Source organism: Pelagicoccus mobilis (assembly GCF_016595505.1).
Taxonomy (GTDB): Bacteria; Verrucomicrobiota; Verrucomicrobiia; order Opitutales; family Opitutaceae; genus Pelagicoccus; species Pelagicoccus mobilis.
Window position 1 is genome coordinate 1 of the sequence record NZ_JAENIL010000056.1, and the last position, 43,883, is coordinate 43,883.

The 43,883-nt window shown below is 51.4% G+C and carries 22 protein-coding genes; 9 read left to right on the top strand and 13 right to left on the bottom strand.

The genetic code is table 11. The features are described 5' to 3' along the window. Positions 1 to 180: 180 nt before the first annotated feature. Complete coding sequence (locus JIN87_RS22760; protein ID WP_200357937.1) at positions 181 to 3,933, bottom strand: TonB-dependent receptor plug domain-containing protein; 3,753 nt, start codon at positions 3,931 to 3,933, stop codon at positions 181 to 183. A gap of 386 nt (positions 3,934 to 4,319) precedes the next feature. On the opposite strand from JIN87_RS22760, the gene JIN87_RS22765 reads away from it, so the two are divergent. The 3 genes from JIN87_RS22765 to JIN87_RS22775 all read left to right on the top strand — a co-directional run bounded on the left by JIN87_RS22765 (position 4,320) and on the right by JIN87_RS22775 (position 8,891). Next, positions 4,320 to 6,458, top strand: a complete 2,139-nt coding sequence (locus JIN87_RS22765; RefSeq protein ID WP_200357938.1) for a glycoside hydrolase family 9 protein — start codon at positions 4,320 to 4,322, stop codon at positions 6,456 to 6,458. Positions 6,459 to 6,825: 367 nt separating this feature from the next. Then, a complete protein-coding gene (locus JIN87_RS22770) occupies positions 6,826 to 7,881 on the top strand; it encodes a LacI family DNA-binding transcriptional regulator (RefSeq protein ID WP_200357939.1) in 1,056 nt (351 codons plus the stop codon). Then, a complete protein-coding gene (locus tag JIN87_RS22775; RefSeq protein WP_200357940.1) occupies positions 7,878 to 8,891 on the top strand; it encodes a LacI family DNA-binding transcriptional regulator in 1,014 nt (337 codons plus the stop codon). The genes JIN87_RS22770 and JIN87_RS22775 overlap by 4 nt, the downstream gene beginning before the upstream one ends. Before the next feature lie 119 nt (positions 8,892 to 9,010). Here JIN87_RS22775 and JIN87_RS22780 read toward each other — a convergent pair whose 3' ends face one another. Then, positions 9,011 to 12,268 carry a VCBS repeat-containing protein gene (locus tag JIN87_RS22780; RefSeq protein ID WP_200357941.1) on the bottom strand — a complete coding sequence of 1,086 codons (3,258 nt, stop codon included), beginning with the start codon at positions 12,266 to 12,268 and terminating at the stop codon, positions 9,011 to 9,013. Between the two features lie 28 nt (positions 12,269 to 12,296). Further along, positions 12,297 to 13,484 carry a tetratricopeptide repeat protein gene (locus tag JIN87_RS22785; protein ID WP_200357942.1) on the bottom strand — a complete coding sequence of 396 codons (1,188 nt, stop codon included), beginning with the start codon at positions 13,482 to 13,484 and terminating at the stop codon, positions 12,297 to 12,299. A gap of 279 nt (positions 13,485 to 13,763) precedes the next feature. Between JIN87_RS22785 and JIN87_RS22790 the strand changes: the two genes are divergently transcribed. Beyond that, complete coding sequence (locus JIN87_RS22790) at positions 13,764 to 15,731, top strand: glycoside hydrolase family 97 protein (protein ID WP_200357943.1); 1,968 nt, start codon at positions 13,764 to 13,766, stop codon at positions 15,729 to 15,731. 47 nt (positions 15,732 to 15,778) lie between these two features. Here JIN87_RS22790 and JIN87_RS22795 read toward each other — a convergent pair whose 3' ends face one another. Further along, complete coding sequence (locus tag JIN87_RS22795; protein WP_200357944.1) at positions 15,779 to 17,368, bottom strand: glycoside hydrolase family protein; 1,590 nt, start codon at positions 17,366 to 17,368, stop codon at positions 15,779 to 15,781. Positions 17,369 to 17,469: 101 nt separating this feature from the next. Then, the gene (locus tag JIN87_RS22800; protein WP_267909439.1) at positions 17,470 to 18,840 is read right to left on the bottom strand and encodes a sulfatase family protein; all 1,371 of its coding nucleotides are present in this window, start codon (positions 18,838 to 18,840) and stop codon (positions 17,470 to 17,472) included. Between the two features lie 246 nt (positions 18,841 to 19,086). Here JIN87_RS22800 and JIN87_RS22805 point away from each other — a divergent pair, with 246 nt between their 5' ends. Beyond that, positions 19,087 to 19,926, top strand: coding sequence for an aldo/keto reductase (locus tag JIN87_RS22805; RefSeq protein WP_200357946.1), 840 nt, complete (start codon positions 19,087 to 19,089; stop codon positions 19,924 to 19,926). A gap of 106 nt (positions 19,927 to 20,032) precedes the next feature. On the opposite strand, the gene JIN87_RS22810 is transcribed toward JIN87_RS22805, so the two are convergent. The 5 genes from JIN87_RS22810 to JIN87_RS22830 all read right to left on the bottom strand — a co-directional run bounded on the left by JIN87_RS22810 (position 20,033) and on the right by JIN87_RS22830 (position 29,776). Further along, entirely contained in the window at positions 20,033 to 21,520 is a 1,488-nt protein-coding gene (locus tag JIN87_RS22810) for an MFS transporter (protein WP_234033575.1), read from the bottom strand. A gap of 26 nt (positions 21,521 to 21,546) precedes the next feature. Next, the gene (locus JIN87_RS22815) at positions 21,547 to 22,506 is read right to left on the bottom strand and encodes a nucleoside hydrolase (protein ID WP_234033576.1); all 960 of its coding nucleotides are present in this window, start codon (positions 22,504 to 22,506) and stop codon (positions 21,547 to 21,549) included. Between the two features lie 13 nt (positions 22,507 to 22,519). Further along, positions 22,520 to 25,354, bottom strand: a complete 2,835-nt coding sequence (locus tag JIN87_RS22820) for an alpha-L-rhamnosidase-related protein (RefSeq protein WP_200357949.1) — start codon at positions 25,352 to 25,354, stop codon at positions 22,520 to 22,522. Between the two features lie 27 nt (positions 25,355 to 25,381). Beyond that, positions 25,382 to 28,114: a hypothetical protein gene (locus JIN87_RS22825; RefSeq protein WP_200357950.1), complete on the bottom strand. Its 2,733-nt coding sequence runs from the start codon at positions 28,112 to 28,114 to the stop codon at positions 25,382 to 25,384. A gap of 144 nt (positions 28,115 to 28,258) precedes the next feature. Beyond that, positions 28,259 to 29,776, bottom strand: a complete 1,518-nt coding sequence (locus JIN87_RS22830) for a sialate O-acetylesterase (RefSeq protein ID WP_200357951.1) — start codon at positions 29,774 to 29,776, stop codon at positions 28,259 to 28,261. A 512-nt stretch (positions 29,777 to 30,288) separates the two neighbouring features. On the opposite strand from JIN87_RS22830, the gene JIN87_RS22835 reads away from it, so the two are divergent. The 4 genes from JIN87_RS22835 (at position 30,289) to JIN87_RS22850 (ending at position 36,144) form a co-directional block, all read left to right on the top strand. Next, positions 30,289 to 32,793, top strand: coding sequence for an MFS transporter (locus tag JIN87_RS22835; protein WP_200357952.1), 2,505 nt, complete (start codon positions 30,289 to 30,291; stop codon positions 32,791 to 32,793). Further along, positions 32,790 to 33,374 (top strand): hypothetical protein, encoded by a 585-nt coding sequence (locus JIN87_RS22840; RefSeq protein WP_200357953.1) that lies wholly within the window; start codon positions 32,790 to 32,792, stop codon positions 33,372 to 33,374. Before JIN87_RS22835 ends, JIN87_RS22840 begins: the two co-directional genes overlap by 4 nt. A 122-nt stretch (positions 33,375 to 33,496) precedes the next feature. Next, positions 33,497 to 34,534: a LacI family DNA-binding transcriptional regulator gene (locus JIN87_RS22845; protein ID WP_200357954.1), complete on the top strand. Its 1,038-nt coding sequence runs from the start codon at positions 33,497 to 33,499 to the stop codon at positions 34,532 to 34,534. A 128-nt stretch (positions 34,535 to 34,662) separates the two neighbouring features. Continuing rightward, positions 34,663 to 36,144 carry a sulfatase family protein gene (locus tag JIN87_RS22850; RefSeq protein ID WP_200357955.1) on the top strand — a complete coding sequence of 494 codons (1,482 nt, stop codon included), beginning with the start codon at positions 34,663 to 34,665 and terminating at the stop codon, positions 36,142 to 36,144. A 1,001-nt stretch (positions 36,145 to 37,145) separates the two neighbouring features. Here JIN87_RS22850 and JIN87_RS22855 read toward each other — a convergent pair. From JIN87_RS22855 to JIN87_RS22865, 3 genes are all read right to left on the bottom strand, one after another. Continuing rightward, positions 37,146 to 40,745: a TonB-dependent receptor gene (locus tag JIN87_RS22855; protein WP_200357956.1), complete on the bottom strand. Its 3,600-nt coding sequence runs from the start codon at positions 40,743 to 40,745 to the stop codon at positions 37,146 to 37,148. A gap of 394 nt (positions 40,746 to 41,139) precedes the next feature. Beyond that, the gene (locus tag JIN87_RS22860; RefSeq protein ID WP_200357957.1) at positions 41,140 to 42,207 is read right to left on the bottom strand and encodes a Gfo/Idh/MocA family protein; all 1,068 of its coding nucleotides are present in this window, start codon (positions 42,205 to 42,207) and stop codon (positions 41,140 to 41,142) included. 133 nt (positions 42,208 to 42,340) lie between these two features. Continuing rightward, a complete protein-coding gene (locus tag JIN87_RS22865; protein ID WP_200357958.1) occupies positions 42,341 to 43,711 on the bottom strand; it encodes a GH1 family beta-glucosidase in 1,371 nt (456 codons plus the stop codon). Positions 43,712 to 43,883 lie beyond the last annotated feature (172 nt).

Genomic DNA, 43,883 nt, shown 5'->3' on the forward strand with positions numbered 1-43,883 from the left:
AGGTCGCGGCGTCCGCCAAAGCCATCCGACACTTGTGTCGCAAGGCTTTGGCAGCCTTGCGCTGCTTCGATTTGGGCTCGAACCAGCAAAGAGCTAATTTAAAGACACGCCCTTGAGGACAACCGATCAAAAAATGAGAATACCGGGCGAGCGACTCACCCGCCCGGCTTGTGCTTCGTACTAGAACTTAAATGTGTTACGGAGCTCCCAACGCATACCTTCACGGATACGCATCGCCGCGATGGAGCCATCGGGGTTGACGCTGACTGGAACAAGACCAACGTCGTCGCCAACGCCCTTGAGATTTAGCTGGATATCCCAGTTGATGGAGTCCCTCAAGTCTCTGTTGTAGCCAACCCAGAGATCAATATTATCGGTGCTTCCTCCGTAGATTGGATCGTTAGGATCAAGGTTATCTTGAGCCGAATTTAGCCCGTTGCCAACGATCAGATCATCTTCCCAGCGATAGCCAAGACCGACACGAACGCCGTCAAACTTACCTTCCTTGAACTCGTAATTGTTGACGAAGTTGAAACGCCATGGACGAATTTCGGGGGCAGGCAGACCTTCGGCCTCTTGCTGGAAGAGGTATGGCTTCCAAATGAAGTCTTCGAAATACTCCCGAGAGGCACGGTCGCCCGCCCACCATTGGCGAATGTCGCCTGCTGGGCTGTCGTAGAGATTTCGATACGATTGCAGGAAGGCAGCGAAGTTCTCGCCAATCGATCCACGGCTCGCTTCTGTCTTAACCGCGTTCGCCCACATATGCCAGTTCTCATTCACCTGAAAGCTGAACTCGAACTCGAATCCTTCTGAGTGTTGATCGACAGTTCCGATCGGGGTTAGACCATTGATGCTTCCATTACCAGATGGCTGCATCGATACGATGTTCGCCGAGGTGTTGACCGCGAAGTTCGGGTCGGTGATACCTTGAGCACGAACCGCAGGATCATCGCTCTTGAGTTTTGCGACGTCAATCGGCCAACCGTAAGCATCATACCACTCTTGAGGGAAGAGGTTATCCCAAACGGCTTGGATCATACCTTCTTGCGCCTTTAACGACGGGTGGTCGAATGGACTCGCCAACTCGTTTCCGTCAGGGTCTACGGTCGGCAAAACGTGTGCATCATAACCGTATCCATCATCTGGCCACGCATAATTATATGCCCAACTCTGCCAGCCAATCTCGCTGTTCCAGTCAGCTGATGGGTCGGCATTGTACACGCTTCGAATTCTTTCCATCTTGAGAGCGTGACCAATCTGCCAGACGTTGTTGCGAACGAGGAACCAGGAGTTAGAACCGAGCGGGTCACCACCTGGGATCTGAGCATTCTTCTGGCTTGTCTCGAACCAAGTCGCCTTGACCGACATCTTACCATCAAGGGCCTTGAAGGTCAGACCGTAGTCCTTTGACTCCCCTGATTCGTTAGGCAGCGAAGAACCATCGTAGCCTACACGGTCAGCAGGGATGAAATTCTCGGACTCACCGTAGAAGAAGGTGAAGTCATCGAAGAACGGCAGCTTATCATTGATAAACTCAGGAGTCTTCAGGACCACACCCCACGATGTCGTTTCCCCCTTGATGACAAGCTCAGCTGGAGACTGACCAAACAAATCGAAGTTTGGATCCACTGCTCCAGAACGAGGATCGGACACAGGAGCCGTTGCCGAGAAGGTTGTAGAAGTGTCTTCGCGGTACCCGTAGGTGGGGATAATGTGACCATCCAAGAGACGCGCCTGCCAAGTTACACCTAACGACTCGATTTCGATGTCTGATTTGTTAGCGGAACGATGAACCTTGTTGTAGTCGTACGGATTGTTGACATTGAGGATGTTGAAGTTGTTTGTTGTCCAACCGACATAGTTGTCTGGATTGTCCTTTTGAGTGGCTTCTCTGCCATCGAGGGGACGGATCCACACGTCTTCCGGGTTCACACCATTAGCATTCCAAGTTCCGTCAAAGTACCCGATCGAGTAGAGACCCGACGGACTGAAACGACCGTTAACAGGCAAGATACCAAGTCCGTCTGCGACGTTCGCATTACGGAGGTCGCCCGACACGTACTGGACATAGCTAACCTTACGGTCGTATCCAGATATTCCTGAATCAGAGAGCGGAAGCGTATCCACCCAGTCATAGTCTGTCGCGAACGGACGATAGCTTCTGTTCGAGCTTTCCACGTTGTCCTTTTGGAACAAACCAGTGAAGGTATGGCGGCCAAGCAATTTTCCGAAGAAGGAATCATCTAGCTTTTCCTGTAGGTCCAGCTTGTAGAAACCAGTGAGACGGGAGTTCTTGCGTGTAGTGGAATACTCACGACCATTGGCATCACCGGAAACGAAGGCACGCCCCACGTTCGGATTGACCACGCCACCTGATACGGTACTGAAATCGGGCACCTCGTCTGGTTCTAACCCCGTACGATCCCAAGAGGAAACCGCCGAACCACCCATTGGATCACCCACGAACTTGTGAGTGTTGATATCGATGCTGAGGGAGTTCTGATAGTAGGAATCGCCTCCTCGAGTCATAGATTGGCGGTCGAAGAAGAGTTCGACTCCAGCATTTCCATCGAGGAAGGTTTGCGAGATGGAAGCGTTAAAAGCTTCGAAGTCGTTATACTCGCGCTTGTTGTCGCCATCGATCAGGTGATTATAGAAGTCGAAGATGTTCGTATCCTGAACAACTCGATTCTTCCAGAAAGTCGACGCACCTGGGAAAGACCCCGGAGTACCGCCGTTTACGTTCTGAGCGTATTCATTGAAGCCCGCGACAGAGTTCATGCGGATCATATCAGCGAAGCCCCCGATGCTCTCTTCCGTGCGGGCCTGCATCTGCTGGATACCAGTCACCTGCCCTGTCACATTGTCGATGATGAAAGTCGGGTTGGTTCCGATCAAACCTGGATTCTGTTGGCCGACCCATGGCTCCCATTGATCTGGGTAGTCATCATTGACGCGTGTGCCACGGTCCATCTGCATGCCGTACTTCCACGCCGCTTGCGGGTGGAAAACCTGCCGATTCAAGCCGTTGGGATCGAAGAAGGCAGTGATGCGGTCATCCGGTGGTGTGAAGCGCGGAGAGTTTGCTGCGATATCCCCGTGCTCATAACTCAACTGGATGTTCGTTGGTGCTTGATCACCTCCAATGATCTGAGGGTTGTATTGCAGCGTGGCGTAGATACGCTGTGTATCCTTGTAAGCCTCGTCCTGACGGTACTTTTCCGCGTCATCCAATCCAATCAAACGGAAGGCCATCTTGTCTTCGATCAACACCTTGTTTGCATCGAGCACGAAACGGACGCGGCCAAACTCGTCGAGCGTGTTCTCCACACGATACTGATCTTGGAAACTAGCCTTCTTGAGGGCGCTGTTAACAATGCCAGAGGCACCGGCTACACCAAAGAGAACGGAATTAGGACCACGTTGGATCGTAACCGCATCCACGTTGTAGGAATCCCAAGGAATATCTGTACGGAAGAAATCACGGGTATTGTCAGCACTGGAAAGACCACGCACACGACTGTTGGTATGAGGAGCAATCAGCTCCTCCTCGAGGTTACCTGTGTTCCCCAAACCGGAGAAATTGCCTTCGAGACCACCGGTCTCGGTTGAAGGCGTGTACGTGAGCAGATCCTCCGCTCCAGTTACGCCAGTGTCTCTCAAGAACGTTTCAGTGACTGTACTAATCGAAGCCGCGAGGTCGCGTACGTTCGTACGGATACGAGTACCGGCAAGCGTCTCTTCGGTGGTGTATCCACCTTCATTGCTAGCCTCTACGGTGAAGGGCGAAAGCTCGAAGACATCCTCCGATTCGTCCGCTTCCTGGGCATGCATTCCAACAACGGGCAACAATGCCGCCCCAATATACATCGGGGTGAATTTGCGCATCAGATACGATGGGCAACGTTCAAGTTTAGGGTATTTTTTCATTCGTTTGCGTAGTTTGCAATTTCGCCCTCTGTCCAACCGGCTCCTTCAATTTCGACACGAAAATTGAAACAGCCCTAGCGGGCAGTGCGTGGGGATGAAACAGTGGGCAGGGTGTACATGTTAGCGGTACGGAAACCGCATGTTTCCCTTTCTGCGGGGAGTCGCGAATTTCCCAAGGCCTCCGCGAGTCAAATAGTTGACAGACCCATCTCCCCGTTGAGCTGCGAACCATAGCCCGAAGTTGAATCCCCTCCTCAGGTCAGACGTGACAATCACCAGTCAACAGTTTGTCCGACTAACGATTGGCTCAACGCAACGCGCCCCTTCTAGCTTCAGGTGAACACAAAATTCCATCACCTCAGTATTCACCCATCCATCACAACTAGATGAGATACAGTACCCCAATCATTGCTGCCCTATTTGTATTAACTTTCCATTCCTTCGGACAACCGGACACCGTACAGGAGCTGATTCGAGTCAACCAATTCGGCTATCAACCAGAAGCGAACAAAGTTGCTGTCATCGCAAATCCGATGAGTGGATACAATCAGGACTCTGAGTTTCTTCCCGGAGAGACTTATCAAATAAGGCGAAGCGAAGACGATAGCGTTGCCTTCGAAGCGACCATTGAGATTTGGCAAGAAGGGAAAGTGCACGAACAGTCCGGCGATCAAGGCTGGTGGTTCGATTTCTCCAGTCTCGAGGAACCTGGAGAGTATTATGTCTGGGACGTACAAAACGAGGCCAGATCACACCTCTTCGAAATCTCCGAAACCATCTACAACCAAGTCCTTATCGCCGCTGTGAGAACGTTTTTCTATCAGCGACTCGCCTTCAAAAAAGAGGCGAAATTCGCAGGAGAAGATTGGGCTGACGATCCGGCATTCCTGCAAGACTCAGCGACCCGCAATGTCTTTGATCGCGAGAATTCCGCAACAGAGAAGGATCTCTCTGGTGGATGGATGGATGCGGGCGACTACAATAAATACGTCACCTTCGCCGAGGTTCCGATTCATCAACTTTTGAACGCTTACGAAGAGCGTCCCTCCATCTGGGGCGATAATTACAATATTCCCGAATCAGGAAATGGTATCCCTGACCTGCTCGATGAAATTCACTTCGAAATGCTCTGGCTAGAAAAGATGCAAGAGGACGATGGAGGAGTTCTTCTAAAAATGGGTGACGTGGACTTCAACGTAGCAAGTCCACCCAGCACTGACGCGCGTGACCGATTTTACCTACCCGCATGCTCTTCTTCGACAATTTCCGCATCCGGTATGTACGCCCATGCTGCATTCGTATTCAAAAAAGTCCCACAATGGGCAGAGATGTCTGCAAGACTCGAATCGAGAGCCATCGATGCTTGGAATTGGTATCACGCCAATCCAAAAGAAACGGATTGCGATACAGGCATCGTAAAATCGGGTGACGCGGATCGCCCTCTCTATCGCCAACTCGAGTCCTCGATTTTGGCAGCTATCTACTTGCATCAGTTGACTGGCGACCAGGAGTACTCCGATTATATCGAGTCTAACTATCTCGACCTCGCGACGTTTGTGAGCGGAACCTATTCCTTGTACAACGCGTACGCCTCCGAAGCCCTCCTCAACTACGCCTTCAGCAAATACGCCACACCCGAGTTTGCAGCAGAAATAAAACGCCGCAGAGAAACCTACTCCAATACCGACATGGTTCTCAGCTGGCAGCCCGGTGCAGACCTCTACCGGGGTTATATGCCTGACGATCAATACCACTGGGGAAGCAATATAGTCAGGGCTAATCTGGGCAACGCCTGCACAGATTTCTTCACATTTGAGCTAAGCCCTAAGCAACCTGAAGCACTCAAACTAAGGGCGGAAAACATGCTTCATTACTTTTTCGGGGTAAATCCAATGGGTATTGTTTACATGACGAACATGGGTAGTTTCGGAGCCGAGAAGAGCGCGATGCAAATCTACCACTCCTGGTATTCCGACGGTAGCGCCTGGGACGAGAACCCCGCGCCTGGATTCGTTCCCGGCGGTCCAAACGCTAGTTATTCCGGATCAATCGAGTCCCTGAAGGAGCAACCCGTTCAGAAATCGTATCTGGATTTCAACGACAATTGGCCAAAAAACTCTTGGGAAATCACTGAACCTGCCATCTACTACCAATCAAGCTTCATTAAATTTCTATCGAGATTTATCCCCGAACCTAATCTGGATCTTACCGATTCGGATGAAGATCAGATCATTTCCGTTTTCGAGTCCTGGATGGGGCTTTCGCAGGAGACACAAGAGCAGCTCTCTTCACAAATCTGCTTCAGCGATGGGGATCAACTAACGGTCGTCGAGTTCCCACACAATCCGCTGCAATCCCACCTTCCCGTAGAAATCGAGGTTTCCTCCGACCTGCGGAACTGGGCGCCTCTCGACCTAAACCAAGGAAGCATCAGGCAGATCAATGGTCGAAGCATTGCCGAAATCCCAACCGAAAACCTGCCAGAGTCACAGCGCTTCGCCAGGCTCCGATTGGTGGGCAACTAATCCGAGACCTGCCTCATCAAGCTGGAATTCGACGAGCATCCACCTTAGTCAACAATTTGACCCCACACCTGTTTGACCCAGAGCGTTAATTTCTCATTTTCGAAACAGACCCCCTCCTTGTAAAGCATCACCCCTTACAGATTCGGGCCTCGCGAACATTTTCTGAATTTGCCTCGAACCTGCTTTCCATGCCGAAAGCAGCACCCTCCGAGTTCACACAGTTGAATTCAGTGGATTCGCCACTTCATAGGCCAACGTACCCTCAACACCCCCTCTGGCACCTCTCACCGTTCAACTTAATCAACGGTTTGAATTTTCAGGCATTCGCCTCCTCGACCTCCAAACAACTCTAATACACCTGCCCCCAATGACCAAAAGCCAATCCGCCACCCCGACTATCCGTGATATCGCCAAACTGGCGAAGGTTCACTACTCGACGGTTTCATTGGCCCTCAACAACAACCCGCGCATCCCCCTCGCAACACGCAACCATATCCAAGAGATCGCGGCCTCACTCGGGTACTCTAAAAACTCAGCGCTCTCCGCCCTATCAAACTGTCGGCATGAAACCGAGAGCCAACAAGCGCCTCAACTGCTCGTCGTCTCGAATCGAGAGACCTATCACGAGTTCAAACGCCTGAAACACAATCAGCTCATACTTTCCGGCATCTCGCACCAGGCAAAACTTTTGGGTTACGATTCGGATCTCGTTATCGTTGGAAACCAAGCGGACTCCATCGACACCCTGAAAGCAAAAGCATTTTCGAAGGAAGTCAGTGGCATCATTCTCGCTTCTCTCCATCCGCCTTTCCCTTCCCTGTTTTCCGGGCATTCCAATATTCGTCTCGTGAAGATCGACTCCGCATTCATAAAAGGCCCCGGCATGCAGATCTCTTGCGACAATCAACAAGGGGTCCGTCTCGCTCTTCGCAGATTGGCTAAAATCGGATACTCGAAGATCGGGCTCGCCACAGGTCGCTACGACGACCTCTCAACATACGGGCATCACTACGGTGGATACAAGATCGGGATGTCAGAGAACGGCTTGCCAGAGTATCCGATTCACATGATGGAGGAAAGCGACACCGACGAAGTCGCTACAGACAAGCTCGAGAGATGGATACGTGAACACAAATTTGATGCGGTAATCAGCAACTGGAATAGTATCCCTGTTTACCTACACAAATCCGGATTCGCCCAAGAGCACGAATTCGCCTTCTGCTCCCTCTCATTGCGGAGCAAAGAGATACCTTATGCTGGTATCGTTCAAAACCACCACCGGCTCGGCGAGCAAGCCGTCAACGTAATCGCCGGCAGCATGATAACTGAACAAAGCCAAGAGTCGATGTTCATCGAGGGATTCTGGAAGGACGGCGACCTGTATCCTCATCTTGGCGACATCGATTGGCACAACTTCGAATGAGAGCGAAACAAAAAGACATAGCGCAACGGGCCAACGTCCATATATCGACCGTTTCTCTAGCCCTTTCCGGAAGCTTAAAAATCTCGTACAAGACCAAGCAAAGGATCCTCGATATCGCTTCGGATATGGGATACAAGCGCGACCCGAATCTCGATGCGTTCATCCAGCACCGCTCAAAACGTACGTCCACCCGCTCCCAACTTTCGGTCGGTTTCATCGTCGACGAGAAGGCAGCGGCATCGCCTGAATTCCAGGATTTCAAACGGAGTTTAGATCAAAAGTCGAACGAGCTGAACATAAAGACAGAGTTTTTCACCACCAACGAAAACGCGCGAACTACAGATCGAATCCTCGACATATTGAATACAAGAGGAATCACGGCCATTCTCGTGTACACGCAATCCGAGCTCACCGGGAACCGGGATAAGTGGAACCAATTCTCAGTCATAAAAATCGACTCACTGTCTTTTATGACCGAGTTTGATGCCATCGCCCCGAACTACCGGCACGCCAGTCGCTTCGCGGTCGACAAACTTAAGAAACGGGGGTGTCGTCGTATTGGCTTGGCCATTGAATCAGAGTATTCCTCCCTTTGCGATCATCAGCAGGAAATGGGATACCTGATACAGACGAACACTGACGAAGATCTCCCTCAGATTCCTATTTTCAACTGGCGAACAACCCTCCCAATAGAGCAAAGGAACCGCAAAGCAGCTGAATGGGCAGCAACCCACCAGCTCGACGCCATCATTACGGACAGCCGGGACCTGGAATGCTTCTTCGAAACCGAGAGATTCAACCTTGAGCTGGCATCTTTGCGGATCACAGATTCCTCGAAACAACAAGGCGTGTTGATAGACAACGTCGCCCTTTGCCAAGAATCGCTGAACCTGATCAGGACATTGGTAAAACTGAATCAAAAAGGGATCCCTTCCGTAAGTTCCGTGCGTCTCCTAAGTCCCGAATGGGTAGACAAATCAGACTCGTATCTCAACTTTCGATACAGCTAACAAAACAACTCAAAACACGCTGTAGACGAGATCGCTGATCTCGTACGCGATCCACGATCGCGTCTACAGTGAGGATCGCCCAAAAACGGAGGACAACTCTCCGTCGTTGCCACAAGCAGCTACTTGTCTAATGCTTCCGACGCCCTGGCAAAAACGACAGGCATGCCTTCGCTCAAAACGACGACCAACTCCTTCGAACCGTCGCCGTCGATATCACATGAGGCCAATCCTCTTGGGCTCCCTTGGAAGGAGAGTCCTGAATCCCACGGCAAGACGCTCTCAAACGCTCTTTCGCCCTTGTTCAAGAAAAGCCCGAGATGCCCCTTTTCGAAACGGTTGGCCCAAGGCTCAGGCGATTGCAACTCCAAGGACATGAGGACATCAAGCCTCCCATCTCCATCGATGTCTTCTAGAAGCAGATCCATTGCTCGTCCCGATTGAGCAAACGCTGGTAGCGCTTCAAACCGATAACGCCCATCCTTTTCCATCCAAAAGATGCCGGACCTCAATTCACGAACCTCCTTAAAACGATACCCCTTCTCTTCCAGATTCGGAAACATCTCCTGTAAACTCTGTTGGGCAAAGGCCTCGTAGCTGAGACTTCTTGATATATCGCCAGGGAACGACTTCTCAAATCTCCACTTCGCTTCTAGAGTCCACTCCTTTCCTTCTGACACAACGGTCTCGATTAAATTGACCGGCTCAGAGGATCGCTCCCCATACCAAAGTCTCATTGGTTCACTGGAGCTCGCAGTCATCTCGGTGTTCAACCCCCAGTTTCCGGCAACAATATCAAGGGTTCCATTTCCATCCAAATCGGCAACCGCAAGTTGTGACCAAAGCCCATTCAGGGAATCCAAATCGCCTCGATCCTTCGAAGACCGACGCAACTCGCCCCCTTCATTCTCGATAATCGAAATGCACCCCCACTCCGTGGCAACTGCCAAGTCCAGGTCCCCGTCCGCATCCAAGTCACCCCAGCACGCGTCAGCGACCTTCCCCAACTCCAAAGCGTCATCATCTAAACTCACAGCGCTAAGAGCCCCATCGGTGTGCGACCATAACTCCGAGCTCTCGCTGTACGGATACTTACCGGGCACCAGTCGCGTTCCTACAAATAAGTCCGTCTCTCCATCCGCATCGAAATCAGCCGCTTCCACCACACTGGAAGAAGAATACGATTCAGAAAACGCTAAGCTCCAATCTCTTTCCAGATAGCCGTTCCCATCATTCAAATACAAGCGATTCGCATAAAATGAATCCCCCGCTTCCATTTCGACACCACCAGAAGCAGCCAACAGATCCAAGTCCCCGTCACCATCCCAATCCACCAAATTCAATTCCAGATCCTCGGAGCCAAAGTCCGTTTCGAAATCAATCGAGGAAACATCTTGGAAAGTGCCCGAACCATCGTTCAACAGGAGCAAAGTCTCTTGTCCCGTGGAACCTCCCAGAACAAGATCAACATCTCCATCCCTATCGACGTCTCCGTGCACGATCGCTCCGCCCAATCGAGACTCACGGAAAGATAGTAGCGGTTGATCCAACAGATCCAAAAATCGAGCTTCTGTGCGTTCCGCCTTTTCAGGCAGTTTGCCATCAATAGCAGTAAACATCCGAGACCGACTTTTCGACCAGGGCTCATCTCTAGCATTCCCGCCCTCCTCCAGCAGGAAGTTTCCATTTACTGGTAGATCCTCAAATACTTCGACAGCACCACTCGGCCAGCTTACTTCGACTCGGTCTATGCGACTGGAGTTACCCAGCCCAAAATGCAGGATCGGTTCGTCAGAAGACATATATCCACGCATAGGATACATTTCCTTGACTTGAACCAGACCATCGGACTCGAGCCGGATCCGAGCTCCTATTCCAAAAGAATTACTCTGTTTCCCTTTTAAACGGAATGTCACCCGACTCCCCTCATCCTCGTCATTCCGGAAGATCGAAAGCTTGTCCTGGAAATTATTGATAGCCAAATCCAAATCGCCATCCCCATCCAAGTCGCCACAAGCAACCCCAAAGCTGACTCCCAACTTGTCCAAGCCCCAAGCTGCACTCCTGTCCTCAAAGGTCAGGTCCCCAAGATTCTCAAAAACAAGATTCCTCTCCTTCAATGTGGGTTGATTTCGAAAGACGATCGCCATCCACTTATCACTAGAGAATCTCTTTTGCTTCTTCCCAAGGTCGCCATCATGAAACGATCGCAGCATGCCGTTCGTAGCAAACGCGTCCAATCGACCGTCGTTATTGAGATCGAGCAATCGCGACGCCCATGTCCAGTCTGTGCGAGCCAATCCACTTAGATACGCGATCTCCGCAAAGTGAGTCTCCGAGAGTTTCAGCAGCAAACAGTTCTTCAGGTATTGCGGCGTGTCGCCAACTTTGTGCAAGTCAAAGACGTGATCGTGATTGCCCACTGTTCTCAGATGCTGCTCGCGCGAAGTTGCCGCCATGTCAGCCACCCAGTAGTCCGAGTGCCCATCGTTGTTCACGTCTCCAAAATCAGCCCCCATCGAGTAGTACGGAACCTGGGGCATTACCTCCGAGAGGATATCTGTGAACGTACCGTCCTTATTGTTTTCATACAAACGGTCCAAATCAGAGAAATCGTTAGCAACGTAAATGTCTGGCCAGCCATCTTCGTTATAATCCCACCAAAGTGCAGAGTGACCATGCCCTGCTCCAGATATGCCGATATCCTTCGAAACCTCTACGAAATGCCCACCATCATTGCGAAAGACCATGTCCTCTAGCTTCGAGAAGTTAGCTCCCTGATGAATCAAGTTATTCAAGAGGTAAAAATCCAAATCACCATCGCGGTCGTAATCCGCAAAGCTGGCCATGCCGCAACCAGACTTTACCGCCACACCTCGCTCTTCCGCCTCTTCAGTAAAACGACCCGTCCCATCATTGATCCAGAGTTCATTTCCTGCACCGACGAAGCACAAATACAGATCCAAATCGCCATCATTATCCACATCCGCAAAGCTGCACCCGCTTCCTGGTGCTGGATTGTCAATAATTCCGGATACATCTGTGACATCTTCAAAGCGCATGCCTCCCAGATTCTTGTACAACCTACTCTTTTCGTCTTTACTGACGACAAACAGGTCGGGCTTCAAATCGCCATCTACATCGCCGAGAGCGATTCCGGTACCGATCGTTCCAAGAATATACTCGCGCCAACGCTCGGTCCAAACCTCCGGGCCGCTGTAGTTGTTCTCGAACTCACCGACTCCTATCGCGCCCGCATCAAGCTCCGTAAACAATGTCCCCTGTTCCGTTCCCTCGCTTGGGGGGACAAACTCGGTGAACTCCACGCTCTCAGAACGCCCGCATAACAAAATCAAAAGCCACAAGGTAACTCGTCTCATAACCCGTACTTCAAGTTTCCCCCCAAGCCTACTGTGCAGTGAGCTGACGATTCGTTTCATCCATAGCAGCTCTCGTATCCAGAAATTGCTTCATCGCAGTTTCATTCCCCTGCTTCTGGGCTAGCTCATAACCGATTCCCACAATATCGTAGGCAAGCTGGTGACGCCCTGTCCCATTCAACGCCTCCGCTAAATACGCGTAGTAATCCGCGCTCTCTGGTTTTGAATCGAGCAAACCTAATAGCAAATCGGACGCTTTCTCGTGATCGAGCTCCTCGAGATAGCAGCGAGCCAGCAGAACAGTCAGCTCCTGATCCTCGGCATCCAGTTTTCGAGCCCGCTCGATAAAAAGCCGAGCACGGGAGAAATTGCCTTCCTCCAAGGATGCCTCTCCCATCGATCGATAGTAACGCTTACTGTAAGCGTCCTGCAATTCTTGAGACACACCTTCCTTCTTAGCCGCTTGAAGCAGTCTGGGTACCTGCCGGTAGTCTCCCTTGTCTAAATACAACTCGACCATTCTCAACGATTTGTCTCCCTCCGAGATCACACCTTCCTCAACTAGGGATGTGAAAAAGACCTCTGCCTTCTCCGCATCTTGGACTTCGAGATAGAGCTCCAACAAGTGATTGAAGTAGCGCTTATTCTCAGGATCGAGCTCCAGTAGCGATTCGAAGGAGGCAATAGCAGCTACGCTGTCTCCACTCCATCGATACAATTCGGCGAGACTCCTTTGGATCATTTCGTTATCCGGATTTTCAACACGGCATCGCTCTAAGACAGTGATTGCTGCCGCGCCATCCCCTTTTTTCTGATACAGTTTCGCCGCCAAGGCAGCCGCTTGAACGTGCCCAGGGTCCAAATCATTAGCGACTTTGACATGCCTCATCGCAGTGTAGCGTTTGCTCAGATTGTAACTGCAAAGTCCGAGCAGATAATGTCCGGTCACACTCGATGAGTCATTGGGGACACGAGCCCTCAACTCCGCATAACACACTTCGAGAGCTCGCTTTCCAAGCTCGACTTGCCCCTCTTTCAACAAACGAACACCTTCGTTCATCTCCTCACGAATCCGCTCAAATTCGGCAGACGCTTCTTGAGATTGCCCAAAGCTCTGCACACCCACCCCGAGACAAATGAGCGCTGTGCCGCAGAAGGTACAGGCGGACCGAATGCCGCAAAGCCACGCACACATTTGGGACAAAATTCGAGACATGATAACGATCTTTTTCGGGGTACAGGGTGTTCTAGTAACAAACACTCGCCCCGAGCTCAAACCGAGTCAACTGACGATATTTTGCAGGCTCCTTCCCAGCAACCCACGAGGCCACTAAACATCTTAACTTAACGGATTTATGGACAAGAGGACTAGGACACAACCTGCAGCTTTGCTCTAATCGTCACGAGTAAGCAAAAAGAGCGAAATCCCCGCCTAACCGAAGCCCACCCCCTTACCCAAATAGCACTCAGGGCCCATGCTTACCTTCCACTAAAAATGAATAAGCTACTACTCCCCTTCTCCTTGCTCGCAGTCGCGACTCTTTGTCCAGCAGCGCCAAAATCCTGGCAAGTGGACTCTCCCGATATGCGGACCCGAATCGAACTCCAGTTAGAAAACGGCAAGCTCTCCTACTCCGCCGCCTTTCAAAAGACCGCACCTGCTTGGCAGGTTGAAGCTTCAGGATTCCAAACACTGATCGCGCCCTCCCCGCTTGGTGTAAAAACAGACTCGGAGGATCTCAGTTCTCAGCTCGCTCTTCTCAGTGAGAGCGAAACGCTTAGCCGCAGCGATCCCTATACGATGTTAACCGGAAAGCATGCGTCACTAGACAACCACTACAACGAACGCGTCATCAGTTTCGTTAACAAGTCCGGAACGACTCTCGAAGTTCATATCCGTGCGTACAAGGAAGGCGTCGCATTCCGCTACGGTTTTCCGGGTACAAACGGAACTCATACAATCGTTGCTGAGGAAACGGGATTCAAACTACCAAGCAACGGAAAAAAGTGGATCTCCCACTACTCTCCAGTCGGTACCTGGGCGCCAGGCTATGAGGAGGATTACCAAAACGGGGTGTCTATCGGAACCCCATCTCCCAAGTCTGTGGGATGGGCCTTTCCCGCACTCTTCCAAACCGAACCTGCATGGATTCTGCTCACCGAATCCAACCTCGACGGAAACTACTTCGCTGCCCACCTTGAACCAGATCCGAAGGATGGACTCTACCGTATTCGCCTTCCGGAGACAGATGAAACCTACGGAGTCCACCCTCAGACCTCGACAGCCAAGCTTCCTTTCTATTCCCCGTGGCGCGTTATCATGATCTCACCAGATCTCGCAGGGATCGCAGAAAACAGCCTCGTTCACCATCTGGCCGATCCTTGCAAAATCGAGGACACCAGCTGGATCAAGCCCGGCCCCTCCACTTGGAGTTGGCTCTTCGACCATAGCAGCCAAACCGACTATGACCGCCTTATCCCATTCATCGATCTCGCCGATGAACTCGACTGGCCCTACTCCATGGTAGATGCAGATTGGCACATAATGGAGAATGGAAACATCGAACAGGTCATCGAATACGCGGCCGAACGCGATGTAGACCTCACCGTTTGGTACAACTCGGGTGGCCCTACAAACTTGGTAAAACCTATCGGACCGGCCGACAGACTCCACTTGGCCGATACGAGACGAAAGGAATTCGCATGGCTGCAATCCCTCGGAGTAAAAGGAATCAAAGTCGACTTCCTCCAATCCGACAAGCAAGGCCAGATTCAGCTCTATATCGATATCATCGAAGACGCCGCCGACTACGAGCTCCTGGTTTTCTTCCACGGATGTACCTTGCCGAGAGGATGGGAACGCACCTACCCGAATCTCGTATCCATGGAAGCCGTTAAAGGCGGCGAACAACTCTGGAGCCAAAAGTTCGCCGACACGATTGCGGTTCACAATACCATCCTTCCCTTTACCCGAAACGTGGTCGGCTCCATGGACTACACCCCATTCCTCTTCCAAGGCATGGGCCCCGAGATCACTACCAGCACAACTTGGGCTCACGAGCTCGCCACCACGATCGTATTCGAGAGTGGCATACAACACGTCTCCGAAACCGTAGAGAATTTCGAGCGACTCCCCTTCTATGTCTGGCGCTTCCTAGAAAACCTGGAAGTTGCATGGGACGAAACAAAACTCCTCTCCGGACATCCTGGTGAAAACGTCGTCATTGCTCGCCGCAAAGGTGAAACTTGGTACGTCGCCGGCCTCAACGGACAAGATCAAACCCTCGACTACAGCTTGGACCTATCATTTCTGCCTAGCGGAGTTCATTCTCTCGAGTTGATCGGCGACGGAAGCAGCAAGACCGAGTTCTCGCAGTCGAAGCAGCTGATTCAGAAATCAGACAAGGTGCAAATCACATTCGCTCCACGCGGTGGCTTCGTAGCAACGATTACCAAAAGGTAAGCGAATGCCTCCGCTTGGCCAAGCGGAGGCTCATCTGGACAAGCAAGCTAATCCGTCAGAATCAAGCGGCGGTATGATCGCTCTGTATCCATCGTATCAGACAAGTAGTTAGTAAAAATCGGTTCGAGCTCGTCGGTGTCCTTTTCCTCGTCCGCTCGACCTGCTTTGGTCGCCAGTACCAGGGGACCATGGTAAGCAACCCGACCTACAAATGCCTGAGCATGCCCTTTCGCTTCGGCGAACTGCCGGGTCGAGCTGAGTATCTCACGGTATCCTGAATCCAACACCCCGCTCAGGCTCACATCCTCACATTCATGCAAAGACACCGTACACCAGCCGTCATCCAAACCGCCTGCACTCGATTTTGCCTCTGTCCACCAATGAGGAATAAATAGCTTCAAGCGTTTCACCGAAGACTCATTGTTCACCACGCGAAGCGTCATCTTCGCTTCATGCGGGTACTCCGACTCAATCGAAAGCTTCAGCCCATCCCACTCATAATCTCCCGGCAGTAAGAACGGCAGGTAGAGCGTGTCACCATCGACAATCGCTTGAAACTGAGACATCCGAGCCAAGCCTTCCGCTCCACGCATCGTACAGCACCAGTGCGACTCATCAGTCTTGTAGAACAAGTCCAACTCACCGTCAGAGCCCGGACAATTGTCACAACCAAAACCGCCATTCGATCGCTGCCCATGCCCGAGCGCATTGAACCAAATCAGCTGAGCCTGCTCGAGTAAGACATCATCTTTGGTATGTAACCAAAGTTCCATCGCCACCATAAGCGAGTCGACCACCGCACACGGCTCTGTCCACTGAGGGCGACCGAACCAATTGAAGTTCGCGTGCGTCTCCGTCCATGCGAGGTCGATATACAGTCGGTAGCGACGCTCAATCTCCTCCATCAGCTCACTACGCCCTGTTAGTTTCGCCCAACGAATAACGCCGCGACACGCCGTGAGAGTCGCATGCGTCTGCGCTTGAATCAGGTCGAGATCCATCTCCAAGAAGCGACCGATCATCTCCTCGATCAAAGGCGAGAGTTCGTCTCTCAAACCGAATGCCTCCGTCGCATCGATCAGTCCTGTCATCCCAATCGTAAAGCACCCAACATCCGTAGAGAGGATCCACTCGCCAACCTGCTTGAGATGCGAGCCACTATAGGAACCTCCGCTTTCGCGAGAACTCGGTTCAATCGGGTATTTTTTGTACGCACCTTTCGTAGGCAAAAAGAGATTGTTGATAATCGGAAGCGCGAACTCTCGGGCCGGACTTTCCGGATCCCAGCGGTGCAACTCGGCCAACGCCTGCAAAACCCATCCATGAGACGACAATTGCTGTTCGCTTATTCCATCATCATAGATCCGCCCATAATAGCCTCGCTCATTAAGTTCGCTTGGCCAGAGCCGCAACGTCTCCTCCAAATAACGAGGTGCATGCCCCGTCGCCTGAGACAGCAAGACCCATCCTAGCAGGGTACGACCTTCAATATCTCCCGGCCAACGCTCAAAGGCCTTCTCGCGTTGGAAGATATTCTGCGGCCAGAACTTCTCTTCTTCGAGACGATTGAAATTCCTCTGAAGACGATTCCAGAGATCTTTAGTGGGCGTAAACGCTCCGAGTGGACTAAAACTCATAACAACAAAAACCTAAACCGCGTAGTCTATTTACACCTACACACCTTCACCACGAACAAAACCTTCGTGCACTCTTAGTGCCCTTGGTGGGCAAAAAAACTTCAATTCCGAGCTTCGTAATCCGCATCCACCTCAGCCTGAAACGCATCGAGGATGGCTTTCATTTCCTTAGCTACTTCCGGTTTCTCAGAAACTAGATTCTGCTTTTCGCCAATGTCCTGACTGAGATCAAAAAGCAAAGGCTCCCACTCGATATCCGATTTCCATGTCGGCTCGCTCGAGACCATGTACTTCCACTTACCCTTGCGCACCGCGTCGATTCGGCCTGACCCTACAAAAATGGGCCGATCATCGAGATCATGACTTTCTCCGCGTAAAACCGGTCCGATCGAAACCCCATCGATTGCTGAATCCAAACTTTCGATACCCGCCATCTCAGCAAAAGTAGGAATTGTATCCAATATGTTCACTGCAGTATCAATCACCTGCCCCTCCGGGATCACGCCCGGCCAGCGATAGATCGCAGGCACACGAATGCCTCCCTCAAACGAATACATCTTACCACTGCGAAGCTCGCCGTTCGAACCAAGTCCCCACTCGATTCCCTCTACTTTTTTCCAAGGTCGCATCGAAGCACCATTGTCACTGACGAAGACGACTAGCGTATTCTCTTCCAGTCCAAATACCCGTAGAGCACGCAACACTTCGCCAACTCCCCAGTCGAGTTCTTCCACCGAGTCACCGAACAATCCGTTCTCGGTTCGCCCCTTGAAATCTGGAGACGCTCCCAGAATCGTGTGCGGCATGGCATGAGAGAGAAACAGAAAAAAGGGACGATGATGATTCTCCGCGATGAAGCGAACCGCCTCCGCCGTGAACTGCTGAGTTAGCAAATCGTTATCGATAGGAGCTTCCACCACTTCTGTACCACGATACATCGGGATCGGAGGCCAAGACTCGTTGCGGAAACCTTCCTGGGGATGCCCGGGTCCCATATCATTTGGATACGGAATCCCATACCACTCGTCGAACCCCTGACCGAGCGGCAACTGCTCTTCCTCCATGTGCCCGACATGCCATTTACCAATACAGTGACTTTTGTATCCGTATTCCGATAACCATTCGGCAATCGTGACCGCACTCGGATCAAGACCACCTTCACTGGTCGGCCAAAGCACCTCGAACAATCGCTCTCTCGCCGGGTGACGTCCTGTCAAGAACGCTGTCCGCGTCGGGGTGCAAACCGCACTCACATAGAAGTCCGTAAGCCGTGCTCCTTCTGCTGCAAGCTGGTCTATCACCGGAGTCCTATGCTGCGTACTTCCGTAACAACCTAAATCACCGTACCCTAAGTCATCGACCATTATGTAAACGAGGTTCGGCAGTCGGTTCTCTTCCTTTGCACTCAAAAAAGAGAATAAGAACAAAACCCCGAGGGAGAAAACTCGAATAGAAAAGAGGAATGACGACATTATCAACAAACAGAGACTCTAAGCATCTCGAGATCAAAATAAGGTTTACTAAATCCGTTACTGTTCACTGCTAACCTAAACATTAGGCAAGTGCCCTTTGTGAAAAGAGCAATTCAATGAGTCACTCTTTGGCTCTATCTTAACGGAATAAGATATACAATGGGTGACCGATCTGATCCTGTTTAACAGGTTTCCATCTTTTCCCAAAACTCGGCTTTTAGCTTTCAATTTCCCTCATTCGCGACAATGAACACACTCAACATAAACACCTGCACTACACTCAATGACGGCATTGCCATGCCCATGCTCGGACTGGGCGTTTTCCAGATCACCGAGGCGGATGAGTGCGTCAAGGCTATCCACTCAGCCATCGACTCCGGCTATCGCCACATTGACACCGCAGTGGGCTACGGAAACGAAACTGAAGTTGGAAAAGCAATCAACGAAACCAAGATCGCTCGGGAGGATTTGTTCATCACTACCAAGATCTACTGCAGCGACTTTGGAACCGAGAAAACCCGCAAATGTGTCGAGACGAGCCTCCAAAATATGGATACCGACTACATTGACCTGTATCTTTTACACTGGCCGGTACGCGAACGAACAGAGGAAGCCTTCGAAACCTTGCTCGAACTGAAAGCCGAGGGTAAGGTCAAGTCTGTGGGCGTGAGCAACTTTACTGTCCGCCGCTTCGAGGAGCAGTTTTTCAAGAGCGTCGATACTCGCCCTTCTGTGAACCAAGTTGAACGCCACCCCTACTTCGCCAACAACGAGCTCCTCGAATACTGCCGAGAAAAGGGAATACAAGTCGAGGCGTACTCTCCACTCGCCCAAGCTGGTGCAATCAAGGACCCAACGATCAACGAAATCGCTGACCAGTACGGGAAATCGCCAGCTCAGATCATGATCCGCTGGCAGCTTCAGCAAGGAGTTGTCGTCATCCCGAAATCTGTAAATCCAGAGCGTATCAAACAAAACGCGGACGTATTCGACTTCCAACTATCCAACACCGACATACAGACGATGAACGCTCTCAACAAAGACGAATCGATCATCACCTGGCGTCCGGAAGACGACTGGTTCTAGACAGAAAATCAGGAGGGCAACGCTCCGTCGTTGCCTTAAAACGGGTAACAAAACAAAAAAAGACGCCCACGAAGCATCCGCCCCATCACACAAGCACATCTCCCCCTTAACTCGCCACTCGACGCTCTTCAAGCTCGCTTCTCACCCCTTCCATTCGTTTACGCGAGAGAGGGTAGAAAAACAGGAACAACATCGGAATCGCTAACAAAACGCCGGGCATGATCAGGAATGCCTTAAACAAGCGGTCCACCACTTCAGCAGGCTGGGTCTCCAGAGACGGATCGATCCCAGCAACATACTGAACCACAATCCCTGTCGCCCCCGCAGATGCCGTCAAAGCGGCCTTGATGAACCATGAATAGAAGGAGTTGAGCGAGGCCTCCCGTCGCTTTCCGGTTTTCAATTCATCCCAATCCGCTACGTCGGCTTTCATAGAGGGAAGAATCAGCCAGACCGATGCGGATACACCCGCGTTCAAGGCAGCAGGTAAAACCTGAAGATAAGGCATGTCCGGGCGGATACAGTAGAAAGCAACAAACTGATTCAAAACGCCTCCCACCAAGATAATCGCGAGCACACTCTTCTTATCCAACTTCTCAGCCAGCCATATCCAAACAGGAATAAACGCCAAGCCCACTACCACTTCACCGGTTCGTTTGACCAGCTCCAACATTGTCGCATCGCCAATCGCCCCGTCGCTCACCTTGAAGAGGTTCACATAGTAGCCCAACTGTCCGATGACAGTCGCTCCGAAAACGTGGAAGAAGGAGATACCAATCAAAATCCATAAAGGACCGCAGGTGAACGACTCTTTCAGGCTCGTCGAAAACTTCTCCTTCTTTTGCGAGACAACACTCTTTCCGTAGTTTCGCTCCTTCACGAATAGAGCGGGCAAAACCCCAACGATAAGCATGACGATGGCAAAAGGAATACAGAGAGTCTGCATTCCCACAATGATACCGGCCGCCCCAGCAGACTTGTCAGCTAGCCAATCGCTCGCCAGCCAGAGGATCAAAGCTCCGAAGATGATATTTATTTTCCCCACGACCGTCATCGCGGCCGTGACACGTGTTTTTTCGTCGTAGTTCGGAGTCAGCTCTAGTTGGAGCCCATAGTACGGCATCGACCAAAAACTGAATACAAGAAAGAAAAGGATTCCGAAGCCGACCAACCAAACGCTCAATACCGTGAACTCCAGCATATCGCCTCCTACACTAAAGGAGGCAAATACAGCATCTGGATCTGCACCGAAAAACTGGACGATGTTCGGCATGTACCAAAACGCAGGATACAGGAAAGCGACGAAAAAAGCCGCCACCAGAATAAATGGCCGGCGACGTCCCCAGCGGGTTCGCGCGTTGTCAGATATGAATCCAACCAGAGGATCACTAAACGCATCCCACAGGCGATAGATCATCAGGATCACGCCTAGAACCGCAGCGTTAATCCCGAGGCCAAGGTTAAAGAACGGCATCCACAGAGTATTAATCGTGGTATTCGCTGCGAACATGTCCATCGACTGCCCGATCGCGTACGCCGTTTTTTCCTTCGTCGGTACTCGTTCGGATTCGGGAATTTTATTCACCGCCTTCATCTTGCTCGTCGTCGGGTTTCAGAGGGTTAATCCGAATTCTTCGGAAGGTGTTTCGACATAAGTGCATCGAGGTACTTGGCAAAAGCCTCGTCTCTACCTTCGACTTGGTTCACGTAGGTGTGCAATTCATTCACTGTTTCCGTGAACCAACGACTTCCCTTTTCTACATCAAAATCCAGATGTCCGGGTTGATCTTCCTCAAGATACGGCCCCAAACCTTCAACCGTATAGTAGACCGTCGCCAGGTCCCAACTCGGTCTCTGGGCTTCCAGCGTCGACTTATCGAACTCCCACAACCAATCCCGATAAGCGGTTCGTACGATATTTCCAGGCGACGTTTTAATCAACGATTTCCCGGTCAGCACAAAGTCCCCCGCATTGATGAAGGTGATCGGTACCGGACAGGTATCGATCGCATGTTTGGTGTAAGGAACAGTTCCATTCCGGAAGAAGTTCCAATCTTGAGCGTGGTAACCATTATCACTGTTCGCTCGCAACCCTCCCAAGGCCACCCATCGACGCACTTTCTTTCGAACGAGCTCGATCCCATTCAAAGACGAGACTTCGTCTGCCCCTGAAGATAACAATTCGCTGATCCCAGTGGTGTGCCCAATCGTTACATACATCACGCTGCTATCTTCAGCGTTTGCGAGAAGACGGCGATTCAACTTGGTCTGATCTTCTGCGTCATCGGTACCTATCCGTTTGTGTCCAAATGCAGCTGTGTCCTTTGCCAACTTCTCAGCAAGCATCTTGTCTATAGGGTCTCCCACGTCAGTTTTTTTGTAGGCCCCAATTGGTAGGTCGGGTTTTCCGAAACATGTGTTAATCGCATCAATCACGCCCACGCCGTATGGGATTACACCCGAACTGTAGATCACACCGAGAATTTCAGCTTTACCGTCCAAGGCATAGCTATGCAAAAGAGCGAGAGCTCCCACATCATCGCAATCGGACCCCATGTCGGTATCCAAGATCACTTTCACTTTGTTCGACGCTTCACTCATCATCGATGCGTTCGAGAAACAGGTTGAAACGTTCACTGTCCCACTCAACCTTAACTCTCTTTGGAGCTCTTACCATTCCTTCGATTTTTCCTGACGCATCACGTCGCCACTTGACCTCAACAGCCTCATCAGTTCCAGGGAACGGAAAAGCCCCTTCAGCGAATTTTAGATCGCTCTGGATTTCAATTTTAACCTTCGAGAAGTTAGGAGCATCGGGAAAACGAACTCCCAAAGCCTCCTTCGACAAGTAGTACATCGGCGACGCTGACCACGCATGGCAATGGCTTTGCTTGAAGTGGAAAAACTCAGGAGTCGTCACCGCACCTTGCTCGAGAAACCATCCCCACCCTTGGCGAATCAGACTCTCTGCTAGATTCGAGAGACCGAGAGCATAAAGCCCCTGGAATATGAAAAATGAATACGCAGGACTGAAACGCGCTCCATTCTCTGGATCCTTCTTATCTAGGAAAACGTGAGATAAGGTCTTACTCAGATGCTCGCGAATCCGCTCCTCCTGCCCGGTGTTAGTCGACTTCGAAACAACTGCTAAAATGCTCGCATGCGGTGACTGCGTCCCGCCGGCTAAGTTATCGTTGAAGCAACCAAGCTCTTCATTCCAAAAGCAAGAGACTGCCGAGGACCGCACCCTTCCTAAACGCTCGGACAAACGGTCTGCTTCGTCCAATTCACCCAACTCGCGCGCAATGAGAATAGCGCTCTCGAGCATTAAAACGTAAGGAAAGGTTAGATTCGCATTTGGTCCTGTCTTATCTTGCTCAGAGGCTTCAACACCATTGTCGCCATGCAGTCCCCCGTACGCGGACTCAACTCCGTGTAGCTCCGGCCAATCAGCATTCAGCAAGCCATCCTCCCGCTCATCGGATAGATCGTGAAACCATTGCATCGATCCCAACATAGCCGGCCAATCGTCTCGCAATCGATCAAGGTCACCCGATGCCAAATAATACTGCCAATACCCATCAATCGCTTCGATCGCGAAATCGGCGATCGTATAGTCACCTTTGTTTGGATACACGCAGCGGAACTTTCCGGTATGATCAGGAGATTGGCCATAAAGCTCCATGCAACGTCCCATGAGCTGTGTATCGCCATAGGCGGCAAGGCCGTTGTGGAACTGGATGATCACGTCACGCAGATACATCCCCCTCTCGCGTCCAGAACAATCAACGAACACATCTTCCATGTTCGCCTGCTGAGTACGCTCGCACATTTCCCAAATAGAATTGAGCAATGGATCCGAACAACTAAAGTGCCCCAGTCGCGTCACCGGATAGTGGCAGGAAAGAAACTCCAGATTACGAAGGGTCACATCCGACTTCGCGCCACGAACCGTAAGGCGTAGGTACCTCGTTCCACGCGGCTGACTCGGACGAAAGCGGCAGACAGCCTCCGTCGGGTAGATACGATCTCCAGAAGTATAAACAGGGTTCTGCAAGAGCTGCGTCTTATCCGCCGTAAGGTGCTCGTTGTAACAAAGGTCTACCTCGGCACCCACCGCTCCCTCGAGCTCCAGATGAGGCAGGACAAGCCTCATCTGCCCGAAGTCCAAACTTACAGAGAAACCGTTGGGGTATTGATCAATCGAAAAGCTCTTACCGGCTACCAGTTCTTCAGCAGTAACACTCTCGATTGGTGCTTCATACTGATCCCACTGGCTACGACGTCCCGCATTAATAGCGCGATGCTCCTCCTCAACATCAATCCACTTCTCCAAACCAAGATGGATCGAATCAGCATCTGAGATCCGCTTTTCAACTACAGACTCTAGCTCTTTCGGGTCATGTGGACCTGAGTAGAGCAAACAACTTGAATCACCAGCTTCTTTGTTTGCGGAAAGCGAGACTCCCGACGCCTTAGGAAAAGCGATGTAAAAGGTGTAGCCATCATCGATAACTGTCTCCATCGCTACGAACGCATTCCACCCCTCTTTGAGAGGGAGGACAAAGTCCTTGCGCAATCGATCCGTATCGCCTGCTGCTTCACACTCGACACCATTTACAAAATAGCGTCCCCAATAGAGGCCGAATACCACGTTTTGGTCTCGCGGCGAGTGTATCCAAGTTGCGGTTGCAAAGGCCATCGTATCTCGTCCCTCAAATATATCAATCTCACCATGAAATGAGGGAGTCGGCAGAGAATAACCAAAACAAACCTCGCGATCAGACAGCGGCTCGACTTGGCGATACAATTCAATGGGAACCGGCTGCAAGTCCATGAATGGGATCGTGCGAGCACTCAACTCACCCCATACCGACTGGTCCTCCAGCTCAACGGTACGGCTCCAGCCCGAATCATCGAACTCCGGCAATAACCAGTCAGCTTCGTCTTTTTCCTGATCAAATACGTCTACAGTTTCGAGCGCGAAGCTCATCTTGGCTGCATTCGGGTCGAAAGCCTCGTAACGCTTTACTCTCCAATCCGAATCCTTACTCGTCGCCAACTCGATTGTAGTACCATCATCATCCGTGAGCTCACCCCAAGCGATAAAACCACCTTGTACAGAATTATCCTTGAAGGTCTTGCAACCAAAGGACTTCACCAGCACGGCAATCACATTGTCCCCAGACTTCAGATACTGTGCAATATCATGCGTGTCGAATTGAGGATTTCTAACATCGAAACGGACCGGACCGAACTGCACGAATACCCCATTTACGAACAATTGGTAGGACGTATCCGCAAAAACCTGTACGAGCGCCTTTTCGGGCTTCGATCGAAGCGCAAACGTCCGACGAAACGCTGCAAAGCGATTCCTCCCTTTCCCTTCCCGATCGTACCAAACAAACTTTGCCGAGTCAGTGTTCATTCCAAATGCTCCTCCCCTTCCCTTTCCCTAGGAGTCCCCAGAGGGTAAAGAAACTTTCCTTCTCAAAAACAATCGTGGATCTTCGAGTGAGATATTCATCTTCAAGCGACTCAAGGTAGCACTTCCGTCGCCATCCGGATCCTCATCCACGATTTCAAATTTTGGCTCGTCGTCGATTTCATTTAAAGGCTGCCACGTCACCAGATCTTCGCTCCCCTCAAACACATCCAACACTCCGGAGGTAAGCTGACTCTGTCGAAACTCCATCGAAACAGCAATCCCCTCAGAGCTTTTTGAATAGGCAACCGTTCCCATAGCATTTGGTTCAAAGACTAAAGGACTCAAATCACTGACGAACTCAACCAAGTTGTTATTTCCATCGCCATCTGGATCATCCAAAGGTCCGCTCCCAAGCCCTCCCCAGGGAATGTCATTCTTCCACTCGTCATACGCGACTCCGGGAGTAGCGAGCAACACGACGTACAAGCTTCCTTCGGGGAAGTCGAAGCTTACGCCTCCGCTTTCTTCAGTGAGAACGACCTCGCCGACTGGCATCCCATTGGCATCAAGGGCGTGCGCTTCGTATATCCTGCGATTGTCTACCGAAACCCTTACATCCGTGCTTTTCATAACCCAAGGAGCCTGTCCGTAATTTGTTATTTCGTATCCAGAGTATGTGTTTCCCTCCGAGGTAAAATCAGTAGCCACAGACTCCCAGTTAGTAGGACGGCTCGGGCTCGCCATTTGGACTAGCACTTTGGAGGAGTTTCCGATTGCCTTGGAATCCAGGCTGATCGTCGTTATCGAACAAGCTCCTACCTTTACTTCGTAGCTTACCGAGCCGAGGTTTTTACTCACCGGTTCGTAGCAAATCAGGGTCTGAACCTTCGGCGAATCGATGGTAAACGTCCTTTCCGCTGTACTCAAAATCAGCTCGTCAGTGATACTGGTCACGCGGACCCCAGAATCGAGCGCCTCAACATATCCATCAAAGTCGTCAACCAGTTCGGTATTCGCTTCCGAACTATCAAAGTGCACCTCGACCGGCCCTACCAAAAACGCATGTGGGTCCACACCTCCATCAAGATTCGATTCAGGAGGAAGGTTGCCACTATCGCGATTCGGGTCAAAGCTCGCGCTCTCTGCAATCACCGGCGAACGTCGATCCCACATCGATTCCAGCGAGCGATGCTCCTCAAGGACCGTATCCCCTTTTTGGATGTATCCACTTCTGAATGCCAAGGCAGCAGCCGGAAACTGCCCAGCCATTTCTGGATTCATGAATACCCACTTTTCCTGCGAGGGCTTATACCCATTCGCAGATCTTGGAGGAGCAAATCCCTCCGTCTTTCCTACGAACCAAAAATAGGCATCGAAACCCGAGAGCGACGAATAGGCAGATATCAACATCGGCCCTTCAAAGGCAGTATCCATCGGCATTACCCAGGTGCTTTCCGTTACCATCATTGGTTTTCCGGCAGGCTGCTTTACACTAATGGGGAGTGAAAGAATTCCGTCATCCAGAACCGACGTTGTGGTGTAATAGTCTCCGTTTTGAACAGCCCAGCCCGCATCCCATTTGTTTGTCGGATTAACATGAACACCCGAAAAGTATCGATTCAGAGCAACGACATCGGAACTTTCCGCATAGCTGTAGCGCTCGCTGTCTTGGAGATAAACGACATCCGCAGTCTTCCAGTTACCCGCATTCACCAAAACAGGACAATTCAGATCTTCCCGCACGAAACGAGCGATCTCCTTGTTGAAGTCGATCATCGTTTCCACGAAGAACTGCAGCTGGTCGTTCATCCGAGAAGACTCTCCAGTACTCACTCTACCCTCTCCTTTCAGATACCAAATCCCAGCCAGGCCGAACATCTCCTGATCAAGATCGTCATCCAAACCAACCGTGTCGCTCGACGGCATCGAGTTCTCTCCCCACTCGGCTAAAACGTTCTCCAGGCTGCCGTATTTATCCACTGCCCAAGTATAGAATAATTTCCCCAGAGCAGCCTTCGATTCGCTCGGCATCCGATCAACTGTCCAAAACAAGAGGCTGTCTTCGTTCTGGATCTGAAAGATCGCTAGGCTTGGTTCCTCGGCTAAAGTCTTGCCTCCCAAGTGGGGAGTTGGAGTAGTGAAGAGTTTACGCAGCCACTCCTTATAAGCGTCCTGCAAGGCTTCATCGAAGAACAAGTGCCCCCATGGTTCATTGTATCCTCCGCTCTTCATGTTCCTCGCCCAGTAAGGCGATACGACGGAGTAAATCCCTTCTTCACGCATAGCCCCCACTGTACTCCAGATCCAATCCAATTCCCCCGCGTTCACGTCGGTGATGCTGGGAGCGCTATCACTCGGGTTGATGTGAGAGTGAAGTCGAATCAAGTTTACCCCACGCTTTGCTAACCAACGCGCGTGGTGGTCCAGGTTTTCCTGATTCTGCCATCCTGGTTGACTCCAAGCCTCCGGGTTGCCGCGTCCCACGTTCGTGTTCACCGCCCAAAACCGAATAGACTCTCCGTTCCCTTTTACGAAGTCACCCTCCTCGTCGTACGATATCCAGCCCGCTTCTCCTGCCGTATCCTCGTTGAGATATCTAAGATCGAACAGAGCAGCCTCATCAAAGGCATCACGTTCAGGCTCAAACGACCAGTCCGCAGCGAAGCCAGACACAGCCAGCAAGGCCATAAGGACGAGCCCCAAGGCAGCTTTCCGAGGGACAATATTCAACCAGAGTTTGTTTAGGGTACTTGAGGTCATCAAACGATTTGGATAGCAACTACCCCAGGCAGATTCTTCGACGAATGGGGTTGCTTAATTTGCTAACTCATGACCCGCCAAAGCACGAAGTGGCCGATAACTTAATCCGTTTAAACCTCGGCTTTAACTGCACTCTAAGTCTCCCTAGGGAGAATCGGTTCGAAATGGAGTCAGCGGGAGTCCCTCCCTCGAAAACACATTCACCCGTGGATTATTGGCCCAACCGTAACGGACGGCGACTGGAGCATCGACCTTGTCACTCCAAACAACGATCCGATCTTTCCCTTCCAGACGAGCTTCAGCGTGCACGAACACGCCATTCTCACCAGCAATGGCAAAGCCCTTGGGCGAAGGAACATCAAAACAGTATAATCTCTCTCCGACGTAATCGAAGCTCAAGACAGCCTTATTTCCTTCGATCTCCATCGAGCTGTATTCCGGGCTTCGATACTCCATTTCGATTTCGTACTGATTCGCCAAAGCCCAACGAGCAAGCCGCTCAGCGGGTACTTGTTTATTGCGCGGGTGAATGTCCCTACCTTCACCAACATCAATGATCACTGCCTGCCCCCCATTGGGAATATACTTCATCGTAGCAGTCTGCGCTTCCCGAACCTCCGCCCAGCTGTTCTCCTCAACCGCACTATCCGTCTCATCTTTAAAGTCTGCTAGTTGCACCCAATAGAACGGGAAATCGCCCTGCCCCCATTCATCCCTCATCGTAGATATCATCAACGGAAAGGTCTTGTGGTATTGCCGGGCACGTCCCGCATTCGTCTCACCTTGATACCAAATGACTCCCTTTATTCCGTATCCAAGAATTGGAGCGACTCCACCGTTGAAGATATTGGCCGGACGGTGCTGATTGATGCGAATGTCGTGAGGTTTACGCGGAGAACGCCCCTTTCTCCCGTCTTCTATCCACTTGGCTCGCTGAACCTCGTAATCCTGTAGTTGCTTCTCAAGCACTTCATCAGAAAAGGCGGCGATCCGCTTATCCCAATCAGGCAGAATTCCAGCGAGTTCCGGGTCGCTCTCAAAGGCGTATCGTGGCATCCAAGCTTCCGCGGCGGATCCGCCCCATGCATTGTCGATCAAGCCGATCGGCACCCCCAATGTCTGCTGCAACCGCCTGCCAAAGAAATAGCCAACCGCAGAAAACTCTCGTACCGAGTCTGGTGAACAAACTTCCCACGCCCCCTCGAAATCATCCTGCCGGACTTGCGTGCCGTTTTTCGGAACGGTCAGAAATCGAATCATCGAATTGTTAGCGGAAGCGATCTCGACTTCCGCATTGTCCGACGCAGCCACCGGCCATTCCATGTTAGACTGCCCCGAACACACCCAGACTTCACCAATCAGCACATCGCGAACAGTGAGCTTGTTTTTCCCCATAACAAGCAGCTCGAAAGGTCCTCCCGCCTCCATTGGCTGCAGCTCGACTTGCCACTTTCCGTTCTCATCCGCCTTAACCCTCAAGCTCTGCCCATTGAATTTAACTCTGACTTTTTCTCCAGGGTCAGCAGAACCCCAGATCGGTAATTCAACGTTCCGTTGAAGCACCATGTGATCGGTGAAGACGGATGGTAGCTTAACCTCAGCCGAGAGCTGAGCCCAAAACGCGAAAGCGACGATAAAACATGCGAGGGTATTTCTAAACATAGCGACTCTTCCTATCTCCAGATTGCAACTACAGTCAATCAGCTTACGGGGATCGAATCCTCTCAAACCGCCCAATCAGCAGTCCGGAACAAGAACCCTAGGTAACGCCCCATTGGATACAAGAGATCCCCAAACGACTTGAACCGGATCAGCTACGCGAAGGTCGCCTGAGCAAGTCGCGAATTGACATCAAAAGCCTCACACAGTCCACGCTCACAGCCAATTCTCGCCCCACTTCCATCACCCGATTTACCAAGTCTGGCCGAACAGCAGGTTTCATCTTCTCAATCGAACAAGAAAGACCTTCATCTCTTTGTTCTTCTGAAACTTACAAAAGACTCTCGAAAATTAGCCTGCCCCTTTACTGATTTTAATAAACGGATTAACTAAATCCCAAACAATGGGTGTCGCTTCCCCTACAGGCACCCTCTTTGATTGCCTTCATACACCCCGCGAAAAGGAGCAGATAATCACCCCCTGCAACGACCGCGCCCCTCCTTAGAACTGATCTAATGATAATAACGCGAAAAACAAAAGTCCCACTCCATTGGACGTTCTACGCGCAGCTGCCCTTGTTGCTAAGCATCTATGGCGCCTTCGTCATCAATGCCCCTTTTCTGCTCCTGATAAAGAAGTTCATCGACAATCCAGCCGCCATCATGGGGCTGATCAGTATCGAGATCTACATCAGCATCATGGGGACACCATTCATCTCCTGGCTGAGCGACCATATCTGGACACGTTGGGGACGTCGGAAATTCTTCTTCGTCATCGCTGACGTCGGGCGAGCTCTCTGCCTGATCGCAATGCCCTTCGCCCCCAATCTTTGGTCCTTGATCATTCTTCGCTGGCTATTCGGCGCTGCAGGCGATTTTGCAGGCATGACCCAAGCCCTCATCTACGAGGTCGTACCCCCACCACAACGCGGTCGCCTCTCAGGCTTTTTCCAAGGCTCGATTCAGTTCGGAAACATCCTCTTCTTCTTCCTTCTGCTGGGTCGCTTCGACGACTACTACTTCATGGGCCCCTTCGCTCAGGTCACAGCCCTGAATGGGGGAGCGATCATGTTCTGGCTGGCAGCCATCCTACTATTCGGCATCGCCGCTTACGAAGGACTCGGCTTCAAGGAGATCAAGCCACCTGACGCGAAAAACCTCAACTCTGGCCGTAAGCCCGGCCAATCCATCTTCGTCCACTTCTTTAAGAACTTCTTCAAGGACGTGCTCTCGAAGGACCTGCTCCCAGTCTATCTGGTCACGCTTATCGTCGCCATGTTCAATGTGCAGCTAGGCGTCTTCCTCCCCCTACTCTACACGGAGCAATGGGGCTACTCTCTGCAAGAAATGGGAAATACGCTGGCGATAGGAGCGGTCTTCGCCATTTCATTCGCCTTGTTGTCAGGTTGGTTCGCCGACCGCTATGGGAAGATGATGACCTTCGTCCTCGCCAATGTCGGCTCGCTTGGGATGAACGTGTTTTACTTCATTTGGGTCTACAACCAACCCGACTTCCGCCCAACCTTAGTCCAAATCGTCGTCATCGGAAACGTCACTGCGATCTTCCTCATGATCAAGGGAGTCGTGGGCTTCCCGCTTATGATGGAATATGTGGAACGCAGCCGTATGGGCGCCGCCAACGCCGGTATCCAGATTTCCCAGAGCATCTTCAGAAACGGTCTGCTTTTCTTCGTCGGAGTCTGGCTCGCCTGGTGGTCGTACTGGTTCTTGCCGCAAGCTGGCTACAACGTCTCCCTCACCTTTCCTGAGGAGAAAAGCGAAGAACAACTGGTCTCCCAACTGCAGTCAGCCGGCGTAAATCCCGAGGAGTTGGTCCTTAGGCCTGAGCACCAGTTCGGAGTGGATGGTGAAACCTCAATGCGCTGGTGGATTCACCAAAACGACAAGGAGGCTCAAGAGCTGCTTGAGGAGAAGAAAAAATTGAAAAACGAACTCGGCTCGCTCGAGACGAAAGCCGACTCCCCCTTCCTAGAAGCAACCGAAGCGGAGGAGATCCAATCACAAATCGCAGCACGCGAAACAAGGATCACCGAAATCGACCAAAAGCTCGAAGCAGGAGTCGACAGCTTGAAAGCGAAACTCATGCCTGCCTTGGAGCAGTCACTCTACGAAGCGGGATCCCAAATCCGAAGCGCCTCATTCAGCAACGAAACCCTCTCACTCGGACTCACGACGATCGAGGAATTCGATGAAAGTTTAACCGAACGACTCATCACCAACATCAGCGGTCCACAGTTCGCTCTCGTCAGAAACCAAAACGAGAACGCCGCAACCCGATGGAGTCCAGACGTAAGTATTGAGTCAATACAGGGTCAAACTCCGGGCGTAAACATCGACCTCAGTTTCGATCCTATCTTCCTAGATCTCTACGAAGGATTCTATCGAAAGACTGAATCCAACGAGAAATCATTCGAGGCGAGTTCAGCCATTATCAGTCTAGTGCGAGCCCTAATCGGACGCGGGCCGAATCGTTTCGAGCTTTCCGTCGACCAATCCAATGAGGACGCATCCTCCATTTCGATCGAACTCACCCTCCTTGAGCGAGCTCTCATCGATGACTTGGAGCTGATTGCCGAAGGAATTTCAGAGGAGAAACTCATTTCTGATGTGGCACTCGCTTCTACGTCACCGAGCGAGCATCAACTGACACTCACTCTGGAGCAATCAGACAAAGACATCGGCGAGCTGCAACCACGCGCCATTGAAGCTAGCGAGCGAATCGACGAGCTCCTTGGTCAAAGAGGCAGCCTCAATCCACTCATCGTAGAAAGCTACATCCGTGTATCGGATACACTAGCGGCAAGCCCCTTCTACGTGACCATTCCCGAAAACACAACAAAGAGCGCGTATTCCGAACGCGAATACGAGTACTTCTTCTCAAGCAAAACACTTGAGATCGCGACAGATATCATCGGTTTCTTCATCATCATCTTCTTGCTGATAATGGAGAAGCGCGGAGTCATTCACAGATTTGGAGCAGAGGAGGACGAGAATCGATGAACCAAGGAGATCTCTACAAAGGCGACCCTACAATACGCCAAGGCGAAGACGGCCACTGGTACCACTATCCAGATAAGGGCGGCCCAAAACTCGTTTTCCTAATCGCAAGCATACTGATAGTCCTCCTCGGTTTCTGGCTTAGCTGGGATCCAGGAGTACGATGGCTTTTCGGAGAACGAGAGACTGCTCGCATCACTCGGATCGTCATGGAAGAACCGGGAATCGACCCCGTCATATTCCGCTACCGGAAAACCATTCCCGAAGGTGACCACTTAACTTATTTCAGTTACACTGCCTCCATCGAAGAAGAGGACGGCAGCACCAAAGATTTCCAACTCGCTGTAGGGAGCCGAAGAACCGCCTTCTCAAATGTGAACGATCTTGTCGAAATAATTTACTTCGAGGGCGAGTCGCATGCATACGAACTACTGGAGCACCGGACCTGGTCTTTCGGCCTCGGTTTTCTCTGTATCGGAACCGTACTTACAGCTTGCGCCATCCCCACCCTGCTCGCCGTAGGACGCCCCATCAGAATCGATCCCGAGTCCCAAGAAGCGCTGGCTGCGGCCGACCACTCCTAAGCGCCGTAAAACCAATGAGAAAGCTGACTACGCCTTTGCAATCCTTCTCGGCTTCGCTTAGTTAATCCGTTGAACTCGTTTCCGAATAAACTGGGTTTATAATTGTTAACTCTGACAGAAAAATGCCCCGCCCCTCCCAGAAACTAATCGCCCAAAAGTTAGGAATCTCCACCGCCACAGTTTCACTAGCGCTACGCAACAAAGGGACTGTTTCAAAGAAACTAGCGGACAGGGTAAAAGCTGTGGCTGAGGAAATTGGATACAAACCAAACCCCATCCTAGCCTCACTCGCCTCCCAGCACTTCAAGTCTTCAGAAAGCTCGCTCGGCATTCCCATTGCTCTTATCGATTTTCTGGATACCCCCTATAACAAAGCCAGCTATTTCAATCCGATTCAGGAGAGAGCGCACGAACTGGGATACTCGATCACCCACATCACCCCAAAGGAGCTTAAGAGCTACCACTCTCCTGACAAAACACTCTACAACCGCGGCGTGCAGGGCATCATCCTACTCGGCCCCGTTTCCGATCGGACGTTTCGCGATGACTTCGACTGGAGCCTCTTCTCGGTCCTGCTCTGCGGACGCTTCCTCGCCCCACTACCGTTCGACACCGTCCGGCCAAACATTTTCCAATCCGTCAATCTCGCCTACCAGCAGGTGCGAGCCCATGGCTACAAGCGCATCGGTCTGGCGATCGGGCGACACGAACCGATGATGGAGGACGACGCGTCACGCTATTCAGCGGCCCTCGGTATCCAAAGAATCGAAGAACCCGACGCGGAGTTGATCCCCCCTTATTTCGGCCCCCTTGAGGACGACCAAAAACTAGTCTCCTGGGTGAGAGAGCACGATCCCGACTGCGTCATCGGCTTCCACGTCGGACAGTGCTCAACCATGAGAGACGAAGGCATCAATATCCCCGAAGACCTGGCCTACGCCTCCCTACATATCGCGGAAAGCCAAATCATCGGAGGAGAGAAACCCCTTTGCGTCGCGGGAAACGAACAAAACAAACGGGAAATCGCGATCCAGTGCATGAACCTCATGGACCAAAAGGTGAAGTATCACGAGCGCGGCATTCCAGAGTTCCCCAAGCATATTCTGATCAACTCTACCTGGCTGGACGGGGAGTCCTTGCCTGATAAAACGAAGGGCTGAATTACTCCAAAACTCAATCCGCGAACGGGATTCCTAAAATATAAACGGTTTAAGGAAAACCAGTTCCGCTAGGACTGGAAACGCGGACACCAGCCAGCTAGACTTCGTATTAAATTTTCACCCATTCTATGCCTCTTTCTAATACGAAGCCCAATATTCTATATATCATGACCGACCAGCAGCGTTTCGACGCGATGTCGGCTCATGGCGGCCTCGCCCAAACCCCGCACCTAGATCGACTGAGCCAAGAAGGAGCAAACTTCCACGGATTCTTTTCGAATGCCCCGGTCTGCGTCCCTTCGCGGTGCTCTCTCTTCAGCGGGCAATACACCTTGACGCACGGCGTACTCGAAAACGACGGTCGACTCTCCGAAGACTCCCCCTTCCTGCCAAAGGATCTGGCGGAAAACGGATACAGCCTAGGCTATTTCGGAAAAAACCACCTTCTCGACGATCAAGATCCGAGACTATCAATCTTCGACGCCTTCGACATCTGCGAGGATGCCAATTGCGTAAAAGAAGATCTACGCGAAGTTCGCCAGGAATTCCTCGACTATCGAAAAGCTCGAGGAGAACGACTCGGAGAATTCGGCAGCTGGGCCTCGGCTGACTTCCACGACTATCCAGAAGAAGTCACCGCCCCCTACATTCTAAGGGAGAAGGCTATCCAATTTATCGACCAGCACGACCGCAAGGATCCCTTCTGTGTCGTTCTTTCCTTCGAAGATCCACACGTGCCTCATGTAGCCCCCAAGCGCTTTGAAGCGACGCATCCACCTGAAGAGATGCCGATACCGAGCTACCCAGAGGAAACCTTCCAAAACAAAGCATCACGCTACGACATAAAGCGGATCGCCCAAGGTTCAGCTGACGCCACAGATAGCGACAAGCAAAAGTACATCGCAGTCTACCACGCAATGATCAGCTGGATCGACGAGAATGTTGGAGCCGTACTTGATCATCTCGAGAAAACGGGCCTCAAAGAGGACACCATCGTCGTATTCACTTCCGACCACGGCGACTTCGCTTTCCACTGGGGCATGTGCAAGAAGGACCTCGATCTAGTCGACCACCTCTTACACGTTCCCGGCATTATATCATGGCCTGGCAAGATCGAACCTCGGGATATTCCCGCTTCTCAAACCCTTGCTGAAGCGATCGATCTCTTCCCTACGCTGCTAGATTTCGCAGGCATCGACATTCCGAAAGAGAGCCAAGGCAAGTCTCTAAAACGATTTCTACTCAATGAAACCGACTCGCACAAGCAGCTCGTGTATTCTGACATCTGCTACGAGTGGATGAAGAATCCGTACAAGGACTACGATGCCTTTATAGATGACTGGAAAAAGGCATCTGTAAGCAATGAGCCTCATCTCCTCAGATGGACCGCCCCATTCAACGTACCTGGTGACCACTCCCGAGCAGTCCGTAGCCAACAATGGAAATACATTTGGTACCACGATGGACACGAGGAGCTCTATCACGTCGAGGAAGACCCAGAAGAGTTCTTTAATTTGGCTATCGATCCCGCCTACGCCGACACCCTCGCAGCGATGCGCCAACAGCTAAAAGAAGCTCCCGCAAGCAAAGCCAAAACCGAGGCCTCCTAACGAAGACTTTCACATCCATAATCCTAATACAAAAGCTCTAGCTCAATCGGCTAGAGCTTTTTTATTGCTTAGCGGCCACAGCACCAAGGTAGAGCCCGTTATCCCCAACGGGCACCCTCAAAACAAATGGCCATTGGGACAACGGACGCTACCTTCCTGACAGCAAAAACATCAAATCTGTTGCGGATGGTACAATGACACAAAAAAATGGTTCATCACCAAATGCAGTGGAAGAGAACCCAACCTACAAGTCCCGCCTTTAGGCGGCAACCCCAAGCAGCGAAAGCCGATAAACCCGCTGAAGCGGGAACACCAACAGTCTCGCCTCAAACAGCAATCCAATGGATTTGGTGATGAACCAAAAAAAGCGCCTCCCTTTGTAGGGCCGCCGCTCGCAGCGAGCCGCAAAGCCCAAAGGGGAAAGGCGAACTAAGATATAGGTATTCAACCACCTATGACACCGATATTCACCGATAACACCCCAAAAACGAGCCGATCCCCTCCACAAACATCGGTGCAAATCGGCGCTATCGGTGGTTCTCAACAACATTTCAGGATCACTCAGTGCTCTCAGTGCACTCCGTGGTTAAAAACACACTCCAATCAACACTGCCCACTCAACCTCGAATCCCAACGTAAGCCCAAAGTCCTATATCCAGATTCTCCACCTCATGATACAGTGTATCCAGATTCAGAAACGCACCGGCGAACAAAGCCACGATCCGAATCGCACAATTTCAAGTTTGATAGTTTAGGGTAATACATAGGGGTAGTAAAAACGGCGGTCTCACAGAGATCGCCGTTTGTTTTTGGTTCATCGCCCTTTTGCGGGGAGAGTTTCCTCCTTACGAAATCTCCATATGCAGCAGTTTCCACTGTCTTTGCGGATAAACACAAAAAAATGGGCACTGCGAACGAATCCGAAGTGCCCATGGCGGAAATTTAAAAGGCATCGAGCGAGTTACTCAACTTCACTCGATGCCCAGGTTTTAAAAGGGAACCTAGAACGAGAAAGTGTTCGAGATCTTCCAGCTTGCGCCCTCCCGGATACGGAAGCGGTTCGCGTTTCCGAATGGATCCGTAGAGATAGGTACGAGCTCATTGTCGCCAAACGCGTTGTAGATGTTCAGCTGGACCTTGTAGTCGATCCTGTCACTGAGCTTCAACTTGTAGCTAGCCCAGAGGTCGAAGGTCTCGTATCCATCATCAAATACAGGATTCGTGATGTCTGGTAGATCCGCGTTTTCTTCGCTCGGCAAGTAATCGATAGCAGCCTTGTCCTCCCAACGAAGAGCGCCGCCGAGTCCGAGACCCTTGAACTTACCGTCTGTGAAGCTGTAGTTCGTGATCAGGTTTGCACGCCACTCACGCACCTCCGGCTGGATTTGACCATTCAAGGAGAGAAGCTTGAGGTAATCACCACGGTAGGTCGGGTAGATGTTTACACGGACACCTGGGCTAGCAGACCACCATACTGGCATCTCGCCAACTGGCGTATTCATAATCGCATTATCTACGAAAGCAGATACGTCGAGGAAGCTCTGACCAGGAACCTTGTCGCGGATCGCTTCAGTGCGCGATGCGTTGATCGCGATACGCCAGTTCTCATTCGGATTTGCCATGAACTCGAACTCTTGACCTTCCGATACTGCGTCTTCGGTGAACTTGTGGTTCGCAGGGCGAGAAGCACGAGTGTCACGACGATGAGACGGCGCCCATGGTCCCGTTACCCACGCATCGATGAAGTCAGGGAACTGCTCTTGAAGATCGATTTCGAATTGCTCCCACGCTGGCAGGATCTCGTTTTCCAAGTACTCAGGATTCGGATGGGAGCTGATGTCCCAGTTGCCTTCCTTGAAGTCACCGTAAGAACGGGTCGGAACGAAGATAGCTTGCTGAAGAGCCCACATAGCGCCGATGTCACCAGTCGTGTTCTGGTTAGTAACAACCGTCTTGTAGTCAGTCGCACGGAACGAGTACTTACCATCCTTAGTAGAGAGCAAGATGCTGTATTCCTCAGTGCTACCCTGCGGAGGAGGCAAAGGAAGACCATACGCATCGAGACGTCCAGCGGCTGGTTGCGCATTCTCACCTTCGTTGTAGTAGAAACTAACATTGAAAGGAAGCGGATCGTTGTCTCCCAAGAGCTTGTTGACGTGCAAAGCTCCACTCCAGTTACGCGTGATAGTTTCCAAACGCTCGTCGACCAAGTCACCTGGATTGATCGGACTTGTGAAGTTGTAAGCAGAAGGACGAACGTCAGCCAAATCTGGATAGTCGATGCTGTAATCAGGTCCGCCAGTCCAGACGCGGTCTGCCGCTCTCAAAGAGAGTGAGTCCGCGGTGTCTTCGCGATAACCATAGAGACCGACGATCGCATCGTTTAGAAGGTGTCCCTGCCAAACTGCAACATTGGAACTGATGTCGAGATTAGAAAGGTCAGCACGAGTCGTCAGGTAATCCTGGTTAGACATTCCAGCCACACGACCGTCATCAAGCGCGCTCACAACGTTGAAGGTGTAGTCTCTCCAACCACGGTAGTTCGCTGGATTGGCAGACTGGAAATCGTAAGCTTCCGTACGCTCATCGTTTGGATCTGGCCAAACAGCTGTCGGATCGACACCTGTCGCTGTCCAAGTTGTATCGAACGCTTGGATAGATACAGGACCACTGTAAGGAAGAACGAAGTCGTTCAGGCGTTGAACGTTCGCACCAGAGGCTGAGCTGAGACCACGAAGATCGCCGCTCAAGTAAGCCTTGACGCTAACGTTGCTGTTCTCGCCGCCAAACTGATGGTAGTAATCTGGGCCAAACATCGCGAGATTCATGCGACGGTTGTCAGAAGTAGTCTCCTCTGCTGAATGCAAGAGAGTGAAACGGTGGCTACCGAGCAGGTTTGGCAAGAATCCGTCGTTGTCATCACGGAAGTCATACTCCGCGAACAACTGAGCACGGTAGGCGCTACGCTCGGTTTCCCTGTTTCCAGTACCGCTATCACGCAGTTCCTCAGAAATGTAGGCACGACCTACGTCGGGGTTTGCGGATACAGCATTTCCTGCATCCATGGCGCCGTTCGCCAATTGCTCATTGATGTCCATACGGAGGCGATACTCCCAGCCGAAGATACCAAATGAGCCACGCTCGATGTTTTCTTCGTACAGAGCGAGGTTGTATCCAATTTTTCCATCTAGGAAGGTGTGGCTGATAGAAGCTTCATAAGCGTCCCAGTCAGTGTTTTCCTGCTTGTTAGGACCATCGAGCAAGTTGTTGTAGAAGTCGAAAATGCCGACATCACTGATCGTGGCATCTTCCCAGAAACTACCGCCAGCTCCGTACTGTCCTGTATTTGAGGACCAAGCACGCGTTCCGTCCATACCTTGCGAACGGTTGTTGTCGCCGTAGATGTTTCCGCCCTCGCCGTCGTAGACGAGAACTCCCGTTTCATCATAAGCTCCGAACGCAAACGTACGTTCGCGGAAAACCTGGTACGGATTGTTGGAATTCACCTGGAAAGCTGGGCCATCCATGAAGATCGGAGTGGTGAGTCCATTGTAGTTGTTCCCTTCATTACGATCGAGGAAACCATCCGTGTCGTTCAGGTGATTAACCGTACGGCCGCCAAGACCACCTGGACGCCCGGAGTAGGTTGCAGCAGTGAATGGAACGAAGTTTCCATCTGCATCGCGTTCCGTAATCGGATTCCAGAACGGAGTGATGCGGTCACCTGGCGTAAGCGTACGCGGGCGATTGGATGTGATAGAACCAGACTCGAAGTTAGCAGTCACCTCGAACATGGAGCTGTCCGAGTTCATGAAGTCCGGACGCCACAGGCCTGCCACATATAGACGGCGATCCTCTTCGTAAGCCGGCTTTTGGCGGAACTTCTGGTCGTCGTTCAATACGCCAGCAAACACAGCCAACTTGTCCTCTACGAGAACCTTGTTGTATTTGAGATTCGTACGGATGCTGCCAAACTTGTCGAAAGACACCTGCACTTCTCCATCGGTACCACCCATGTTCGCGCCCTTGGTGGTCGCATTGATAACACCAGATGGGCTACCGAGACCAAAGAGGATCGAGTTAGGTCCGCGAAGAAGATCAACGCGATCAACGACGTATCCATCCCAAGGAATTCCAGAAGAGAAGTAGTTACGAGTATTGTCAGCTCGGTTCAAACCACGAACCCGTGTATTCGCGTTCGGATTTCCGAAAAGGCCGTTCTCACGAGCAACACTACCTCCAGTGACACCACCAGAGTAGTTACCCCGAGGACCCCCTACTTCCGTATTCACAGCGTAGGTGAGAACAGTCTCGTTATCGACACCGCCCACATCCTCGAGCATTTCTTCAGTCAAGACAGAGATCGATGATCCGATGTCCGACAAATCAGTACGAAAACGAGTACCGGCCAAACTGGAAGTAGCGCGATAACCAACATTTTCGGAACCTTCTACCGTGAATGGAGAGAGCTCGAAAATCTCCTCCTCTTCATCAGCCGCATCCTGTGCGTAGATGCTGCTGGTGCTGGCGCATAAGACACCAGTCAGAAGCGCCAGCGCTCGACGCTGAACTTCTCTTGAACGACCCTTGTTGTTAATCATTAGGTATATAGTTTTAGTTTAATAGATACGTAACGCACCACTTCACACCTCGCCTGGGCAAAGGCTTAGAACCAACGGGCTTCTAAAACGAATATCTAAGCTTATAGATATCTATCGAGGTATAAGATGGGGTGGGGATCTGATTTAACGGTTCGCTCCTTCAAGCATATATAACTTTTGGAGCATCCTTGCTCGTCGCCCTAGGTTTCGTGCGACAATGACTAAAATCGCATGTTTTTTGGGGAATCCAAATGGAGCCAAAATAAATCCGTTTATTAAACAGTAAAAACGCTTCTAAAAGGCACCTTACAAACTCAATTCCAACGCTTTACAAGCCTTCAAGGAGAATCTTCTGTCCGTTGAAACAGTCAGATCCCAATCGTCCCCCAAAGCCTTAAGCAGGTACACCAGTGGATACACTTCTAAGAAGCGCCTGAACATCCACTACTTGCTTCTGATCCGCCGACATAAAGGCAGCAAATAGCAACGCCATACACTGCATATTATCATTCAGATTCGTTGGGTGACAATCAACCCTCGAACAAACCCAATCAACAAAACGCCTAAAAAGATACAACGTCCCTTTATTGGTTTTATCAGGCGCGTAATCACCGATCAATTCACTCTGCAATCCACCGGGAAAAGTCTCGCAGCCTTTGAGAACCTGAAGCTTCTGATGATCAAGCAACAGGGAGCCGTAGCTGCAATCCGCACGAATGTATTCATTTCTCCATGTACTGATACCGGCTTGCACCGTCCACGAACCTTCGAGGGCGAACCGAACTCCATTGTCCATTTCTACGGATACAATCGAACTCGCACACTTCGAAAACGCCGACCCCAGCGACGGATACGCCATATGATAAACATGAGAAGGCTTACCTCCCGCACATCTCCTCAGCATATCCAAAATATGGATTCCAGCCTCGTTTAAGTAGGGATAAGGATGGTCCGCTCGGTACCGAGCTCTCGCCTCCCCGTTCCAGCTCAAACGCGCGAACATATACTCCAATTCCCCGGGGCTACGGTCCTTGAGTACTTTGGCGAAAGCCCTCTTTTCAGTCTCGAACTGGGCGCTCATGTTCACGGCAGCCTTCACTCCGGCCGCTTCAATCGCAGCTTGAACACGGACGCAACTCTCGAGCGAGTCGCTCACAGGCTTCTCGATAAAGAGATGAGCGCCAAGCTCTGCAGCCTTGATACAAGCTTCTTCGTGCGCGAAAAACGGCGAAGCGACAATGACTATGTCAGGTCGGATCTTCTCTAGATCGTCCAAATCTGCATAACCATCCGACTCATCCAACCCCATTGCCTCGAGCGCCATGCGCAATCGTTCTGGATCCGGCTCAATCACGCCTACTGGCTTGATCAATCCTTCACTAGCAAGCACAGGCAAGGCGTCATCAGCGTACGCCATAAATCCGTGAGCTCCGGCTCCAATTAAAACAACTTTAGGTATCATAGGGTGGGCACAAAAAACCGCAGCAATTCAGCGGTGAACCCAAAGCACCACAAGAGGACGGTCGAGGCTTCTCAACTTTTAGTTAATCCGTTTAGACAACTGCCAAGTCAACTGCGACCCGGCGACCCGCCACCTAAACCATTTCGTGAATGTAAGCCCCGTCGCTTTCGATGATTTTCTTAAAGTGGTAAGCCGAATCCTTCAGCGTTCTCTTACCCGTTTCGAAATCAACATAGATCAAACCAAAACGCTGCTTGTACCCCCACTGCCACTCGAAGTTATCCATCAGAGACCAATAGAAGTAGCCCTCAAAGGGAATCCCCTCCTTCATGACACGCTCGATTCCAAGAAGGTACGTGCTGATAAACTCACTACGCTGCGGGTCTCGGACTCGACCATTTCTCCCTACCCACTCAACGATAGGAATTCCATTTTCCGTGATTACGATCGGCTTACCGTAACGTTCATAGAAGAACTTGCCTGCCCAATAAATCGAGTCCGGCGTAACCGCCCAATCGTAAGTATTCAACGGCACTCCATCCGGATGGGGAATCCACTCCGGCTCTCCATTCGCTCCCGCGCGAACCCGTGTCGAAGTGTAGATGTTCGCACCGTAGAAATCAGGCTTGGTATGGATGATCTCCATATCTCCGGGAGCGATCTTCGGAGCCAAGGCGCCATACTGCTCGTACGCTTCTTCTGGATACTTTCCCAGAAAGACAGGATCCGCCCACCACGCCGTATTCCATACATTCAGGTTTGCCGTATCGACGCTAAAGGTAGCTTTCCGCGCCGCCTCGATATCGGCCTCGCTGTTTGTCTCCGCCCGTGCAGCCGAACCGACAGGAGCCCATCCACAAATCGGAGTTTTCTTCGCTCGCCCCTTGATCACTGCAGTCGCCTTCCCATGAGAAAGCAGAATGTTATGCCCCATCTGCATGACGGATCCAAAACTGTTCGTATCCCCCGGAGCATGACGCCCACACAGATATCCATGATCGAGCAGTACCTGCGGCTCGTTGATAGTGAACCAATGCTGTACGCGGTCTGAAAGCCGATCCACAACCACCTTGGCATAATCAGCGAACCAGTTGGAGATTTCGGGGTTCAACCAGCCGCCCTTTCGATGCAAGGCCAGAGGCAAATCCCAGTGGAACAAGGTGATCCAAGGTGCGATCTCCTTCTCCAGCAAGCGATCCACAAGCTTGTCGTAAAACGCGAGACCGGGCTCATTCATAGCTCCCACTCCATCTGGCAGTATACGCGACCAACTGAGCGAAAGACGATAGGCTTTCAATCCCATCTCCGCCATCAGATCGACGTCCTCTTCCCATCGCCGGTAATGATCGCAGGCTACCTTGCCATCCTGCCCCTGCCAGATCTTACCCTCCCGCTCGACAAACTCATCCCAAACAGACAAGCCTTTGCCGTCGGCAGTTGGCGAACCTTCGATCTGGTAAGAAGCAGTAGCCGCTCCCCATGCGAAATCCTTCGGAAAACTCATTTTCAAAATCAATTAGCCCGCTCATCGGCAGGCAAAAACCAAGGTGCCGAACCCGTTCAGCTTAGGGCGTGTCTTTAAATGAGCTCTTTGCTGGTTCGAGCCCAAATCGAAGCAGCGCAAGGCTGCCAAAGCCTTGCGACACAAGTGTCGGATGGCTTTGGCGGACGCCGCG

Excerpts from the sequence above, each read along its gene's own strand:
- JIN87_RS22760 (WP_200357937.1), bottom strand. The coding sequence starts at position 3,933 with ATGAAAAAATACCCTAAACTTGAACGTTGCCCATCGTATCTGATGCGC.
- JIN87_RS22765 (WP_200357938.1), top strand. The coding sequence starts at position 4,320 with ATGAGATACAGTACCCCAATCATTGCTGCCCTATTTGTATTAACTTTC.
- JIN87_RS22770 (WP_200357939.1), top strand. The coding sequence starts at position 6,826 with ATGACCAAAAGCCAATCCGCCACCCCGACTATCCGTGATATCGCCAAA.
- JIN87_RS22775 (WP_200357940.1), top strand. The coding sequence starts at position 7,878 with ATGAGAGCGAAACAAAAAGACATAGCGCAACGGGCCAACGTCCATATA.
- JIN87_RS22780 (WP_200357941.1), bottom strand. The coding sequence starts at position 12,268 with ATGAGACGAGTTACCTTGTGGCTTTTGATTTTGTTATGCGGGCGTTCT.
- JIN87_RS22785 (WP_200357942.1), bottom strand. The coding sequence starts at position 13,484 with ATGTCTCGAATTTTGTCCCAAATGTGTGCGTGGCTTTGCGGCATTCGG.
- JIN87_RS22790 (WP_200357943.1), top strand. The coding sequence starts at position 13,764 with ATGAATAAGCTACTACTCCCCTTCTCCTTGCTCGCAGTCGCGACTCTT.
- JIN87_RS22795 (WP_200357944.1), bottom strand. The coding sequence starts at position 17,368 with ATGAGTTTTAGTCCACTCGGAGCGTTTACGCCCACTAAAGATCTCTGG.
- JIN87_RS22800 (WP_267909439.1), bottom strand. The coding sequence starts at position 18,840 with ATGTCGTCATTCCTCTTTTCTATTCGAGTTTTCTCCCTCGGGGTTTTG.
- JIN87_RS22805 (WP_200357946.1), top strand. The coding sequence starts at position 19,087 with ATGAACACACTCAACATAAACACCTGCACTACACTCAATGACGGCATT.
- JIN87_RS22810 (WP_234033575.1), bottom strand. The coding sequence starts at position 21,520 with ATGAAGGCGGTGAATAAAATTCCCGAATCCGAACGAGTACCGACGAAG.
- JIN87_RS22820 (WP_200357949.1), bottom strand. The coding sequence starts at position 25,354 with ATGAACACTGACTCGGCAAAGTTTGTTTGGTACGATCGGGAAGGGAAA.
- JIN87_RS22825 (WP_200357950.1), bottom strand. The coding sequence starts at position 28,114 with ATGACCTCAAGTACCCTAAACAAACTCTGGTTGAATATTGTCCCTCGG.
- JIN87_RS22830 (WP_200357951.1), bottom strand. The coding sequence starts at position 29,776 with ATGTTTAGAAATACCCTCGCATGTTTTATCGTCGCTTTCGCGTTTTGG.
- JIN87_RS22835 (WP_200357952.1), top strand. The coding sequence starts at position 30,289 with ATGATAATAACGCGAAAAACAAAAGTCCCACTCCATTGGACGTTCTAC.
- JIN87_RS22840 (WP_200357953.1), top strand. The coding sequence starts at position 32,790 with ATGAACCAAGGAGATCTCTACAAAGGCGACCCTACAATACGCCAAGGC.
- JIN87_RS22845 (WP_200357954.1), top strand. The coding sequence starts at position 33,497 with ATGCCCCGCCCCTCCCAGAAACTAATCGCCCAAAAGTTAGGAATCTCC.
- JIN87_RS22850 (WP_200357955.1), top strand. The coding sequence starts at position 34,663 with ATGCCTCTTTCTAATACGAAGCCCAATATTCTATATATCATGACCGAC.
- JIN87_RS22855 (WP_200357956.1), bottom strand. The coding sequence starts at position 40,745 with ATGATTAACAACAAGGGTCGTTCAAGAGAAGTTCAGCGTCGAGCGCTG.
- JIN87_RS22860 (WP_200357957.1), bottom strand. The coding sequence starts at position 42,207 with ATGATACCTAAAGTTGTTTTAATTGGAGCCGGAGCTCACGGATTTATG.
- JIN87_RS22865 (WP_200357958.1), bottom strand. The coding sequence starts at position 43,711 with ATGAGTTTTCCGAAGGATTTCGCATGGGGAGCGGCTACTGCTTCTTAC.